Here is a 57,671-nt window from a genome sequence, read left to right on the forward strand (position 1 = left end):
CGGTTTCCACCGTGCGGCGGCAACTGAAGCCTGCCGATCTCTCAGGCCGCGCGGCCTGGAACCCTGCTGACGTCGGCCGCCCACGGCGTGAAGGCCACGGCGCCGGTGGCCCGGACAAGACCGCGCGCCCCCGCAAGGGCGCGGGGCGCCAGCTCCAGGCCAAGGAAGCGCGCCCGCTCCACCGGCCCGGGCATCGCGAGACCTTCCGTCGTCTCGGCCTGAAAGCCGAAGCGCTCGTAATAGGGCGCGTCGCCGACGAGGATGACCGCTCCATGGCCGAGCGTCGCCGCCGCATCGAGACCGGCCTCTATCAGCGCCGAGCCGACCCCGCCGCAACGCGCGTCGCGCTCGACCGCGAGCGGGCCGAGCATCAGCGCGGGACGGCCGTCCCCCGCCGCCACGTGCCAGAAGCGCAGCGTGCCGACGAAGCGGCCGCCTTGCTCGGCCGCGAAGGCGAGCCCTTCAGCCGGAAGCCGACCCGCGCGCAGCCGCTCGCACGTCTTGAGAAAGCGCGCCGGGCCGAACGCGCGGTCGAGCAGCGCCTCGCGGGCCCCGGCGTCGGCCGGGACCTCGTTCCTGACCAGAACCATGGCCGTCCCCGTCAGATGACGTGAGAGGCGAGCGGCAGGAAGCCGTTGAAGGCGACCGCGGCGTAGGTCGTGGTGTAGGCGCCGCATGCCTCGATCAGCACCTTGTCGCCGATCGAGAGACTGACCGGCAGCGGGTACGGGGTCTTCTCATACATCACGTCCGCGGAGTCGCAGGTCGGGCCGGCGAGCACGCACGGGCTCGCCTCGCCGCCGTCATGCGCGGTGCGGATGGGATAGCGGATCGCCTCGTCCATCGTCTCGGCGAGCCCGCCGAACTTGCCGATGTCGAGATAGACCCAGCGAATCTCGTCCTCGGCGTCCGACTTCTTCGAGATCAGCACAACCTCGGCCTCGATCACGCCGGCGTCGCCGACCATGCCGCGGCCGGGCTCGATGATCGTCTCGGGGATGCGGTTGCCGAAATGGGTCCGCAGCGCCTCGAAGATCGACGCGCCATAGGCCTCGACCGCCGGAATGTCCTTGAGATAGCGGGTGGGGAAGCCGCCGCCGAGATTGACCATGGCGAGCGCCAGCCCGCGCCGCTCGCATTCGTGGAAGATCGCCGCCGCGGAGGCGAGCGCCGCGTCCCAGGCGCCGACATTGTTCTGCTGCGAGCCGACATGGAACGACACGCCGTAGGCCGTGAGGCCCAGGACATGCGCGTGCTCGAGCACGTCGGCGGCCATCTCGGGGACGCAGCCGAACTTGCGCGACAGCGGCCATTCGGCGCCGGCGCCGTCGGCCAGGATGCGGCAGAACACGCGGGCGCCGGGGGCGGCGCGGGCGATCTTCTCGACCTCCTCACGGCAGTCCACCGCGAACAGCCGCACGCCGCGCGCGAAGGCCGCCGCGACGTCGCGCTCCTTCTTGATCGTGTTGCCGAACGAGATCCGGTCGGGGCCGACGCCCGTCGCCAGCGCCATGTCGATCTCGGCGACCGACGCGCAGTCGAAGCAGGAGCCGAGCTCGGCGAGCAGGCTCAGGATCTCGGGCGCCGGGTTCGCCTTGACGGCGTAGAACACGCGGGTGTCGGGCAGCGCATGCGCGAACTTCCCATAGTTCGCGCGCACGACCTCACGGTCGACGACCAGAACAGGGCCGTCGTGATTGGCGGTCGCGAGGAAGCCTCGGATGCGGTCGTTGTCGAGGGCGTCGAGATGCGAGGTCATGGGATCTTTCCCCGAAGCGTCAGGTGGCTCGATGGATCGACGCCTTTCCGCCCGGCGCGCTGTGGAGACGCGCCGGTCAAAGAGATCGTCGTTCCGTGGCCGTTCCTGTCGCCAGGAGACGGCCGCTCGGTCACGCCGTAGTCACGACAACCAGCGCCTGGACGCCACGCGTCCGTGGTCTGGTTGGTCGCCACGCTTGGATTGGGAATGTCCCGCTCCGCACGCCCGGCAAGGATGTAGTCGCCTCTTCAGTGACCCCGGCCTTTGGAGAGCCGGGAGAGACCAAAAAAGCCCTCTACGTCTATGCTTCACGTCGCGTCCGCCGCCGGAGAGGCGACTTAGAGCCGGTTGGGATTTCCGGCCATCGGGTTGCCCGGCGGGGAGTTCCCGCCAACCCGACACACGACACAGGCACGCGCGAAATTGGGCAAGCGCGGAGATAAGGACGTTCGCCCGCCCGCGCAAGAAAAACCTTCGGATTGTGACAGGGTTTTTTGTGAACGAGATCTTAATGTTCGCGGCCGCCCGACCGCCGCCCGATGGTTGAATGAAGGGCTCGGTTCCCTCTTCGGGCGGCGTTGCGGCGCCGCACGCGCGGAGGTACGATTATAGGATATTGGTCGCAGTTCCGGCGCATCCCGGCCTGGGGCCGCGGAAGACCTCCCTCCTCCTCTGGCGCCCGCTTCCGTGGTGCGTCGCCCTCGGCATGTTGCGCACCCCCTCGTCATGAGCGACCAGATCACGTCTTCCTTCACCCGCCGCGGCGCGCTCGCGCTCGGCGCAGCCGTCGCGGCGTCCGTCGTGTCGGGCGTTCGCGCGCAGGAACCCGCGCGCACGCCCTTCGGCTTCGACGACGTCCTGCGCCGCGCCCGCGATCTCGCGGCCAAGCCCTATGACGGAACGGCGCGCGAGCTCCCGCAGGAATTGCGCGACCTCACCTTCGACCGCTACCGCGACATCCGCTTCCGCCCGGACAAGGCGCTGCTCTCTGCCGGCGGCGGCCCGTTCCGCATGCAGATGTTCCATCCCGGCTTCCTCTACAGGCGGCCGGTGACGGTGAACGTCGTGCGCGACGGCATCCCGCAGCCCGTGCCCTATTCCGGAGCGCTGTTCGACTACGGCGCCAACAAATTCCAGCGGCCCCTGCCCGTCGATCTCGGCTTCGCCGGCTTCCGCCTGCACTATCCGCTGAACGACCCCCGGGTGCTCGACGAACTGATCTCCTTCGTCGGCGCGAGCTACTTCCGCGTTCTTGGCAGAGGCCAGGTCTACGGCCTGTCCGCGCGGGGGATCGCGATCGACTGCAGTGGGCCGAATCCCGAGGAGTTTCCGGATTTCCGCGAATTCTGGATCGAAATGCCCGGGGCGAACGCCGAGCGCGCCACGATCTACGCGCTGCTCGACGGCCCCTCGCTCGCCGGCGCCTACCGCTTCACGATCTATCCGGACGTGGAGACGGTCGTCGACGTCACGGCGACGCTGATCCCGCGCAAGGACATCGCCAAGCTTGGCGTGGCGCCGCTCACCTCGATGTTCTTCTACGCCGAGAACCAGCGTCGCCACTTCGCCGACTTCCGGCCGGAACTCCATGATTCCGACGGCCTCCTTGTCCAGACCGGCGGGGGCGAGATGGTGTGGCGGCCGCTGCGAAACCCGAAGACGCCGCAGATTTCGTCCTTCTGGGACAGGAATCCGAGGGGCTTCGGCCTGATGCAACGCGACCGGCTGTTCGAGCATTACCAGGACCTCGACCTCGCCTATCAGATGCGGCCGAGCTACTGGATCGAGCCGCGCGAGAACTGGGGCGAGGGCCGCGTCGAACTCGTGGAGCTTCCGACCGACGACGAGACCAACGACAATGTCGTGGCCTTCTGGGTTCCGTCCGAACCAGTCAAGGCCGGCGCCGAGCGCAGCTTCGGCTACCGGTTGCGCGCCATGACGTCGGATGCGCGTCTGCACCCCGGGGGGCGCGCCGTGAACACCTATCCCACGCGCGCCGCGGCGCTCGGGGCGGCCGAGCCGGTGCCGCCGGGGACCCAGCGCTTCATCATCGATTTCGCCGGGGGCGACCTCGCCTATTATCTCGGCGATCCCGGCCGGGTCTCCGTGGTGCCCTCGACCTCGACCGGCGTGATCGGCCGCACCTTCGTCACGCCGAACGCCAAGATCGGCGGCTTCCGCGTCGGCATCGACGTGCAGGCCGACACCGGCCGCACCATGGAGCTCCGCGCCTTCCTCAAGGCCGACGGCCGGGCGCTGACGGAGACGTGGACGTTTCCTTACGCGCCGGAGAACGCGGCGTGAGCGACGTCTCGCCGCGTCCTCTGGCCCGAGGCGATATCGCCGCCCTCTGAAGCACGAGATCCTCGACCGTCATCCCGGGCCTGTCCCGGGATCCATCGCCGCCGCCGGCGCCGAAACATTCGGTACGCAGTGGAAATAGATTCCGGGACAGGCGCGGAATGACGGCGCTGGCGATGGCCTCGGCGCGCCTCGTAAATGGCGAGCCCGGCCCTACCCCCGCGCGACCGCCACGCTCTTGATCAGGGCGTAGACGACCCGACCCGGCGCAAGGCCGAGCTCCACGGCTGCGCGGCGGGTGATCTCGGCGCGGATGACGGCGCCTCCGATGTCGACGGAGACGACGGCGTAAGGCCCCTCCCCGCGCTTCACGCTGCGCACGAGCCCCGGCAGCGCGTTGCGCACCGACGTCCGCTGCGGCGGGTCGAGCGCCAACGCCACGTCGCGGGCAAGGAACCGCACGCGCGTCGGCTCGCCGACATCGCCGATTACGCCGGGTACCCACACCCGGTGGGCGCCCAGCGCGAGCCCGGTGAGCTGATACGTTTCGTCGATCTCAACGATCTCGGCCTCGACCGTGACGCCATCGAGGAAGCGGTCGGCGGCGCTCTCGAGCCCTGCGGCCATGACCGCCGCCTCGACCGGGCCGTCGGCCGTCACACGGCCGGCGTCGAGCGCCACGAGCCTGTCCGCGAGCCGGCGGGCCTCTTCGAGCGCATGGGTGACGTAAATCACCGGAATCTCGGCGCCCGCCACGATGGTCTCGAGGAACGGCAGGATCTCCGCCTTGCGCTCGGCGTCGAGCGCCGCGAGCGGCTCGTCGAACAGCAGCGCGCGCGGGTTCGACAGCAGCGCCCGGCCGATCGCGACCCGCTGCTTCTCGCCGCCGGACAGCGACCGAGGCCTGCGGTCGAGCAGCGCGGAAATGCCGAGCGTCTCGACGACCTGATCGAAATCGGCGCCGCCCGCCTCCGAGCGGCGACGGCCGAACATCAGGTTCGTGCGGACCGAGAAATGCGGGAACAGGCGGCTTTCCTGGAACACCACGCCGATCCGCCGCTTGCGGACCGCCAGGTCCACCCGCGCCGCGCGATCGAACAGCACGGCGTCGCCGAGCGTGATCCGGCCGGCGTCCGGACGCGTCAGCCCGGCGACGGCCGCGACCAGGGTCGACTTGCCGGCGCCGGAGCGGCCGAGCACGGCGGTGACGCCGGCCGGCGCCTGGAAGGCGACGTCGAGGGTGAAGGCGCCCAAGCGCCGGGTGACGGCGACGTCGAGCGTCATCCCGCGATCCGGGCCGCGAGCCGCCGGGCGAGCAGCTCCGAGGCGATCAGCGCCGTCAGCGACAGCGCGATCGCGACCAGCACGAGCTGGCCGGCGGCCGCGTCGCCGCCCGGCGTCTGGGTCAGCGTGTAGATCGCGGCAGGCAATGTTCGGGTCTCGCCGGGGATGTTGGAGACGAAGGTGATGGTCGCGCCGAATTCGCCGAGCGCCTTGGCGAAGGCGAGCACCAGCCCGGCGAGCACCCCCGGCGCCGCGAGCGGCAGGGTGACCGCGAAGAACACGCCCAGCCGGCCGGCGCCCAGCGTCGCGGCGGCGTCCTCCAGCCTTCGGTCGACCGCCTCCAGCGAAAGGCGGATCGCGCGCACCATCAGCGGAAAGCCCATGACGCCGGCGGCAAGCGCCGCCCCGGTCCAGCGGAAGGAAAACACCAGCCCGCAGCAGCTTTCGAGCGCGGCGCCGGCGACGCCGCGCCGTCCGAAAGCGATCAGCAGCAGATAGCCCGTCACGACCGGCGGCAGCACCAGCGGCAGGTGGACGACGCCGTCGAGCAGCGTCTTGCCCCAGAACCGGCCGCGGGCCAGCACGAAGGCGACGAGCACCGCCACGGGCAGGCTCGCCGCCGTGCCGACGGTCGCGACCAGCAGGCTGAGGCGGATGGCGTCGAGCTCGTCCCGTCCGAGACCGAAGATTGCGCCGACGGCGTCCAGCGGCTCAGCTCCCGGTGGGCGGCGCGATGACGGCGAAGCCGGCGGCCTCGAAGTCCTCCTTCGCGCCGGTCGACGTCAGATATTTCAGGAAGCTCGCGGCGTCCGGATTTTTCGAGGAGGCGATCTGCGCGGCGGGGTAGACGATCGGCGGGTGGCTGTCGGCCGGGAAGGTCCCGACGATCCTGACGTTCCTGTCCGCCGCGGCGTCGGTCTTGTACACGACGCCGAGCGGCGCCTCGCCGCGCGAGACGAGCGCGAGCGCCGCCCGAACGCTCTCCGCGCCGGCGACCTTCGGCGCGACGCCCTGCCAAGCGCCGAGCGTCTCGAGCGCGGCCTTGCCGTATCTGCCTGCGGGCACAGAGGCGACTTCGCCCATGGCGAGGCGCTCGTTTCCGAGCAGGCCCGCGAGATCGACGCCCTTCCTGAAGTCGACCTCGCCCTTGGTCCAGCCCGGCCCCGCCACCAGCACCAGCCGGTTGCCGAGCAGGTCGATCCTGCTCGCGGGCGCGATCAGGTTCTTCTGCGCGACGTAGTCCATCCACGGCGCGTCGGCGGAGATGAACAGGTCGGCGGGCGCGTCCTGCTCGAGCTGCCGGGCCAGCGCGGAGGACGCGGCGTAGCTCGCCTTCACCTCGACGCCGCTCCGCTTCGTCCAGTCCTTTGCGACCGCGTCGAGCGCATTCTTGAGCGAGGCGGCGGCGAACACGACGACCGCCGGCTTCGCGCCGGCGTTTGCGGAGCCCGCCGTCAAGGGCGAGGCGGCGTCCTGCGCGCCTGCGCCGAAGGGCGCCAGAGCGCCGGCGAGCGACAGCGCGAGGCCGCCGAGCGATCTGCGGGTGATGGACATAAGAGCGTCTCCGCGCCGCGGGCGGGCCCGTGGCGATACTTGAGCGCAGGCGGCGCGAAACCTCCATCGGGGCTCGGGACGCGGATGCTGTCGGCCGCCATCAGCGGCGGCGGGCGGCCGGGACGATGCCGCACCTGCGCGTCCGCGGCAAGCGCGACGCGCCTTGTTCTGGCCGGAACCTCCGCGCATCTAAGGCGTCGGCAGGATATCTTTCATGACACGACACGAACCGGCGCAGACCTTCGCGGACGCGGCCACCCTCACGCTCGACGTGGAAGGCATGCATTGCGCCGCCTGCGCGGCGCGCGTGGAGAAGGTGCTGCGCGCGACGCCGGGGATAGCGTCCGCCGCCGTCAACCTGCCGCTGGAGCGCGCCGACGTCGTTTTCGCCGGCCCCGCCGACCCGGAGGCTGCGGTCGCGGCCGTCGAACGGGCCGGCTATGAGGCGCATGTCCGCCCGGCGAGCGCCGCCGAGCGTCGCCTCGCCGACGAGGCGCGGGCCGCAGCGCGGGCCGCCGACCAGCGGAGGGTGGTCGGCCTCCTCGTCATGACCGCCGCGCTCGCCGCGCCGTTCCTGGTCGAGATGGCAGGCATGGCGGCGGGCGCTCACGACCTGCTGCCGGGCTGGCTGCAGCTCGCTCTGGCGACGCCCGTGCAGGCGCTGGTCGGCTGGCGGTTCTACAAAGGCGCCTGGGCTTCGCTCCGCGGCGGGGCCGCCAACATGGACGTGCTGGTCGCTCTCGGGACGAGCGCGGCCTTTCTCTGGAGCGCGGCGCAGGTGCTTTCAGGGAGCGACGGCGCGCTCTATTTCGAGGCCTCGGTCGCGGTGCTCGGCTTCGTGCTGCTCGGCAATCTCCTGCAGGCGCGCGCGACGGTCGGCGCAAGCGCCGCGCTCACGGCGCTCGGCAAGCTCACGCCCGCGACCGCCCGCCGCCGGACCGCCGACGGCCGCGAGGAGCAGGCGCCGGTCGAGGCCCTCGCCGTGGGCGACGTCGTGCTGGTGCGGCCAGGCGAGCGGCTTCCCGTCGATGGCCGGATCGTGGAGGGCGAAAGCGCGCTCGACGAAGCGTTGATCACCGGCGAGAGCCGGCCGATCGCGAAGGCCGCCGGCGACGCGGTGACGGCAGGGTCGCTCAACGGCTCCGGCTTCCTCGTCATCGAGGCGACGGCCGTCGGAGAGGACGCGACGCCCGCCCGCATCGGCCGGCTGGTCGCGCGCGCGCAACTCGCCAAGGCGCCGGTGCAGCGGCTGGTCGATCGCATCACCGAGATCTTCGTGCCCGTGGTTCTCGCGATCGCGGCAGCGACCTTCGCCGGCTGGCTGATCGCGGGCGCCGGGGCGGGCGCGGCCCTCGGCCACGCGATCGCCGTGCTCGTCATCGCCTGCCCTTGCGCGCTCGGCCTCGCGACGCCAGCGGCGCTCGTCGCAGGCGTCGGGGCGGGCGCGAAGGCCGGGCTGCTCGTGCGCGACATCGACGCCCTTGAGCGGGCCGCCCGGATCGACGCCGTCATCTTCGACAAGACCGGCACGCTGACCGCCGGCCGGCCGGCGCTCGTCGCCTCCGACGCGCTCGACGGCGACGGCGCGGGGCTCATCGCGCTGGCGGCGGCGGTGGAGCGCGGTTCGGAGCATCCGCTGGCCCGCGCCGTGGTCGAGGCCGCCGAAGGCCAGGGGCTCACGATCCCGCAAGCGCACGCGATTCGCGCCCATCCGGGCGAGGGCGTGACCGGAGAGGTCGCCGGCGACCGCGTCGCGATCGGAAGCGTCCGGCTCCTGGGGGACGCCGGCGCCCACACCGCTCCGATCGAGGAGCTGCTGGCCCGACACGCCGCGCTCGGACGCACCGTCGTCGGCGTCTCGCAAGGGCGCCGGTCCAAAGGGGTCCTGGCCTTCGCCGACGCGGCCCGGCCCGGCGCCGCCGAAGCGGTCCGCAGGCTCGCCGATCAGGGCGTCGAGGTCGTCATGCTGACCGGCGACAGCGCGGAGGCCGCCGCCGAGATCGCCCGCGCCGTCGGGATTGCGCGGGTCGAATCCGGCGCGCGGCCGGCCGACAAGCTCGCGACCGTCCAGCGCCTCAAGGCCGAAGGCAAGCGGGTGGCCATGGTCGGCGACGGCGTCAACGACGCGCCGGCGCTGGCGGCGGCCGACCTCGGCATCGCGATGGGCGGCGGCGCCGACGTGGCGCTCGAAAGCGCAGGCGTCGCGCTGCTGAGGCCGGATCCGGGACTCGCGCCGGCGGCGCTCGCGCTCGCCCGCCGTACGGTGTCGACCATCCGGCAGAATCTGGCCTGGGCCTTCGTCTACAATCTGGTCGGCCTGCCGCTGGCGGCCTTTGGAAATCTGTCGCCGTCGATCGCTGGCGCCGCCATGGCGCTGTCGTCCGCGAGCGTCGTGCTCAACGCGCTTCGTCTGTCGCGCTGGCGACCGACCGACTAGGGTCGCGGCCGGCCGGGACCCTGGGTGTCGGCGCCTGCGACCTTGGACCCGCGGGACCTGTGTGGCCGATGGGCAACGAGCCGGGGCCATCAGCGCCGTTCTTGGTCGACGGAAGGTTACGCGCGAGATGCGGATTGCGCTGATTCTCTTAGGACTTGGGCGGCTACAAAGCCGCCGGCGCAGGATATGCGCGGCCGATGAAACCGTTTGGGCAGTTCCGCGTTCATATTCGGATTGTTAGGGATCGCGGCCCGAAACTAGGGCTCTGCGTAAGAATCGAGTCTCTGTCATGCGCGTCGTGATCTTCGTTTCATCGATCCTCTTCGTCGTCGCCGGGGCCGCCGCCCTCCCGATGAGCGAACCCGCCTCCGCCAGCGCCGCCGGCCCTGCGTCGATGATCGCTCACGACGCCTACGGGCGCTAAGCCGCACGCCTTCATATTGACGGAAGAAGCCGTTGGCGCTGGACCGCGCGACGGCTCGACCATACTTTCACCGCGCTTCGCCGGCATTCGCCCCGAAGCGCGGCGTGTCCGCGCGCCCGGCCGTTCCTTCCCGCGGACTTCGCGAGCACGATCCCATGACCCGCCGGCCTTCGCCCGACGCCCGATCCGTCTCGCTGCTCGACCGCCGCGCGCTCATGAAGCTCGGGCTTGCGGCGCAGGCGGCGCTCGCGCTCGGCGGAACGGCACGGGCCCAAGGGACCGACCGACTGCGCTTCGGCCCGCCGGAGGCGTTTTCGTACGACACGCTCAAGGCCTTCGCGAAGGATCTCGCCTCCAAGCCTTACAAGGAGCCGGCGCGTCCGAACCCCGAGATCGTCAAGCGCATCGACTACGACGCGCACGGCAAGCTCAAGTTCAAGCCGGACCATGCGCTCTACGGCGAGAGCGCCGGCGCCTATCCCATCACCTTCATGCATGTCGGCCAGTTCTTCCAGAAGACGGTGCGCATGCACGCGGTCGCCGACGGCCAGTCGCGCGAGATCCTCTATGATCCCGGGCTGTTCGACATGCCGGCCGACAGCGTGGCGCGCGGCCTCGGCCCCGAGCCCTCCGCCTTCGCCGGCTTCTGGGTGCGCGAGGCGAAGGATCAGGTGACGGAGAAGGGCGACTGGAAGACCCGCGAGCCGTTCGCGACCTTCCTGGGGGCCTCCTATTTCCGCGCGATCGGCGAGAAGGGCCAGGTCGGCATGTCGGCGCGCGGCGTCGCGCTGTTCCCCGAGCCCGGCGCCGCGGAGGAGTTTCCGGATTTCGTGTCGTTCTGGTTCGAACCCGCGAAGGCTGACGGCGAGCCGGTCACGGTCTACGCCCTGCTCGACGGACCATCGCTCTCCGGCGCCTTCCGCTTCCTCATCCGGCGAACCGGCGGCACACTGATGGAGATCGAAGCGGCCGTCACGATGCGCAAGGACATCGTCCGGCTCGGCCTTGCGCCGCTGACCTCGATGTACTGGTACTCGGAAACCGCGAAGCCCTTCCTGATCGACTGGCGGCCGGAGGTCCATGATTCCGACGGGCTCGCGATGTGGACCGGCGCGGGCGAGCGCATCTGGCGTCCGCTCAACAACCCGCCCAGCATCATGACGTCGACCTTCGCCGACGAGCGCCCGCGCGGCTTCGGCCTGCTGCAGCGGGACCGTAATTACGCCAATTACGAGGACGGCGTGCGCTACCAGGACCGCCCGTCGACCTGGGTCGAGCCGGTCGGCGACTGGGGCAAGGGCGCGGTCCAGCTCGTCGAGCTTCCGACAGACGACGAGATCCACGACAACATCGTCGCCTATTGGCTGCCGGCGGCGCCATCAAAGGCCGGCTCGACCGTCTCTCTCGCCTACAAGCTCTACTGGCAGGACGCGGAGCCATTCCCCGGCGCGCTCGGCCGCTGCGTGGCGACCCGGCTCGGCCGCGGCGGCCAGCCCGGCCTGCCGCGGCCAAAGGGCGTGCGCAAATTCATGGTCGAGTTCCTCGGCGGCCCGCTCGAGAACATCCCCTACGGCCAGACGGTCGAGCCCGTGCTGTGGTCCTCGCGCGGGACCTTCTCCTACGTCTTCGCCGAAGCGGTTCCGAGCGACGTCAAGGGCCACTGGCGCGCCCAGTTCGACCTGACCGCCGAAGGCCTCGATCCGATCGAGATGCGCTGCTACCTCAAGGTCGGCGACGAGGTCCTGACCGAGACCTGGCTCTACCAGCTGCACCCGACGCCGTAGGCGCGGCGACGCGCTTCAGGCCGCGGTCCAGCCGCCGTCCATGGAGAGGTTCGCGCCGGTGATGTTGGAGGCGGCGTCCGAGCACAGGAAGACGGCGAGCGCCGCGACCTGATCCACGGTGACGAACTCCTTGGTCGGCTGGGCCGCGAGCAGGACGTCGTTCATGACCTGCTCCTTGGTCATGCCGCGCGCCTTCATCGTGTCGGGGATCTGCGCCTCGACCAGGGGAGTCCAGACGTAGCCCGGCGAGATGCAGTTGACGGTGATCTTGTCCTTGGCGAGTTCCAGAGCCGCCGTCTTCGACAGGCCGACGATCCCGTGCTTGGCCGCGACATAGGCCGACTTGAACGGCGAGGCGACGATCGAGTGCGCCGACGCCGTCGAGATGATGCGGCCCCAGCCTGCCTTCTTCATGTGCGGGATCGCAGCCTTCATCGCGAAGAAGGCCGCCGACAGATTGAGCGCGATGATGAGATCCCATTTCTCGCGCGGGAACTCCTCGACCGGCGAAACGAACTGCATTCCGGCGTTGTTCACCAGCACGTCGACTGAGCCGAAGCGCTCGACGGCGAGTGCGACCATCGCCTCGGTCTCGTCCGGCTTGGTGAGGTCCGCCGGTGAATGGGCCGCCTTCACGCCGAACTCGGACTCGATCGCGGTCCGCGTGGTCTCGATGTCCTCCGGCTTGCCGAACCCGTTGAGGACGACGTTCGCGCCCTCCTTCGCGAAGGCGCGCGCCATCGCGAGGCCGATGCCGCTGGTGGAGCCGGTGACGAGGGCGGTCTTGGAAGCGAGGCTCATGCGGAACTCCGGTCAGGTGGATCGAGACGCCGTGGAATGGGGCGCGACGCAATATGAACCTTTGCGTGACCGTCTCCAGCCGAATCCCGCGTCGCGTTCGACGGCTCAGCCCGCGAGCGCCGCGTCGAGCACGCGCACGACATGGAGCGCCTCGCGCCCGGCGCCGTCGTGGATCTGGTGACGACAGCTCGTGCCGTCGGCGACCACGAGATCGTCAGGGCCGGCCTTCCGGACGGCCGGCAGCAGCGACAGCTCCCCCATCGCCAGCGACACGTCGATCGTCTTCGCGCCGTAGCCGAACGCGCCGGACATGCCGCAGCAACTCGACTCGATGGGCCGGACGTCGAGTCCCGGCACGGCCTTGAGCGCCGTCTGCACGGCGCCCATCGCGTCGAACGCCTTCTGGTGGCAGTGACCGTGAAGATGCGCCACCCGACCGCCCTGATCCTTCAGCGGCAACGTCGTCGCCCCCGAGACCATGTCGGTCGCCAACAGCTCCTCGATCAGCAGCGCGGCGTCGGCGAGGGGCTGGACCTCCGCCTTCGGCAGCAGCGCGAAGAACTCGTCGCGGAAGGTCAGCAGGCAGGACGGCTCCAGGCCCGCGACGCGGGCGCCTTTCGCCACGTAAGGCGCGAGCGCGTCCAGCGTCCGCCGCGCCTCGGCGCGGGCGTGGTCGACCATGCCGGCGGAGAGATAGGTGCGGCCGCAGCACAGCGGCCGGCCGCCGTCGGCAGGCTCGACTTTGTGAAGGCGGTAGCCGCCGGCGGCGAGCACGCGCTCGGCGGCCTCCAGGTTCTCGCGCTCGTAATAGCGGTTGAAGGTGTCGCCGAAGAGCACGACGTCGCGGCCATCGCCTTGGACGGCGTCCGGGGTCGCGGGCGCGCCGGTCTGCCGCCAGGGCCTGCGCCATTTCGGCAGCGTCCTGCGGGCGGAGAAGCCGAGGAGGCGCTCGGTCAGTTTGGCGGCGCCCGGAAGCTGGTCTCGCAGGTTCATCAGCAGCGCCAGCCGCGCCGCCCAGGGCGCATAGGCCGGCAGATGCGCGATCAGACGTTCCTTCAACGGCAGCCCGCGCTCGGCGTGATAGGCGCTGAGGAATTCGATCTTCATGCGCGCCATGTCGACGCCGGTCGGGCAGTCGCGCTTGCAGCCCTTGCAGGAGACGCAGAGGTCGAGCGTCTCCTTCATCTCGTCGGAGGTGAAGGCGCCCTCCCCGAGCTGGCCGGAGATCGCGAGCCGCAGCGTGTTGGCGCGGCCGCGGGTGACGTGCTGCTCCTGCCGCGTGACGCGATAGGACGGGCACATGGTCCCTGCCGTCATCTTCCGGCAGGTCCCGTTGTTGTTGCACATCTCGACCGCGCCGCCGAAGCCGCCCCATTCCGACCAGTCGAGGGCGGGGACGGCTGGGACCGGCGTCGCGTAGTCCGGCCCGAACCGCATGAGGTCGCGGTCGTCGAAGCGGAGCGGCCGGACGATCTTGTCGGGGTTCAGACGGTTGTCGGGATCGAAGGCGTCCTTCACCTGCTCGAAGGCGCGTGTCAGCCGCGCGCCGAACATCGGCTCCACGAATTCCGACCGCGAAATGCCGTCGCCGTGCTCGCCGGAGAACGAGCCCTTGTAGCGGCGCACGAGATCGCAGGCCTCCTCGGCGATCGCCCGCATGGTCTTCGCGCCGTCCTCGGTCTTCATGTTGAGGATCGGGCGGACATGTAGGCAGCCGACGGACGCGTGCGCGTACCAGGTGCCGCGCGTGCCGTGCTTCTCGAACACCGCGGTCACGGCGTCGGTGTAGTCGGCGAGATGCTCGAGCGGCACCGCGCAGTCTTCGATGAAGGAGATCGGCTTCCCGTCGCCCTTCATCGACATCATGATGTTGAGGCAAGCCTCGCGGACGCCCCAGACACTGGCCTGGCGCGCCGGCTCCAGCACCTCGACGACCGCGTCGGGGAAGCCGTGGTCGGCCATGCACTGGTCGAGTCGCCGGAGGTCGCGTTTCAGATCGTCGAGATCGCCGCCGGCGAACTCGACAAGCAGCAGGCTGTTCGGCGTTCCCTTGGTGATGTCGGCGAGCGTGCGGCGGAACAGCGGGATGTCGGCCCCGAGCGCGAGCACATTGTTGTCGACGAGTTCGACCGCGACCGGGCCGAGCGCGACGAGATGCTGCGTCGTCTCCATCGCGGAGCGGAAGGTCGGGAAATGGCAGACGCCCATCGCCCGGTGCTTCGGCAGCGGCGAGAGCTTGAGCGTGATCTCGGTCGCGAGCGCGAGCGTGCCTTCGGATCCGACCAGAAGATGCGACAGGTTCGGCCGCGCCGGCAGCAGTTCGTCGAGATTGTAGCCGCCGACCCGGCGCTGCACCTTCGGGAAGATCGTCTCGATGTCCGTCCGATGCTCTTCGGCCAGCGCCACCAGCTTCGTCATCAGGTCGCGAGCGCGCACGGAATCGTTGGCCGCGACGGGCCCGTCGCCGAGCGCGAAGGCTTCGCCGTCATGGAACAGCGCCCGCATCGCGAGCACGTTGTCGACGGTCTTGCCGTAGCGCAGGGAGCGGGCGCCGGACGAATTGTTGCCCGTCATGCCGCCGAAGGTGCAGCGGCTCGCGGTGGACGGCTCGACGGGAAAGAACAGGCCGTCCTTCTTCGCCCGGGCGTTGAGATGCTCAAGCACCATTCCAGGCCGGACGGTCGCGGTCCGCGCCTCCGTGTCGAACGCGACGAGGCCGTTGAAATGCCGGCTGAAGTCGAGCACCAGCCCGGCGCCGATCGGCTGGCCGTTCTGAGACGTTCCCGCGCCGCGCGCGATGACGGGAACGCCGTGGCTCGCCGCGATCGTGAGCGCGGCCTGGACGTCGGCTTCGGACTTCGGGAAGGCCACGCCCGCCGGCATGATCTGGTAGATCGAAGCGTCGGTGGCGTAGCGGCCGCGGGTGAAGGCGTCGAAGCGCACCTCTCCTTCAAGCGCGTTCTCAAGCGCGCGTTCGAGCCCGGTGTCTCGGGCGTTCATCTTCAAGGCGCCGTGCATCGCAACCCTTGCGCATCCCTGTCATGCCCGCCGTCTTAGCCGCGTCGGTCGGAGCCGCTTTTAGAACGAAACGACGGATCGCGCCGCGTCTTTTGCGGCTTCACGCGCGCGGGAGCGTCCTCGCTATCGGCGGAGGTCCCCGTCTCCCGCATGCGTAACGGCTTGACCGCCCGGCCCGCGCGGCTCCAATCGCGGCGTTGGAGGCGCGCCGTCGCGCCCGTAGCAAGGTCTCACGTCGGCATGCCCAAATTCGCCGCCAATCTCTCGATGCTCTTCACGGAGCTGCCGTTTCTCGACCGGTTCGCCGCGGCGGCGCGGGCGGGATTCTCGGCCGTCGAGTGCCAGTTCCCTTATGAGGCGCCCGCCGCCGAGATCGCGGCGCGGCTCCGTGGCGAGGGCCTGACCCTCGTGCTGCACAATCTGCCGCCCGGCGATTGGACGGCGGGCGATCGCGGCGTGGCGATTTTTCCCGACCGCCGACAGGAGTTCCGCGACGGGGTGGCGCGCGCGCTTGACTACGCCGTGGCGCTCGGCTGCGATCAGCTCAATTGCCTCGCCGGCGTCGCGCCCGAGGGCGCCGACCGGCACGCGCTGGACGAGACCTTCGCCGAAAACCTGGCTTTCGCAGCGGGGGTCCTCAATGAGGCCGGAATCAAGCTGCTGATCGAGCCGATCAACACGCTGGACATGCCCAGATTTCATCTCAATCGCACGCGCCACGCGCTCGACCTGATCACCGCGAGCGGGTCCGACAACGTCTTCGTGCAGTACGACGCCTATCACATGCAGATCATGGAGGGCGATCTGGCGCGGACGCTCGAGCGGCACATCGACCGGATCGCCCATGTGCAGGTCGCCGACAACCCCGGCCGCCACGAACCCGGAACGGGGGAGATCAACTTCCCCTTCCTGTTCGCCCATCTCGACCGCATCGGCTATCGCGGCTGGGTCGGTTGCGAATATCGGCCGGCGGCCGCGACGGAGGACGGGCTCGGCTGGCTACGCGCGGCAAGCTAAGGCGGAGAGACGTCAGCGCGGTTCGCGGATCAGGTCGAGGAAGGCGGCCGCCGCCTTGGTGGCGTAGCGTTCCTTATGGCGAAGCGTGAAGAACCGCCGTCGCGGAAGCGCGAACGTCGCCTCGACCAGAGCGCCCGAGGCGAGCGACGACGCCGCGACCAGCCGCGACATCACGGCGGCTCCCGCGCCCGCTTCCGCCGCCGAACGCACCGCCTCGTTCGATGCGAGCTCCATCGCGACGTCGAGGCGCTTCCCGCCCACGGCCGCCTCGAGAATGGCGCGCGTGCCCGACCCGCGCTCGCGCATGACCCATCGGCCGGCCGCGAGGTCGGAAGGGGTGAGCTTTCGTCCGTCGGCCCAAGGGTGCCCGGGCGCGACGGTCAGCACCATCTCGTCCTCCGCGACGGCCGCGACGGCGAGCGCGGGATCGTCGACCTCGCCCTCGACCACCCCGATGTCGGCGGAGCCGTCATGGATCGCGGCGGCCACGATCTCGGTGTTGGCGATGTCGAGCGTCACCGAGACGCCCGGGTAGCGCTCCTGGTAGCGATGCATCAGCGGCGGCAGCCAGTAGCTCGCGACCGTCTGGCTGGCGGCGAGCGCGAGCCGCCCGCGCTTCAGCCCGGCGAGGTCGGCGAGCACCGTTTCGGCGGCGGCGGCGCGGGCGAGCACGGCGCGGGCTTCCACGAGGAACAGGCGTCCCGCGTCGGTCAGGGCGATGCGACGGCCGACTCGGTCGAACAGCCGGGCTGCGTAGCGTCCCTCAAGCGCCGCCACCGCCGCGCTGGTGGCGGATTGGGTCAGGTTCAGGTCCGCGGCCGCCTTTGTGACGTGTTCGCGCTCGGCCACGGCGACGAAGATGCGGAGCTGTTCGAGCGTCATGCCGACATGCTTACATCGCCGGCTTCGTCGGCGGGAAGCGGCAACAGCGTTCCGGCCGAAGCGGGTCGGCGCCGGGGCCCGGGCCGCTTCAGGATCTGCGTCGCGTCGACAGCACCCCGTCCGCGGCGGCGAGACCGGTGAGCAGAGCGCCGTGCGCCGTGGAGTAGGAGGCGCGGGAGCAGGCCTCGCCCGCGAAGAAAAGGCGATCGTCGACCGGCGCCGCCAAGCGGGCGCGGTCCTCGGCCCGCCCCGGCGAGGCGTAGGAGTAGGAGCCGCGCGCGAAGGGGTCCGCGCGCCACAGGTTCATGGGCAAGGGGCGGAGGCGGCGAGCGATGCCCGCGCCGAACAGGCCGACGAGTTCGGAGCGCGCGAAATCGAAGAATGCGGCCTCTCCGGCCTCCTCGAGCTCCGCTGCGAGCGAGCCGCCGTAATAGGCCTCGATCACGGGGTGTCCGAGGGGGCGAATGTGATAGGCGCCGGTGGCTGCGCGGTCCAGCCGGCCGAAGGCGCGGCTGTCGATCTCGAAGTCCTCCGGGCTCTCGAGATGAAGATACAGTTTGTTGGCGAGGCCGAGCGGCAATCCCCGCGCGGCGTCGATCTTGTCCGGCAGCGCGGGATGGAACCCGATCGCCTCCTCCGCGATCAGAGCCGTGGACAGAGTGACGATCGCCTGCGCCGCCTCGACCGCGCCCCGCGAGGTCTCGATCCGGAGCCGCCGGCCGCCGTGCTCGATCCGGCGGACCGCGCAGCCGAATACGACGGGCAGGCCCAGTCCGTGAGCGGCGATGACGGTTCCATAGCCCTCGCGCACCCGCCAGTTGATCCCGCTGTCCTCGTAGGCCGCGAGATCGCGCGCCGACACGCGCTCCCACTCGCCGCCGCTGACGTATGTTCCCACGGCGCAGATCAGCCCGTTCCAGACGCAACCCGCCTCGAGCGCGTCGGAGACCGGCCGATCCGTCTCGTCCCCGGCGAACCCGTCGAGTCGGACGTGAAACGCGTCGCTCGCCCGCTGGAAAGCGTCATGCCGCCGACGGGGAAACGCTGATTCGGGAGGCCGGCGGGTCCACGGCGCCGGCGTGCGATCGACCGTCCGCCCCTGACGCTCCGCGATCCCGGTCCAAGGGTTGCGGTCGCCGGAGTGCAGCCAGCCGCAGCCGAGATCGAGCGGACCGCAGACAGGGTCCGTCACAGTCCAGCCCCGGCCTCCGAGACGGTCGCGCGCTTCGAGCACGAGAACGTCGAGCCCCGCCTCCAGCAGGCGGCGTCCAGCGGCGACGCCTGCGGCGCCCCCGCCGATGACGACGACGTCGGCCTCGCTTTTCATGAACATGCCGCCTGACTCCCACGCGAACGCACCGTGCCCCGAAAGTGGCGGGCGGTCCTAGCCCGTCATCCCTCAGGACGGCGATCCTCCGAAAATGTCTAATGATGAATATTGACATTCATCATTAGCGGGACGATCGTGTGTGCGCTGCGGCGTCGCCGGGCCGCGCTTGAAGCGTCCCCAGCTTGTGGCTCGGGGTCGCCGCAGCAGCTTTCGCCTGCCTCGGAAGGAAGCGTCATGAAGCGTTCGGTTCTGAAAAGTCTGCCGCACGCTTTGGCGCTCGCCGGCCTTGCGGCTCTGCTGACGGCCTGCGGACCCGCCGACGGGTCGCAGGACGAGACCAAGGATACGCCCCGGCCCGTGCTGACGCGGACCGTCGCCTTCGAGCCGCGGATCGCAGAACGGAGCTTCGTCGGCGTGATCCGGCCGCGCATCGAGAGCGATCTCGGCTTTCGCGTCCAGGGCAAAGTCGCGAAGCGTCTGGTCAATGTCGGCGACGTCGTGAAGGCCGGCGATCCGATCGCGACCCTCGACGAGATCGATCTGGGGCTTCAGGCCGAACAGGCCGAGGCCGAGCTCGCCGCGGCCACAGCCTCCCGCGCGCAGGCCGACGCCGACTTCACGCGCGCGATGACGCTGTCCAAACAGGGCTGGACCACGGCCTCGGCGCTGGACGGCCGACGCGCCGCCGCCGAAGAAGCGCGCGGCCGTCTGGCCCGCGCCCAGCGCGCGCTCGCGCTGGCGCGGAACGCCTCCTCCTACGCCGTCCTCAAGGCCGACGCCGACGGCGTGGTGACGTCGACCTCGATCGAACCGGGCCAGGTCGTGGACGTCGGCGACGTCGCGATCCGGATCGCGCGCACCGCGGAGAAAGAAGCGGCGGTTTCGATCCCCGAAGCCATGGTCGAGCGCGCGCGAAGCGCTACGGCGAAGGTCGTGCTCTGGTCGGACGCCACGAGGAGCTACACGGCGACGCTCCGCGAACTGTCTCCGGCGGCGGACGCCGCGACGCGGACCTATCTCGCGAAATTCTCGGTTCCGTCGGGCGGGCCAGAGATGCGGCTCGGCATGACCGCCACCGTGACGCTTGCCGATCCTTCGGCCGCGCCGATCGTCCGGCTGCCGATGACGGCCCTGTTCAACCAGGGGGCCGGCCCGTCCGTCTGGTCGGTCGGTCCGGAGGGGCGGCTGACGGCGAAGCCCGTGACGGTCGCGGCTTACGAAGCGAAGGACGCGCTGATCGCGCACGGCCTCGCCGAGGGCGACCGCATCGTGACGCTGGGCGTGCAGAAGCTCGACGCTGGCCTTCCGGTCCAGGCCGTCGACAGCCTGTCCTTCTGACGGGGCCCGCCGACATGCGCCGGTTCAACCTGTCCCACTGGGCCGTCACCCACCGTCCGCTCGTGCTGTTCCTGATCGTCGCGATCGGCCTCGCAGGGACGCTGTCCTTCATGAGGCTCGGCCGCTCGGAAGATCCGAACTTCACCATCAAGGTCGCGGTGGTGACCGCCGTCTGGCCGGGGGCAACAGCCCGCGAAATGCAGGATCAGGTCGCCGACCCGATCGAGAAGAAGCTCCAGGAGCTCCCCCATTTCGACAAGGTGACGACCTACGCCAAGCCGTCCTTCACGGCCATGCAGGTCACCTTCAGGGACGACACGCCGCCCTCCGAAGTGCCGGGGCTGTTCTACCAGATACGCAAGAAGCTCGACGACGTCCGAGCCAGCCTTCCGGCGGGCGTGCTCGCTCCGGAAGTCAACGACGAATATGGCGACGTCGATTCGATCTTGACGATGCTGACGGGCGACGGCGCGGACTACGCGCAGCTCAAGAAGGTCGCTGAGGGCCTGCGCCAGCGGCTGCTCAAGGTCTCCGGCGTCGTCAAGGTCAACCTCTATGGCGTTCAGCCGGAACGTATCTTCGTCGAGTTCAGCCACGCCAAGCTCGCGACGCTCGGCCTCGCGCCTCAAGCGATCTTCGATTCCCTCTCCCGCCAGAACGACGTCACGCCGGCCGGCGTCGTGGAGACCGGAGCGCAGCGCATCCCGCTGCGGGTCACCGGCGCGCTCGACGGCGTGAAGGCGGTGGCCGAGACGCCGGTCGAGGCGGGCGGCCGCACCTTCCGGCTCGGCGACGTCGCGACCGTGACCCGCGGCTTCGTCGACCCGCCGGACTTCCTCGTGCGCCAGCGGGGCGAACCTGCGCTCGGCGTGGGGGTGGTGATGGCGCGCGGCGCGAACATCCTGAAATTCGGCGAGGACGTCGCCGCGGCGACGCGGGCGTTCGAGGCGTCCGTGCCGCAGGGCGTGCGCTTCGAGCAGATCGCTGACCAGCCGAAGATCGTCGAAGAGTCGATCTTCGAGTTCGAACGCTCCTTCGTCGAGGCGCTCGCGATCGTGCTCGGCGTCTCCTTTCTGTCGCTCGGCTGGCGGACCGGAGTGGTCGTCGCGCTGTCGGTCCCGCTGGTCCTCGCCGCGACCTTCGTCGTCATGTCGGCCCTTGGGATGGACCTGCACCGCATCACGCTCGGCGCGCTGATCATCGCGCTCGGGCTGCTGGTCGACGACGCCATCATCGCGGTCGAGATGATGGTGGTGAAGATGGAGCAAGGCTACGACCGGATGAAGGCCGCCGCCTTCGCCTGGGAGTCGACCGCTTTCCCGATGCTGACCGGCACCGCCGTGACGATCGCGGGCTTCCTGCCGGTCGGCTTCGCGAAGTCCGGCGCGGGCGAATACGCCGGCGGCATCTTCTGGGTGGTCGGGATCGCGCTCGTCGCGTCGTGGATCGTGGCGGTGATCTTCACGCCCTATCTCGGAGTCATGCTGCTGCCGGCCTCGCTCGCCAAGCAGGGCGCGCATGAGGATCCGGGAGCGATCTACCAGACGCGGCTGTACCGGGGCCTTCGCCTGGTGATCGCGACCTGCGTGCGCTGGAAGGCGACGACAGTGCTGGTGACTGTCGCGATCTTCGCGGTCGCGGTCGTCGGCTTCGGCATGGTGCAGCAGCAGTTCTTCCCGCTGTCGGAGCGCAAGGAGCTGTTCCTGCAGCTCAGGCTGCCGGAGGGCTCCTCGATCGCCGCGACCACGGCCGTCGTCGGCGACGCCGAACAGCTGATCGGCCAGGATGATCCCGACATCGAGACCTTCACGGCCTATGTCGGTCAGGGCTCGCCGCGCTTCTGGCTCGGCCTCAATCCGACATTGCCGAACGAGGCCTTCGCGGAGATCGTCATCCTCACCCGGTCGATCGAAGGCCGCGAGCGCGTCAAGGCGCGGCTGGAGGCGTCGATCGCGCGTGGAGCGCTGGCGCAGGCCCGCGCGCGCGTCGACCGCTTCACCTTCGGCCCGCCGGTCGGCTTCCCCGTGCAGTTCCGAGTGATCGGACCGGACCCGATGAAGGTGCGCGAGATCGCCTATCAGGTCCGCGACGCGATGCGCGCCAACAGGAACGTCGTCGACCCGCATCTCGACTGGAACGAGATGTCGCCGGCCGTGCGGCTCGTCGTCGACCAGGAGCGCGCCCGAGCGCTCGGGCTCAACGTCCAGGACGTCTCGCAAACGCTGCAAACCCTGCTGAGCGGGCTCGCCGTCACCACGGTCCGCGACGGCATCGAACAGGTCGGCGTCGTCGCCCGGGCGACGCCGAGCGAGCGGCTCGATCTCGGGCATGTCGGCGATCTCACGATCGTCTCGCGCGACGGCGTCGCTGTGCCGTTGTCTCAGGTCGCGCGGCTCGACTACGTCCACGAGGAGCCGATCCTGTGGCGGCGCAATCGCGACATGGCGATCACCGTCCGCGCGGACGTGGTCGACGGCGTGCAGCCGCCGGACGTCACGACGCAGATCCAGCCGGCGCTGCAGCCGATCAAGGACCGGCTCCAGCCGGGCTACCGCATCGAAGCGGGCGGCGCGATCGAGGAATCGGAGAAGGCGAACGCCGCCCTGTTCGTGCTGTTCCCCGTGATGTTCCTGGTCATGCTGACGCTGCTGATGATCCAGCTGCAGAGCTTCTCCCGCCTCGCGCTGGTCTTCCTCACCGCGCCGCTCGGGATCATCGGAGCGTCGCTCGGACTGAACCTCGCGGACAAGCCGTTCGGTTTCAACGCGCTGCTCGGGCTGATCGCGCTCGCCGGCATGATCATGCGCAACGCCGTCATCCTGGTCGACCAGATCGAAAGCGACGTCGCCGCGGGCGGCCATACGCGCCGCGAAGCCATCGTCGAAGCGACGGTGCGCCGCGCGCGGCCGGTCGTCCTGACCGCGCTCGCCGCGATCCTCGCGATGATCCCGCTGTCGCGCAGCGCGTTCTGGAGCCCGATGGCGGTGACCATCATGGGCGGCCTGTTCGTCGCGACCTTCCTGACGCTGCTGTTCCTGCCAGCGCTCTACGCATTGTGGTTCCGCGGCTCGCTCGACGCCCGGGCCGACGTCGTCGCCGAGCCGGGCCCCGAGCCGCACGACCTGCCCGGCGAGCCCGAGACGGCGGCCGCATGACCGCCGGAAGGCTCATGTTTTCCAACGCCGGCAGGGAGTAAGGATGTCGTGGCGTATCTCACCACCCGCACGGACCGCATGACCCCTCCGCCCCAGACAGCGACCCGTCGAACCGACGGAGCCGAGACGAGGCGCGAGATCCTGGGCGTCGCCCACCGGCTGTTCACGACGATCGGCTACCGCAAGACGACGGTGGCGGACATCGCCGCGGAGCTCGGCATGAGCCCGGCCAATGTCTATCGGTTCTTCGAGAGCAAGAAGGACATCAACGAGTCTGTCGCAGAACTTCTCCTCGGGGAAATCAGCGACACGCTGGAGGCGATCGCGCGTTCCGGCGAAGGATCGGCGGCCGACCGGCTCGCAGCCGTGCTGCGGACGCTCGCCCGGCTGAGCGACGAGCACTTCATGAGCAACAAGCGCATGTACGACATGGTCGAGGACGCGATGGCCGAAAGCTGGAGCGTGTGCCAGCGCTACATCGAGCGCGTGTCGACGGTCCTCGCGGCGCTCGTCGCGGAAGGCCGCGAATCCGGCGAATTCGACGTGTCCGACCCCATGATCGGCGCGCTCTGCGTCCACTCGTCGATGGTGTGTTTCTGCCACCCTGCGATGATCGCGCAGAGCGCCGATCACCCGAAGCCATCGGTTGACGACATCGTCGCCTTCGCGCTGCGCGGACTGGGCGCCGCGCCCTCGCGGTAGCAGCGTCGAAGCGCCCTGATCGTCCCGTCCGCGCTCGCCAGCCGCCCGGTCGTCAGGCTTAATCCAAGCCGGATGGGTCGAAGGAGCGCAGCGAACCGTCTCCCTCGAGGAGCGGCTTTGCGCGCGTGAGCTCCCGCGCCATGACGTCGAGAAAGGCCCGCACGCGGGGCGACTGCCTTAGGTCGGGATGGGTCAGGAGCCACAGGTCCGACGCGAACGCGGCGACCGGCCGCGACAGCCGCACGAGCGATGGCCGCACGTCGCCGACGAAACAGGGCAGATGGCCGACGCCGAGACCGGCCTCGATCGCTTCGGCCAGCCCGAGCACGGTGTTCGCGCGGTAGCGGAGCTTCTCCGGGCGGGCGGTTTCGAGCGCGAACTTCACCACCGCCATATCCCCCAGCTCCTCGCCGAGCGCCACCCAGGTCAACTCGGCAAGGTCGAGGGCGGCCGCGTCGAAGCCGGGTTCGGGAAACCCCGCAGCGCGCCCGTACAGCGCCCAGGCGATCCGGGCGACCTTGCGCCCGACCAGGTTCTCCGGCGGCGTCGCGGTCGCCCGTATCGCGACGTCCGCGTCGCGCTTGGTCAGGTTCAGCGCGCTGTTTCCGATGACGACGTCGAGCCGGATGTCCGGGCACTCCTCCTGAAAGCGCGCGAACAGCGGCGTCAGCAGATGGACCAGCAGGCTGTCGGCGGTCGCCACCCGGAGCTCGCCCGCCGGCGAGATGGCGCGCCCCTCGACGCGGCGCGCGAAGGCGGTGACCTTCTCGTCGATCTCGGCCGCGAGCGTCGTCATCTCCTCGCCGGCCGGCGTCAGCTGGTAGCCCGCGCGGCGGCGCTCGAACAGCGTCGCGCCAAGCGCCTGCTCGACCTGTCCCAGCCTGCGGAACACCGTCGACAGGTTCAGCTCGAGCGCCGCCGCGGCGCCCGGCATGCCCCTCGCCTCGGCGATCGCCTTCACCAGCCTGAGGTCGTCCCACGCCAGCGCCTTCAGAAGTTCAACCACGGCGCAGCCCTCCACTTCCGGCCTTCAGCTTTCTAGTTCGCACGACATAATCGGCATCAGCAAATTATAACTTGCATCAGATCAAGCGAAAGAGCGTGCGCATGCGCCCGGGATCACCAAATCTCTGTGCAACGGCGCGCACGGCGCGCCAGGCGTTTGGAGGCGGACATGGCCCGCAACGGCATTCACCACGTCACGGCGATCGCGGGCGACGCGCGCCGCAACCTCGATTTCTACACCCGGATCCTCGGGCTCCGGCTCGTGAAGAAGACGGTCAATTTCGACGATCCCGGCACGTATCATTTCTACTATGGCGACGAGGCCGGCCAGCCGGGCGCGATCCTCACCTTCTTTCCCTGGGCGCATGTCGCGCCGGGCAGGATCGGCGTCGGCGAGACCCAGGAGACCGCCTTCCGCATCCCGGAGAGCGCGCTCGGCTTCTGGACCGAACGCTTCGTCGCCCAAGCCGTCAGTCACGAGGCGCCTCGGACCCGCTTCGGCGAGACCGTGCTGCCGTTCCGCGACCCGGACGGCATGCGGCTCGCGCTGGTCGCGGTCCGCGGCGCCGAGAACGAAGCTGGCTGGACCGGAGGCGGCGTATCGGCCGAGAACGCGATCCGCGGTTTCCACGGCGTCACGCTCATGCTCGACAAAGCGGCGGCGACAGGCGCCGTCCTGACCGACGTGTTCGGCTTCGAGCAGGTCGCGACGGAGGGCGGCGTCACCCGCTTCAGGGCCGGCGACACGACGGTCGGCGGGATCGTCGATCTCAACGAGGTCGGCGGCTTCCTGCCGGGGCGTCCGGGCGGCGGCTCGGTGCATCACATCGCGTTCCGCGCGGAAGACGACGCCGCGCAGTCCGCGATGGTCGAAAAGCTCGCGAAGGGTCACGGGCTGCGCACCACGGAGCAGAAAGACCGCGACTATTTCCGCTCGGTCTACTTCCGTGAGCCCGGCGGCGTGCTGTTTGAGATCGCGACCGACGTTCCCGGCTTTGCCGTCGACGAACCCGCCGACGCTCTGGGCGGAGCTCTGAAGCTTCCGCGGTTCCTCGAGCCGCACCGCGCCCGGATCGAAGAGGCTTTGCCCGACCTTTCGCCGGTGACGGCGTCGGTCGACGCAGCCTGATCCCGATTGCGCCGCTGATCCGGCGGGCGCCGTCCGGCGCCCGCCTTGAGCCTTCGCCTTTTTGCGCCCTCGGGGGCGGATAGGAGTTGTCATGCTTTCTGTTCAGAGCCTTTCGCATGCGCATCGCTTCGTTCCGGCGACTGAGGCCGGGCATGCGCCGCTCCTCCTTCTGCACGGCACCGGCGGCGACGAGGACGACCTCCTCCCGCTCGGACGGACCCTCGCTCCTGGCGCGGCCCTGCTGTCGCCGCGGGGCGCCGTGCTCGAAGGCGGCATGCCGCGCTTCTTCCGCCGTCTGCGGGAAGGCGTGTTCGACGAAGACGACGTCCGGCGCCGCGCGAACGACCTCGCCGACTTCGTCAGGGACGCACGCGAGGCCTACGGGCTCGCGGCGCCCGTGGCCGTCGGCTTCTCGAACGGGGCGAACATCGCGGCGGCCATGCTGCTGCTTAGGCCAGAGGCGCTCGGCGGCGCCGTGCTGCTGCGCGCCATGTCGCCGCTGCGTGAGCCGCCCGCAGTCGATTTGACGGGAAAGCCGGTGCTGATCCTTTCCGGCGCGATGGATCCGATCGTTCCGGCGGACGACGTCAGCGGGCTCGCCGCAACGCTTCGGTCGGCGGGCGCTACCGTCGAGCACCGCACGCTGCCAAGCGGCCACGGCCTCTCCCAGAGCGACGTCGCCCTCGCCCAAGCGTGGCTGGCGGCGCTCTGAATACGGCTCAGGACATCGCGCGGACGGCGACCGCCGCCGCCGCCGCGCGATTCTCCACGCCGAGCTTCACGTAGATCTGCTCGAGGTGCTTGTTCACGGTGCGGGGGCTCATGCCGAGGATTTCGCCGATGTCCTTGTTGGACTTGCCGCGCGCGATCCAGAGCAGCACCTCGGCCTCGCGCGTGGTGACGCCGAGCTTTTCCTTGAGCGCGCCCGGCCCCTCGGCGCCGCTCTCTTCCGAGACGCGCAGCAGCAGCTCATTTCGGTCCATTCGGCCGACGAAGGACAGAGTGAGCGGCCGACCGCCGTCGGTCGCCGGGAGAAGCGCGGTGGGCTGCTCGCTGCGGCCGTCGCTGCGCGCGGCGAGCCAGCCCGTCACGGCGTCCGGCAGCAGATAGCTCTCGCGATGTCTGTCCGCGATCGCCTGGCCGAGCAAACGGCTCGCCTGGGGCGTCGACCACAAAATGCGCCCGTCCCGATCGGCCGCGAACAGGAAGCGGCCGGTCGTGTCGAGCGCCGCCCGCGCGCTTCGCGACAGGCGCGCGTTGCCGATGTGAACCCGGATACGGGCGAGCAGTTCGTCGATCACGATCGGCTTGGTGACGTAGTCGACTCCGCCGGCCTCGAGGCCCTCGACGATCCTGTCGGTCTCCTTCAAGCCGGTCATGAAGACGACCGGCACGTCCGCGAGCGCCGGCAGGCGCTTGAGCCGACGGCAGGTCTCGAAGCCGTCGATCCCGGGCATCACGGCGTCGAGCAGCACGAGGTCAGGCGCGACGCGATCCACCAGCGCCAGCGCGCTCAGGCCGTCGATCGCGACGAGGACGACCGCGCCCGTCCGCTCCAGCGCGGCGGTCAGCATCGCGAGCGTGTCGGGGCTGTCGTCGACGACGAGCACGACGGTCCGGGCGTCCTCCTCAGTCATCGGCCGCCCCGGCGGCAGCGGCGTCCGGTCTCTCGCGCAGCAGCGCCATGTAGCCGCGAAGGTCGAAGGCCTGGATGCGTTCGAGCGCGGCCGCGACGAAAGGGGAGCGGCCGGCCTCGACGGCCTCCAGCTCCGCGAGCTTGGCCTCGATGCCGCTGACATAGCCGATTTCGCCCAGCCGGATGAGCTCTTCCACGTGCTGGGCGCTCGGCAGACGCCTTGTCGACTCCGCCGTCGCGGCCCGAGCCGGCGCCTCGCCGTCGAGGATGAGGGTGAGCCCGAGCAGTCGCTGGATGCGCTCCAGCAGCGCCGACAGGTCGACGGGCTTGCTCAATTCGGCGCTGTGGTCAGGCGCGCGCGCCGGCTGCGACGCGCTGTCCCCGAGGCTCGCCGACATCATCAGGATCGGGGCGGCGTGGCCGGTCTCGCGGAGCCGGCGGGCGACGTCCCACCCGGACATTCCGGGCATCGAGATGTCGAGGATGAAGAGGTCCGGCGCGCATTCCCCGGCGATGGTCAAGGCGGCGACGCCGTCCGGCGCGGTGATCACCGAGAAGCCGATCGGCTCCAGCGTCTCGCGCATCAGGTCGCGGTGGTCGGCGTCGTCGTCGGCGACGAGGATCAGCCGCCGGTCGCCGGAATAGCCGATCGCGCGCGCCGTCGGCTTCTTCGCTATGCGCGCATGGGCGACGTGAGCGAGCATCAGTCTCACCCGGAAGACGCTGCCCTCGCCATGCGCGCTCGTGACCGACATCTCGCCGCCCATGATCTCCACGAGCAGCTTGGTGATGGTCAGTCCGAGGCCCATGCCGGGCTGGAGATGGGCGCGCGACATGCTGCCGCGCTCGAAGGGCTCGAACACCCGATCGAGGTCCTCGGCGCGGATGCCGATGCCGGTGTCCCGGACCTCGAACTCCGCGATCTGGTTCCGATAGCGCGCCTTGAAGGAGACCTTGCCCGACTCCGTGAACTTCACGGCGTTCGACAGCAGGTTGATCAGGATCTGCCGCAGGCGCTTCTCGTCCGCGCGCACGACCGGCGGCAGCGCCGAGGCGCCCTCCAGGACGAACTCGACGCCTTTGGCCTTCGCCTGAAGGCGGAACATGTCGGCCAGCTGTTCGAGAAAGTCGCGTGTGACGACCTCGTTGCGGGCGAGCTGCAGCCGCCCCGCCTCGACCTTTGAGATGTCGAGCAGCCCGTCGATCAGGCCGGAAAGATGTTCGGCGCTGCGCCGGATCACCTTCAGGCCCTTCCGCGCCCGTTCGGGCAAGGTTCCGTCGCCGTCGAGCAGTTGAGCGTAGCCCATCACCGCGTTGAGGGGCGTGCGAAGCTCGTGGTTGATGCCGACGACATAGCGGCTCTTCGCGAGATTGGCGGCCTCGGCGATCTCCTTGGCGCGCTGCAAAGCGGCGTCGGTGCGCTTGTGGGCCTCGATCTCGCGCATCAGCAACGCCGTCTGGCGGACGGATTCGTCCTGCGCGATCTCGCGACTTTCGTGCGCCAGCACGAACAGCCACGCGGCGACGCCCGCAACGATCATCAGGATGAGGAACACGGCCCAGAGCGTGCCTGCGACGGCCGCGGCTTCGTCCGGCGCAGCGGCGACGGCGAGAAAGTTCACCATCAGCAGCACGAGCGCGATCACCCCGCCGCACAGCGCGAACACGCCGAAGAAGTGGCCGGTCCGCGTGTTCAGCCGGTCGATCGTCCAGGACGGCATGACGGCCGACAAGGCGCTCAGGAGCTGCGCCTGGTAGCGCGCATGAGGCTTGCAGCCGTCGTGGCAGCGCGCGTCGATCGAGCAGCAGAGCGAGCAGATCGGCCCGGAATAGACCGGGCAATGCGCCATGTCCTCCGGCTCGAACGCGTGCTCGCAGACCGCGCATTTCAGCTCCGGCCGCAGCCGCCATTCCGCGCGCGGCTTGCGGGCGAGATAGAACTTGCCGCGCGTCGCGATCGCGATCGCAGGCGCCGTGACGAAGGCGACCGTCAGCGCCACGAGCGGCGCCAGCGCCTGGGCGTACGCCCCGAACGTTCCGACATAAGACAGGATCGCCGCCGCGGTCGCGACCAGCATGGCGCCGACCCCGACGGGATTGACGTCGTAGAGGTGAGCCCGCTTGAACTCGATCCGCGCGGGACTGAGGCCCAACGGCTTGTTCACCGCGAGGTCCGCGACCAAGGCCCCCACCCAGGCGACCGCGACGACCGAATAGAGCCCGAGCGTGTGCTCGAGCGTCTTGTAGATGCCGGCCTCCATCAGCAGGACGGCGATCGCCACGTTGAAGAACAGCCAGACGATGCGGCCGGGATGGGCGTGGGTCAGGCGCGAGAAGAAGTTCGACCAGGCGATCGAGCCGGCATAGGCGTTCGTCACGTTGATCTTGATCTGCGACAGCACCACGAAGGCGCCGGTCAGCGCCAAGGCGATCTGGGGCGAGGACGTCACGTAGCCGAAGGCGACGAGATACATCTGGGTCGGCTCGCTCGCCCGGCTCGCCTCCACGCCGTGCCTCAACGCGAGCACCGCCAGAAACGAGCCGATCATCATCTTGACCGCGCCGGGCACGATCCAGCCGGGCCCGGCCGCGATCAGCGCGCCCCACCACGCCCAACGCCCCTTCGCCGTCCGCTCCGGCATGAAGCGGAGGATGTCAACCTGCTCGCCGATCTGCGCCACCAGAGCGAACACCACGGCGCCCGCAGCCCCCGCGCCGAGCAGATTGAGGTGGCCGCCATGGGCGCTGGCGCCGGCGTAACCCGTCCAGTCGCCGAAGGTGGCGTCGTCCTGGAGCGCGATGAAGATCAGCGGCGTGACGTGAAGCGCGATCCAGATCGGCTGGGTCCACACCTGGAACCGGCTGATCCACGTGATGCCGTGGGTGACGATCGGGATCACCACGACCGCGCTCACGACATAGCCGATCGCGAGCGGCAGCCCGAAACAGAGCTGTAGCGCGAGCGCCATGATGACGGCTTCAATCGCGAAGAAGATGAACGTGAACGACGCGTAGATCAGCGACGTGATCGTCGAGCCGATATAGCCGAAGCCGGCCCCGCGCGTGAGAAGGTCGATGTCGACGCCGTCCCTCGCCGCGTAATAGGCGATCGGCAGGCCGGTGAGGAAGATCAGCGCCGAGACGACAAGCACGGCGGCGACGGCGTTTTCGAAGCCGTAGCTCAATGTGATGGCGCCGCCGATCGCCTCGAGCGCAAGGAACGAGACCGCGCCGAGAGCGGTGTTGCCCACCCGGACGGCCGACCATCGCCGCGCGCGCTTGGCGGTGAAGCGCAACGCGTAATCCTCGAGCGTCTGGTTCGCGACCCACTGGTTGTAGCGCCGCCGGACGGGCACGATGCGGAGTCGGTCTGTCATGCCGCCCCTGGCCCCGTTCGACGCAGCGCCGGCCCGTCATGCCGCGCTGCGAAAACCATCACAACGTCGATACGCCTCCTCCAAGCAATTTCCCTGCCGGTCGAAAACGGCTGCGGCCCGGTGCCGCTTCGCACGCGGAAGTCGCGCGCGAAAGTCAACGTTAAGCCTGTTTGTGCGGCGCCACACATACGTCAACCGACGTATATGCTGCGATGCAAAACGACCCTCAGCCTGTGCCTCGCCAGATCACGGGCGATTTCTCACGGAGGGTTTGATGGCGACGCACGACGACCGGCTCCAATCGCGGCTGCGGCGCCAGCTGCTCATGGGAATGGCCGCCGCCCCTCTGGCGGGCCTGTTGCCGAAGAGCGCGATGGCCCAGGCGCCGGCGACCTCGGCCGTCAACACGACCGGCCTCGCGGTCACGGACACCGAGGTGACGGTCGGCATCCTGCATTCCGTCACCGGCACGATGGCGATCTCAGAGACCGGATCGGTCCAGGCGGAGAAACTCGCGATCTCGCAGATCAACGAGACGGGCGGCGTCCTCGGCCGCAAGATCAAGTTCATCCAGGAGGACGGCGCCTCCGATTGGCCGACCTTCGCCGAGAAGGCGAAGAAGCTGCTCGTCAACGACAAATGCGCAGCCGTCATGGGCTGCTGGACGTCGGCGTCGCGCAAGGCAGTTCTGCCGGTGTTCGAGCAGTACAACGGCATGCTGTACTACCCGACCTTCTACGAAGGGCTCGAGCAGTCCAAGAACGTCATCTACACCGGCCAGGAGGCCACCCAGCAGATCATCGCCGGCCTGGACTGGGTCGTGAAGGAGAAGGGCGCCAAGACCTTCTATCTGCTTGGCTCCGACTACATCTGGCCGCGCACCTCGAACAAGATCGCCCGGAAGCACATCGAAAACTTCATGAAGGGCACGAAGGTCGTCGGCGAGGAGTACTTCCCGCTCGGCCACACCCAGTTCAACTCGGTCATCAACAAGATCAAGCTGACCAAGCCGGACGTGATCTACGCGATCATCGTCGGCGGCTCGAACGTCGCGTTCTACAAGCAGCTGAAGGCGGCCGGCATCGACATGTCGAAGCAGACGCTGGTCACGATCTCGGTCACCGAGGACGAGATCGACGGCATCGGCGGCGACAACATCGCCGGCGCCTACGCCTGCATGAAGTACTTCCAGTCGCTCGACAACGCCAACAACAAGGAGTTCGTCGCGGCGTTCAAGAAGATGTGGGGCGAGAAGACGGTGATCGGCGACGTGACCCAGGCGGCCTATCTCGGTCCCTGGCTCTGGAAACTCACCGTCGAGAAGGCCGGCTCGTTCGACGTCGACAAGGTCGCGGCGGCGTCGCCCGGCATCGAGTTCCTCAAGGCGCCGGAAGGCTACGTCAAGATCCACGAGAACCATCACCTCTGGTCCAAGACGCGCGTCGGCCTCGCCCAGAAGGACGGTCAGTTCAAGGTCGTCTATGAGAGCCCCGAGCTCATCGAGCCGAATCCCTTCCCCAAGGGATACCAGTGAGTTGACGAGACGGGGCTGCGCCGCCGCCCCGTCCTAAGCGCCGCGTCGTCCTCCGGCTTGACCGGAGGACCCATGCCGGGCGTCGAGCTCCGCGCCCGGCATGGGTGGTTCGGTCAAGCCGGACCATGACGAGCTTTCTCCTGAAGACACGCCGCGAGAGCGGAAGCGGAGAGATCCATGTTCGGCGATTATTCCCTTGGCGACCTCGGCTCCATCTTCGCGATGCAGGGCTTCGCCGGCTTGATTCTGTTCTCGGTCTACCTGCTCATGGCGCTCGGCCTCGCCATCATCTTCGGACAGATGGGCGTCATCAACATGGCGCATGGCGAGTTCATGATTCTCGGGGCCTATGTCACCTGGCTCTGCTCGGAGTTCTTTACGAACTACCTGCCGTCGCTGTTCTCGATCTACTTCTTCATAGCCATCATCCTCGCCTTCTGCGCCTCCGGCGCGCTCGGCATGTTGGTCGAGTGGACGCTGATACGCAGGCTCTACAAGCGCCCGCTCGACACGCTGCTCGCGACCTGGGGCCTCAGCCTCATTCTTCAGCAGCTCTACCGCTCGATCTTCGGCCCGCGCGAGGTCGGCGTGAATCTGCCGGACTGGATGCTGGGCTCGCTGCAGGTCACCGAAATCATCCAGGTGCAGATCAACGGCCTGCTGGTGATGGGCCTCACCACGCTGATCACCGCCGGCGTCTTCGTCATGATCTTCCGCTCGCGCTTCGGCCAGCAGATCCGCGCCGTCATGCAGAACCGGACGATGGCGGGGGCGGTCGGCATCGACACCGAGCGCGTCGACCGCCTGACCTTCGGCCTGGGTTGCGGGATCGCCGGGATCGCCGGCTCGGCCTTCACGATGATCGGCTCCACGGGCCCGACCGCGGGCCAGCTCTACATCGTCGACACCTTCCTGATCGTGGTGTTCGGCGGCGCGGCCAGCCTGTTCGGCACCATCGCCTCCGCCTTCTCGATCTCGCAGACCCAGTCGACGCTGGAGTTCTTCCTGTCGGGCTCCATGGCCAAGGTGATCACCCTGCTCACCGTGGTCGGCATCCTGATGCTGCGCCCCCAGGGCCTCTTCACCCTCAAAGTCCGGCGCTGAGGATCCCACGATGACACGCGCGCCCTCCTTCATGGACCGCAAGGACCTGCTGGCCCTCGCCGTCCTCGCCTTCATCCTGATCGTCGTGTTCCCCGTGGCGCTGGACGGCTTCCGCCTGAACCTCGTCGCCAAATACCTGACCTACGCCTTCGTCGCGGTGGGTCTTGTGCTGTGCTGGGGCTATGGCGGCATCCTCTCGCTCGGCCAGGGCGTGTTCTTCGCGCTCGGCGGCTACGGGATGGCGATGTATCTCAAGCTCGAGGCGTCGTCGGTCGAGAACACCAAGATCCAGTCGACGCCCGGCATCCCGGACTTCATGGACTGGAATCAGATCACCGAGCTGCCGTTGTTCTGGCAGCCCTTCCACTCCTTGCCCCTGACCATCCTGCTGATCATTCTGGTCCCCGCGTTCTTCGCCTTCCTGGTCGGCTCGGCGATGTTCAAGCGCCGCGTCTCCGGCGTCTATTTCGCGATCATCACCCAGGCGCTCGCCGCCGTCGCGACCATCCTGATCATCGGCCAGCAGGGCTACACCGGCGGCGTCAACGGCATCACCGACCTCCGGACGCTGCACGGCTGGGACATCCGCACCGACAGCGCGAAGTTCATCCTCTACTTCGTCAACGCCGTCCTGCTGCTCGGCGTGGTGGTCGTCGCGATGTTCGTGCGCGACTCCAAGCTCGGCCGCATCCTGGTCGCGATGCGCGACCGCGAGGACCGGGTGCGGTTCTCGGGGTACTCGGTCGCGAACTTCCAGATCTTCGTGTTCTGCCTCGCCGGCATGTTCGCCGCGATCGGCGGGGCGATGTTCACGCTGAACGTCGGCTTCATGTCGCCCTCCCTCGTCGGCATCGTGCCCTCGATCGAGATGGTGATCTTCACCGCCGTGGGCGGCCGGCTTTCGATACTCGGCGCGATCTACGGCACGCTCGCCGTCAACTTCGCCAAGACCAGCCTGTCGGAAAGCTTTCCCGAACTCTGGCTGCTCGGCCTCGGCGGCCTGTTCATCGCAGTGGTGCTGGTCTTCCCCAACGGCCTCGCCGGCATCTGGCGCGACTATGTCCAGCCGCCAATCGACAAGGCGCTGAAGCTGCGCCGCGACGACCCCGCCGATCCGGCCGCAGCCGTCGCGAAGCGCGCCGCCGCAGCCTCCCCGGCCGAGTGAGGACCCTCCCATGACCACCATCGGCGCGCCCGCCAAAGAATATCTGCTGTCGGTCGAAGGCCTCACCGTCTCCTTCGACGGCTTCAAGGCGGTCAACGACCTGTCCTTCTACGTCGACGAGAACGAGATCCGCGTGATCATTGGGCCGAACGGCGCCGGCAAGACCACCGTCCTCGACCTGATCTGCGGAAAGACCAAGGCGAGCTCGGGCTCAATCCGTTTCCGCGAGAAGGAGCTCACCAAGATGAGCGAGAGCCAGATCGTGCTCTCGGGCGTCGGCCGCAAGTTTCAGACGCCATCGATCTACGACGATCTCACGGTTTTCGAGAATCTCGAAATCTCCTATCCGAAAGGCCGCTCGGTCTGGGGCGCGCTCACCTTCAAGCGCGATCAGGCGGTGCGGGAGCGGGTGACGGAGGTCGCGGAGGTGATCTTCCTCAAAGACAAGCTCAGCGAGCGCGCGGCCTTCCTTAGCCACGGACAGAAGCAGTGGCTCGAGATCGGCATGCTGTTGATCCAGGACCCGGAGCTGCTGATGCTCGACGAGCCGGTGGCCGGCATGAGCGTGAGCGAGCGCGCGAAGACCGCCGAGCTGCTCAACACGATCATCAAGAACCGGTCGGTGCTGGTCATCGAGCACGACATGAAGTTCGTCGAGGACATCGCCCACAAGGTCACCGTCCTTCACCAGGGCAAGATCCTCTCCGAGGGCTCGATGGAGAAGGTCAAGAACGACCCCAAGGTCGTCGAAGTCTATCTCGGCCATTGAGGAGGGCGACCATGCTCGACGTCGACCAATTGCGCGTCGCCTACGGCCAGAGCGAAGTGCTTCACGGCATGAGCTTCAAGGTCGAGCCCGGCGAGATCATCGCCATCATGGGCCGGAACGGCATGGGCAAGACCACGCTCATGAAGTCGATGATGGGCATCCTGCCCTCGACCTCCGGCGCGATCCGGCTCGGCGGCGAGGACATAGCCGCCATGAAGAGCCATCAGCGGGTCAGGAAAGGCGTCGCCTACGTGCCGCAGGGCCGGATGATCTTCTCGACCATGACGGTCAAGGAGAACATCGAGACCGGCCTGATCGCCGGCGGCGACCGAAGCGTGCCTGCCGACATCTATGAGCTCTTCCCCGTGCTGCTTGAGATGAAGAGCCGCCGCGGCGGCAACCTGTCCGGCGGCCAGCAGCAGCAGCTCGCGATCGCCCGCGCGCTCGCGACCAAGCCCAAGGTGCTGCTGCTCGACGAGCCGACCGAAGGCATTCAGCCTTCGATCATCCGCGAGATGGCCCGCACGCTGCGCCGCATCCGCGACGAGCGCGGCCTGTCGATCGTGGTGTCGGAGCAGGTGCTGAGCTTCGCGCTCGACGTCGCCGACCGGGTGCTGGTCGTCGAGAACGGCGAGATCGTCCACGACGAGCCGCGCGCGGCGGTCGATGAGGCCAAGGTCTCGAAATACCTGTCCGTCTGACGGAGGAACAATGGCCGATTACGAGATCTTCGAGCTCGGCGACTTCGTGCTTCAATGCGGCAAGACGCTGCGCTCGGCGAAGCTCGCCTTCAAGACCTTTGGGTCCTTGAACGAAGCCAAAGACAACGCGATCGTCTATCCGACCTGGTATTCCGGCCAGCACACCGAAAACGAGTGGCTGATCGGGCCGGGCATGGCGCTCGATCCAGAGAAATACTTCATCATCATCCCCAATATGTTCGGAAACGGGCTGTCCTCGTCGCCGAGCAACACGCCGGCCCCGTGGAACGGGCCGCGTTTTCCGAACGTCACGGCCTATGACAATGTCAAGGCGCAGCACAGGCTCGTCACCGAGCATTTCGGGATCGACAAGCTCGTGCTGGTGACCGGCTGGTCGATGGGCGCGCTCCAGACCTACCACTGGGCGGCGATGTATCCCGACATGGTCCCGCGGATCCTGCCCTTCCAAGGGTCCGCGAAATGCTCGCGGCACAATTTCGTCTTCCTTGAAGGCGCCAAGGCGGCCCTGCAGGCGGACGCCGCCTTCAAGGACGGCTGGTACGACACCCCGCCCTACAAGGGTCTACGCGCCTTCGGGCGGGTCTATGCCGGCTGGGGTCTGTCGCAGACCTTCTACCGGCTTGAGGCCGACGTCACGCACATGGGCTACGCCTCGCTCGAGGACTTCCTCATCGGCTTCTGGGAGGGCCTGTTCTACGAGCGCGACGCCAACAACCTGCTCGCCATGCTCTGGACCTGGCAGAACGGCGACATCAGCGCGAACGAGATCTTCAAAGGCGACGTCAAAGCCGCGCTCGGCGCGATCAAGGCCAAGGCGATCCTGATGCCGGCCTCGACCGACCTCTACTTCCCGCCGGCCGACAACGAGATCGAGGCGGCGGCGATGCCGAACGCCGAGCTCAGGACCATCGAGACCTGGTGGGGCCATTTCGCCGGCGGACCGGGCACCAGCCCGGACGACATCAAGATTCTCGACGACGCGCTCAAGGAACTGCTCGCGAGCTGAGCCCGCTTCGAAACCATAGAGGGAGTGAAAGATGACCGAAACGCTGATCAAGGTCGACCTGTCGCAGTCGGCCTACGACAACGACATGGTGCACAACCGCTGGCACCCCGACATCCCCATGGTCGCGATGGTGAAGCCGGGCGACGACTTCATCATCGAGACCTATGACTGGACCGGCGGCTTCATCAAGAACAACGAGGACGCCTCCGACGTCCGCGACATCGACCTCACCATCGTGCATTTCCTCTCCGGCCCGATCGGCGTCGAGGGCGCGGAGCCGGGAGACCTGCTGGTGGTCGACCTGCTCGACATCGGCGCCAAGGCCGAAAGCCAGTGGGGCTTCAACGGCTTCTTCTCGAAGAACAATGGCGGCGGATTCCTGACCGAGCATTTCCCGTCGGCCCAGAAGTCGATCTGGGACTTTGAGGGCATGTTCACGAAGTCGCGCCACGTGCCCGGCGTGCGCTTCCCCGGCCTGATCCATCCCGGCCTGATCGGCTGCCTGCCCGACCCGAAGCTGCTGAAGACCTGGAACGACCGCGAGATCCCCTTCGTCGAGGCCCACAAGGACCGCGTGCCGCCGGTCGGCACCGTGCCGTTCGCGCCGACGGCCCATATGGGCCGCCTGACCGGGGACGCGAAGGACACTGCGGCCGCCGAGGCCGTCCGCACCGTTCCGCCGCGCGAGCATGGCGGCAACTGCGACATCAAGGATCTGTCGCGCGGCTCCAAGATCTACTTCCCCGTCTATGTTCCGGGCGGCGGCCTTTCGATGGGCGACCTGCATTTCAGCCAGGGCGACGGCGAGATCACCTTCTGCGGCGCGATCGAGATGGCGGGCTGGGTGCACATCAAGGTCGACGTCATCAAAGACGGCATGTCGAAATACGGGATCAAGAACCCGATCTTCAAGCCGTCGGTGATCACGCCGAAATATGACGACTACCTCATCTTCGAGGGCATCTCGGTCGACGAGCAGGGCGGCCAGCACTATCTCGACGTCGGCGTCGCCTACCGTCAGGCCTGCCTCAACGCGATCGAGTATCTCAAGAAGTTCGGCTATTCCGGCGCCCAGGCCTATTCCATCCTCGGCACCGCTCCGGTCCAGGGCCACATTTCCGGCGTGGTCGACATTCCGAACGCCTGCGCCACGCTCTGGCTGCCGACGAAGATCTTCGAATTCGACATCAATCCGAGCGCCGCGGGACCGACCAAGTTCCTTGACGGCTCGGTGACGATGCCGCTCGCGGCGGACCTCTGAGAGAAACGCGCGACCGCCGCGGCCGTCCGATCCAGCCGCGGCGCGTCTCCCGAAGGGACTGGAGGTCTAGAATGCCCGTCTATGAATATGCCTGCGCGGAGTGCGGGCCGTTCGCGGCGTTGCGGCCGATGTCGGCCTTTGACGCGCCGCATGACTGTCCCGACTGCGGAGCCGAGGCGCCGCGCGTGCTGCTGACCGCGCCTGCGCTCGCCGGCATGGATTCTGCGCGCCGCCGCGCCGCGGCCACCAATGAGCGGTCCTCGAACGAGCCGACCCGATCGAAGTCGCATGCGCCGGGTTGCGGCTGCTGCTCCGGTCGGGGACTGAAGACGCCGGCGGCGACAGTCGGCGCGGCGAAGAGCTTCCCGAAGGCCAGACCCTGGATGATCAGCCACTAGCTGGGCCGTGCGGCCGCCGGCGCCGAGGCCGAAGCGCCTCGCGGCCCCGGGGAGGCGAATTCGGGCTCATCCGCGTTGCGGGGGATGCAGGCGACCGGACGGTCCGCAGGCCACGCGCGGCGGGCTTTACCCGCGCGGGCGGGAGCCCACATTGCGCTCCTCTCCCGATGGAGCGGATTCGTGGCTCGAGCGCCCCTTTCGATGTCTCTCTCGCACGCGCGCGGCGTCTGGCTGCGGGCGCAGCGGCTGGACGCCGAGGCGCCGTTCGGCGCGGGGCCGGACACCACGCGGCGCGCGGTCGAGCATCTCGGCTATGTCCAGATCGACACGATCCACGTGATCGAGCGCAGCCATCACCACATCCTCTACACCCGCATCCCGGACTACCGACGCAGCGACCTCGAACATGCGCAGTCGGTCGACAAGTCCGTGTTCGAGTACTGGACCCACGCGCTGGCCTATGTGCCGACCTCCGACTACCGCTTCTTCCTGCCCGCCATGGAGGGCCGGCGGGCGCAGCCCCACCGCTCCTTCGCCGCCGCGGCGGAGCCGGACGCCTACGCTGCTCTGCTGAGACGCATCCGGAAGGAAGGCGCGCTGTCCATCCGCGACTTCGAGGGCGAGGAGCTTGTGGAGAAGACCCATCCCTGGGCGAGCCGCAAGCCGTCCAGAGCCGCGCTCAGATTCGGTTTCTTCGTCGGCGATCTGACCATCAGCGGTCGCCGCGGCATGCTGAAGAGCTACGACCTGACTAACCGTCATTTCGGATGGCGCCGCCGTCCCCCAGCAGCTTCGCCCGTGCAATACGCCGGCTACCTGCTGCGGCGCGCCCTCCGGTCGCAGGGCGTCGTGAGCCTGGATTCGATCTGCTATGGCGACCTCGGATGGAAACTGCAGGTCGCCGCGTTGATCGAGCACGAGGTGAAGCGGCGGCGGCTCGTCCCTGTTCGCTTGGAAGGCCACAACAGGAGTTCGCTGTGGGCGGCGCCGGACGCTCTCGACGCGGGCGGACGCGCGCCTTCGGCGCACAGGACCCATATCCTGTCGCCCTTCGATCCTTTGGTCATCCAGCGCAAGCGCCTGAACGCGCTCTTCGGCTACGACCACAGGTTCGAAGCCTACGTCCCGCCGGAGAAGCGCCGGCTCGGCTACTTCGCGCTGCCGGTCCTGATGGGCGACCAGATCGTCGCCGCGGTCGACCTCAAGACGGATCGGCAAGCCGGCCGCCTGCTCATGCAGAAATGGACATGGATCGCCGAAGAGACCGCAGAGCGCAGGGCGGCCATCGAAGAGGAGCTCGGGCGCTTCGAGCGGTTCCAACTGTCGTGAAGCGCTCCAGAGCGTCCGCAACCGGCGTGGCGAGCGAAAGCGGACGATCGCGTGCTACGGAAGCGGACGTTTGAACCAAAGCGCCGGGACTGCCTCATGACGAACGCAGCGACCATCGCCGCCATCCAGTCGAAGATCGCCCGCGGCGCGGCTCCGCAGGATCTCGTGACGACCCTCTGGGAGCGCGCCCGGTCGCTCGAGCCCTCGCTCCAGGCGTTCGCCCACCTTCCCGACAGCCCGCCCGAAGCGGGCGAGGCGGGGCCGCTCGCCGGAGTCGCGGTGGGGGTGAAGGATCTGATCGACACCGCCGACATGCCGACCGGCTACGGCTCCCCGATCCATGACGGACACCGGCCGGCCGCCGACGCAGCGATCGTGGCGCGGCTGCGGGCGCTCGGCGCGACCGTGCTGGGCAAGACGGTCACGACCGAATTCGCGTGGCGCCATCCCGGGCCCACCCGCAACCCCTGGAACCTCGCCCACACGCCGGGCGGCTCCTCCAGCGGCTCCGCCGCGGCGGTGGCGGCGGGGCTCGTCACCCTTGCGCTCGGCACCCAGACGTTTGGTTCGGTGATCCGTCCCGCGGCGTTCTGCGGGGTCGTCGGGTTCAAGCCGAGCTTCGGGGCGCTTCCGCGCGAGGGCGTTCATCCGCTGAGCCCGTCGCTCGATCATGTCGGGCTGTTCGCCCGCACGGTCGACGACGTGTCCGCCGCGCTTTCGCTGCTCGCCCCCGACATCGCCCCCGCGTCGTCCGTCCCCGTCGCGGAGCTGCGTCTTGCGGCGCTGACGCCGTCGACGGACGTCGCCAGCGAAGAGCAGCGCGCGCTGGTCGACTCGGCGCGCCAGGACCTGGCGTCGGCCGGCGCGCGAGTCGAAACCGTCGATCTCTCCGACATGACGGTCCGGCTGCGGTCGATCGCGGAAATCATCGTGGCCTTCGAGGCGGCGCAGGTCTTCGGAGAGCTGCAGAGCCGCCGGCCGGCCGACATCAGCGGCGAGCTCACCGACCTGATCAACGGCGGACGCGCGATCTCGGACGCAGCCCACCGCGACGCCCTGGCCGCCCAGCGCGACCTGCGGGAGGCGTTCGCCGATCGCATGCGCGGCTACGACGCGGTTCTCACCATCCCGGCCCCCGGGGAGGCGCCGGAGGGGCTAGGGCACACCGGCGACGCGCGCTTCTGCACGCCGTGGACCACGCTCGGCGCGCCGGCCGTCTCCCTGCCTGTCGGCGTGTCGCTGTCCGGCCTGCCGCTTGGGCTGCAGCTGGTCGGACGCCACGGCGGCGACATGGCGCTGCTGGCGGCCGCCCAGACGATCCTTCAAGTCGTCCCCCTGTTTGCCGGAGCGCCTCACCTGGAGGCCCGGAGCTAAACCTCTCCCGGCGAGCCGTCAGGTTGGCCGGAGACGCCTCTCCATGAGCTGACGCCCCGCTGCGCGTCTGCTCGCCAGGACCTGCGTATTCTTTTCTCTTTACGCACAAATGTTTCTTGTAAAGAATTCTTCGACCGTGGCTCGGGGCGGTCCGTTGTGAACAGGGAGCGACAGCTATGGGCGACGCCGTTTCGGGGACGCAGGTCCTGGTGAAAATCGACCCGACGGGCAGCAAGAGCGGCAAGGAGGTTCGCGGCCCCGCCACGCTGGGCGAGATCGTCGAGGGAACCTGCGAGCAGGTGCTCGACGTCTTCATGACCAGCGAAAAGGGCAACTTCCTCGCAGGCGTCTGGACCTGCACGCCGGGCACGATGAAGCTGACCGATTATCCCTTCAACGAAATGGCCGTGATCATCGAGGGCCGGATCATCGTCACCGAAGAGGACAGCGGGACGGTGCAGGAATTCGGCCCCGGCGAGAGCCTCGCCATCCGGAAGGGATTTCGCGGCTCCTGGGCGATGCCCGAACCGGTGCTCAAGCGCTTCGCGGCTGAAATTCCCTCCTGACGCGACCGCCGGGCTGCGCCAGGGACGGTTGCGGCGTCCTGCGGCGGGACGATCCGGTCGCATCTCCGGGCCGCGTCCAGCCGCGTGAGCGCTCGCTCACCGGCCAAGGGCGCCAGGCGCGAGATCGCCTTCGAAGGCCGGCCGCGGCCGCTCGGAGGCGCCCAGCCGCAAGGCCGCGACGAGCGCAAGGACCAGCAGCGCGGTGTCGAACGCGACGACCGCCGTCCAGCCGCCGACGCCGTAGAACCAGCCGCCGGCCCAGCCGGCCACGCTCGAGCCGAGATAATAAGCGAGCAGATAAAGCGAGGCGGCGTGGCCCTTCGACCCCTCGGCCGCCCGTCCGACCCAGCCGCTCGCCGTGGAATGGGCGACGAAGAAGCCGACGGTGACGCAGATCACGCCGCCGATGATCACGGCGAGCGGCGCGGCGAGCGTCAGCGCAAGGCCTACGAACGATATGGCGAAGCCTGCGACCAGAATGGGCGCGCGGCCGAACCGGTCCGACATCGCCCCCGCCGTCGAGGAGGCGACGACGCCCAGCACATAGACGCCGAAGATCAGGCTGATCTCCATGTGGTTGAGGCCGTAAGGCGCCTCGCTCAGACGGAAGCCGATGAAGTTGAAGGCGGACACGAACACGCCAAGCGACAGGAAGCCGATCAGGAACAGCAGCGGCAGCCGGCCTCCGCGGAGATGGCCGAGCCAGGCGTCTCTGTGATGCGAGAGGCTAAAGCCCGGCGTCCTGACGAAATGGCGGGACGGCGGCAGCAACAGAACGAAGCCGATCGCGGCGAGCAATCCAAGTCCGCCCATGCTCGCCATGGCGATGCGCCAAGTCGTCAGTTCCGACATGGCGCCGACGCCGAGCCGGCCGAGCATCGCCCCGAGCGCCGTGCCGCCGACATAAAGGCCCATGGCGGAGCCGAGCCCCTTCGGGTCGACCTCTTCGGCGAGATAGGCCATCGCGACCGCCGGGACGCCGCCCAGCGCGGCGCCCTCGATCGCGCGGGCGACCAGCAGGCCGTGCCAGCTCGGCGTGAAGGCCACCACGGTGTTGGCGAGGGCCGCCGCGCACATCGAGGCAAACATCAGCCCCCGGCGGCCGGCCGACTCCGAAAGCGCGCCGGCGCACAGAATGGCGACGGCGAGGGAGGCCGTCGTGACCGACATCGCGAGCGCGCTGTCCGCCGGGGAGACCTGAAACTCCTTGGCGAATCCCGGCAGCAGCGGCTGGACGCAATAGACCAGCGAGAAGGTCGCGAACCCGGCGAGGAACAGCGCGAGGCTGCCGCGGCGATAGGCGGAGGAGCCGCGAACAAGATAGCCGGCCTCGCCGCCGCCATCCGGATCACCGGCGGTCGGCAAGGCTTCGACGGATGCGGCCGGGACGCGGGCGTTCATGGAAGGACCCTTCTTTGAAGGGGAATGTGGCGGTCGCGGCGTCATCCGTCCAATATATGATGACGGCGATCCTGATCTGTTCCATGTATGAGACATGGAGCTTCGACACGTCCGATATTTCCTTGCCGTAGCCGCGGAAAAGAACTTTTCGCGCGCCGCCGCGCGCGTCGGCATCGCCCAGCCGCCGCTCAGCGGACAGATCAAGAATCTCGAGACCGAGATCGGCGCCCGCCTGTTCCACCGCATTCCCCAGGGCGCGGAGCTGACCGCGGCGGGAGAAGCCTTCTTCGAGGCGGTGAAGGGCTTTCCGGCCCTCGCGGAGCGGGCCGTGCACGAAGCGCGCCGCGCGGCCCGGGGCGAGCGCGGCTCGATCCGCGTGGGCTTTACCGGCACCGCGGCGTTCGAGACCGTGGTGTCCTCGTCGATCCGCGGATTTCGGCGCGCTTTTCCCGCGGTCGAATTGACGCTCGAGGAGACCAACTCGTCGCGGCTGGCGGAGGCCCTTGGCGCGGGCGACCTCGACGTCGGCTTTCTCAGGAGCGCCTCGTCCGACGACGAGCGGCTTCAGTTCCGGCCGCTGACCCGCAAGAAGATGCTCGCGGTGCTCCCGGCGTCGCATCCCGCCGCAGACTCGAACCCGGTGCGCCTCGAGGACCTGCGGGACGACGCCTTCGTTCTCACGCCGCGCGAGATCGGCACGGCGATGTATGACGCAATCGTGTCGAGCTGCCGCGACGCGGGCTTCGAGCCGACCATCGGACAGTCCGCGCCGCAGATCATCTCCGTGATCAGCCTGGTCGCGGCTGAGCTCGGCGTGTCGATCGTGCCGTCGGCCGCCCGCCATCTCGGACTGCCCGGCGTGGTCTATCGCGACATCGCGGGCGACGGGCCGACCGTCGACCTGTCGCTGGCCTTCCGCCGCGCGGACACCTCGCCTGTCGTCCGCAACTTTCTCGCTCTGGCCTCGACTTAAGCGTCCGCCGCGCGGCCTCAGCGCACCGCGGCCGTCTCCCGAGGAGGCGGCACGACGCCGGAGCGGCCGGCGGTGGCTTTCGCGTGCACGGGTGCAAACGTATTTCTTACCGAACGATATTTTATCCGTCGGCCGCGCGCATAGATCTCGGTCCAACAGAGCCGCGACCGTCGCGGCGCAGAGAAGGAGAAGGTCATGAAGACCTTAGCTTACGCCATTGTCGGGGCCGTGCTCGCCTCGTCCGCCGCCGTCGCCGACCCCGGCATCAACTGGGCGCGCGTCGGCCAGACCAGCCCTGCGGTTTCGACGCGCCCCGCGCAGCTTCCGGCCGCCGAGACGATGTCGTTGCGCCGGTCCCGCGCTCCGAGCCAGGACCAGTCCGAACGGCCGGCCAAGGCGCCGGCGTCCAGCGCTCATCCGGCCGATACGTTCTGGAAGAACTGATCAGCTCCGCGCCGGACCCCTGACGACTGGCGAGGGGAAGCGGAGCGGTCCGCTTCCCCCGGTCCTGGCCGATGGCCCGGCGCCGCGCGAAGGGCGGAACGCGATCTGAAATGTCGGCGCGTAGATCGCGGACGGGCTTCCCTCGCTCAGTGGATGAGGAGATCCAGAAACGCCGATCTAGGTAGAGATACTTATTCCTCAAGAGTTTGATCGCCTGCTACCCCTGCGTACCGCTTTCGTCATCCGCCGCGGCGGCCCGATACGAGATACGCAGCCATGCCGACCGCCGACCCTGAGATCGACGTCCGCGACCCGTCGAACCCGTTCCTCGCCGCGCTGATCAGAGGCCAGATCTGGCACGGCGTGCAGGACGCTCCGCTCACCTACAACTTCTCCACCATCACCTACACGAACACGGGCGTCACGACCTATACGTGGAAGGCCGCCGAGAAGGCGGCGTTCCGCAAGGCGGTCGCGGCCTTCGAGTCGGTGATCGACATCGATTTTCAGGAGACCGCTTCGGCGGAGAACTCCGACTTCAACTGGTTTCTCGATCCAAGCCCGGCGCCAGAAGGCGACCTCGCCGCGCACGCCTTGCCCTCGGGTCCGCAGGCCGGCAACGGCCTGTTCTACGTCGACGAATATGACGACTGGAGCGGCCAGCTGAAGCCGGGCGGCTTCGCCTTCTCCACCATCATCCACGAGATCGGACACGGCCTGGGGCTCGATCACCCGCACAGCGGTTCGCCGCGCTTTCCAGGCGTGGACGGTCCTCTCGACACGGGGACGAACGACCAGAACAGCTGGCTCTACACCGTGATGAGCTACAAGTTCTTCGGCGCCTCGCAGAATGGCCAGCCGCATACGGCGGCCGAACAGGGCGCAATCAGCTTTCCCGACGGGCTGATGGCGTTCGACATCGCCGCGCTGCAGTATCTTTACGGTGCCAACACCAGCTTTGCTTCGGGCGACGACGTCTACACGCTGACGAACGCGACGGCGTCGCTGCACTGCATCTGGGACACGGGCGGCCGCGACATGATCCGCTACGGCGGGACGCGCGCCGTGGCGATCGACCTGACCGAGGCCAGTCTCAAGGCCGGCGACATCTACGCCGGCGGCCGCATCAGCTTCGTGGACCAGGTGCTGGGAGGCTTCACGATCGCGAACGGGGTCGACATCGAGGACGCGACCGGCGGCTCCGGAAGCGATCAACTCTGGGGCAACGCTCTCGCCAACCGACTGGCGGGTTCAGGCGGCGACGACACCCTGTTCGGCGGCGTCGGTCGCGACGATCTCGTCGGCGGCGCCGGGGTCGACACGGCGCATCTCGGAGACAAGACGAGCCGCATCCAAATCGTTCTGGACGCCGCCGGCGACGCGACCGCTTTCGTCGGCGGAAAGGCCGAAGACAGCCTCTCCGGCATCGAGAACGTCCTCAGCGGCTCCGGCGCGGACGTGCTGGAAGGCAACGCGCGCGCCAACGAGCTCCAAGGCGGGAGCGGCGACGACACGCTGGTGGCGAGCGACGGCGCGCTCGACGTCCTGACCGGCGGCCGGGGCGTGGACTGGCTCGATCTCCGCGAGCTCCCCGACGCGGCCAAGGTCGAGGTCTTCCTCCAGGATTCCCTCGGATCGGGCGTCACGCGCGTCGACGGGCGCGCGGTCGCGACGATCTTCTCGATCGAAAACGTGCGCGGCCATGACGGAAGGGACGCGATCGTCGGAAACGCCCAAGACAACGTGCTGCTGGGTCAGGCTGGCGACGACTCGCTGAGAGGCGCAGAGGGCGCGGACACGCTCGACGGCGGCGGCGGAATCGATCTTGCCTCCTACCGCGGAGAACAGCGCGCCGTCTCCATCGCCCTCAACGGGCGGGGGGACGCCATGGCGTTCGTGAACGGCCGCGAGGAGGACGCGCTGCGCGGGATCGAGAACCTGCGCGGCGGCGAGCGGGGCGATATGCTCCAAGGCAACGCGCGCGCCAATCGCCTCGAAGGCGGCGAAGGCGACGATACGTTGGTCGGATCCGCCGGCGTCGACACGCTCGACGGCGGCGCAGGCGTCGACCTCGCCGACTTCAACGGCGTCGAGGCGCCGACGCGCCTGCTCATCCTGCTCGGCGGCGACGACCGGGGCTTCGTCGCGTCGACCGACGGCTCGATCGAAGCCGAGCTGATCTCGATCGAAGACGTGCGCGGCAGCCAGTCGGCCGACGAGATCGTGGGCGACGACCGCGCCAACAGGATCACCGGGGGCTTCGGCGACGACACCATCGCCGGCGGCGACGGCGTGGACACGCTCGACGGCGAGAATGGCTCCAACACGCTGAGTTACCGCGCCGAGACGGCCTCGGTCAGCGTCCGACTCGACGGGTCGACGTTCACTGCGGCGGTGGTCGACCTCGTGGTGGCGGACCGGGTCCGCAACTTCCAGAACGTGATCGGCGGCGCCGCCGGAGACTTCCTCTACGGCGGCGGCGACGCCAACAGGCTCGAAGGCGCGGACGGCGACGACGCGCTGCGCGGCGGCGGCGGCTTCGACACGCTCGACGGCGGAGCGGGTCGCGACGCCGCCGATTATTCGCTCGAGAAGGCGTCCGTCCGCGCGACCCTGAAAGGCCCCGACGCCGCGACGGCGACGGTGGGCGGAAAGCCGGCCGACCAGCTGTTCTCGATCGAGAACCTGATCGGCGGCTCGGCCGCCGATACGCTCACGGGCGACATGGGCGACAATCTGCTCTCGGGCTCGGGCGGCGACGACCAACTCGGCGGCGCGGCGGGCGACGACACGCTGGTCGGAGGGACCGGCTTCGACCGGATGGACGGCGGAGCGGGCTTCGACGTCGCCGACTACTCCGACGAATTTGCGGCGCTGAAGGCGACGCTGTCGACCGGCAACGCCTATGTCTCGCTCAAGCGCTTCGACGCGGCGAAGAACGCCTTCGTCAACGAAGACGGGCTGAAATTCATCGAGAAGCTGATCGGCGGCTTGGGAAGCGACTCGTTCGAGGGCTCGATCGGCGGCGACCATCTGTTCGGCGGGTTCGGGGCCGACACGATCGACGGCTATTTCGGCAGCGACGTCATCAATGGCGGCCAGGGCAAGGACCAGCTCGACGGCGGCGCCTCGCGGGACGGCGACTTCGACGTGCTGGACTATGGGGACGCGGCCTTTGCGATCAAAGTCACGCTCAACGGCGCGACCTTCGCGGACGTGACGATCGGCGGCGCTGTCGAGGACAGCGTCCGCAACTTCGAGGGCGTCATCGGCGGCCTGAAGGCGGACGTCATCACCGGCGACGACGGCGCCAACCGCCTCGTCGGCGGGGACGGCGCCGACACCCTCACCGGCGGCGCCGGGGCCGACACGCTCATCGGCGGCGCCGGCCGCGACCGGATCGACGGCGGCGCGAAGGTCTACAACGACATCAACGGTCAGCCATTCGTCAATTTCGACCAGGCCGACACGCTCGACTATGGCGACAAGACCTACAGCTTCCGGCTGACGCTCGCGGCGGTCGACACGTCGAAGCCCAAGCCGGCCACCGCGACGGCGATCTTTTCGGACGGCGAGCGCGACACGATCCAGCGGATCGAAAACGTCGTGGGCGGAGCGGGGAACGACCTCATCACCGGCAACAACGTCAACAACCGGCTGTTCGGCGGCGACGGGGCCGACAGCATCGACGGCGGCGCCGCCGACGACACGGTTTCGGGCGGCGCCGGACACGACGTCCTCAAGGGCGGGGCAGGCTCGGATCAGGTCATGTTCGACGACGCGACGGGCGGGCTCACAGTCCGGCTCGGCGCCGACGGCGCGGCGAGCGTGGTCCAGATCGGCGGCGTCGCGGCCGACACGATCAGCCAGTTCGAGAACGTCGTGGGCGGCGCCTTCGACGACCGGTTCACGGGCAACGAGTCCGCCAATTTCTTCCTCGGCGGCGCGGGAGCCGACATTTTCGTCGGCGGCGCCGGACCCGACCAATACCAGGGCGGCGACGGCTCCGATCTCGTGGACTATTCCGCCATGACCGAAAACCTGGCGGTCTACCTGCGATACGAGGACGGTGCGGAACGCGGCTACGCCTTCTTCGACGGCGTTCTGAAGGACACGCTCTCCACGATCGAGAACGTGAGGGGCGGCTCCGGAAACGACAATCTGCGCGGCGGGGCCGGCGCGAACGCGATCAACGGCGGAGCCGGCGCCGACACGCTTTACGGCCTGGCGGGAAGCGACACGCTGACCGGCGGAACCGGCGCGGACAAGTTCGTCTTCGGCGGCCTCTCCTCGGCGGCGGGCCCGGGCGTTCTGGCGATCGGCGACATCGGCGTCGACCGCGTGACCGACTTCGGCGTCGCCGACGACCTCATCCGCATCGACCTGCGGACGTTCGATCCGGGACATGCGCTGCCTGTCCTCACGGCAGACACTTTCGGCGTCGGGCGCACCTTCGGCGACCGCGGCTCCGACGACGTGCTGTTCTACAGCCAGGGCGACGGCGGCCTGTGGTTCGATCTCGACGCAAGCGGCGGCGGGGCCGCGGTCCGGATCGCGGCGCTCTCCCGGAACCTCGCGCTGGAGTTCTCGAATTTCGAGTTCTTCAATCCGGTCTGATCGAACGCCGCAGCGAGCGCGCTTTCGGCTCGCGGCCGAGGGTCGCAGGCCATGAGACCCAACCGCGGACAAAGTCCGGCGGCTTTCTTGCTCTCGGGCCTGACGGTCTGCGGAGGCTTCCGCTGTTGAGGGCCAGTGGGCGGTTTCGGGCGGGCCGCGGCCGTGTTAATGCCCCTGAACGGCCATAACGGGGGCGAATTGGTGGCGGGATCGGGCGGCGTGCGGCGGAAGGTGTGGGGCGTTCTCGCCGCCTACCTGCTCGTCCTGCAGGCGACGCTGACGGGTCTTGCGCTCGGCGCCCTGCCGGTCGCTGCGGACCCGTTTTCGACCCTGTGCGCCTCCGGCTCCGCCACGGACCGTCCGGACCCTGTAAAACCTCATGGCGGGCTGCCGGACTGCTGCGTCGCCGGCTGTCCGATGCTGGGCGGCGGCATGGCGCCGCCGACCGACGCCGTAGCGGCCCACGGCCGTCTGATCTCGGCGGCGGCGGCGCCGATCCTCGACGGGCGCGACGTCGCCCCCTCCCTTACCCATCGCTCCCCACGCAGCACGCGCGGTCCCCCGGCGACGGCCTGAGCGCGCCTTCCAGCGCCTTCTCAACCGTCCCGAATGCGCCGCCCGATGGACCGCCCGCGTCCTCGGCGTTCGATCCTGCGTGGAGTCTCCCCCGTGTCCCGTCTTCGTCCTCCGTCGGCGCGCTGCGCCGCCCGACATTCGTCACCCATGTCCTTATGCGCGGCCCGCGCGGTTCTGCTCGGAGGCCTCGCCGCGACGCCCTGGAGCTTGAGCGCGACGGCGCAGGAGGCGTCGGAAGACGCGACCGCGCTCGAGGAGATCACGGTCCAAGGTGAAGGCGGCGGCGCCGCCGACGCGCCCTCCCCGGCGGCGGCGCTCCGGCGCCGGACGGAGGCGGCGAGCCGTCTCGGCCTCACCGTCAGGGAGACGCCCGCGACGGTCGACGTGATCACCCAGGAGCGGCTCCAGGAGGAAGGTCGACGCTCGCTGATCGAGGCCTACTCGTCGGCGCCGGGCGTGGTCGCCGGCAATCTGCCGGGCGAGCCGGGCGTCACCGCCATGCGCGGCTTCTCGCGCGGCGCCGTGGGGTACTCGGTCGACGGCTTCGCCGCGATCGACCCGCTGATCGCCTCGCGCAACTACGACACCTACAGCTTCGACCGCATCGAGATCCTCAAAGGGCCGGCGTCGGTGGTGAACGGCAGCGGCGCTCTGGCGGGCACCATCAACGTGGTCACGCGCAAACCCGAGCTCGGCGTCAACAAGGTCGACGGCCTCCTGAGCTACGGATCGTTCGACAGCGTCCGCGCCGGAGCGTCATTCAACGCCGCTCCGTCGCCGAACGTCGCGGCGTCCGCAAGCGTGCTCTACGGCCGCTCGGACGGCTACGTGAACGACACCGACAGCCGCAACGTGCAGGTCACGACCGGACTGACGCTGCAGCCGACCGACCGCCTCAGGGTCACGGCGGCCTTCGACTATTTCAAAGACCATTACGGCACGCCCTATCAGGGAACGCCCCTTCTCCCGCGAGACGTGGCGCGCAACCCGAGCGGCGTCGTGTCGGCAGGCGACCTCGTGCTCGACAAGTCGATCTGGAGGAAAAACTACAACGTCTCCGACGGCGTGATGAAGTCGGACGCGATCTGGGCGCGCGCTGGCGCCGAGTACGATCTGACCGAGAGCTGGACGCTGCGGAACGATTTCGGCTTCTACAGCGCCGACCGCGCCTGGGCGAACTCCGAAGACTTCAGCTACAACGCCGCGACTGGTCTGCTGGACCGCTCAGCGACCCTCATAACCCATGATCACCAGGCTTGGTCGAACCGGACCTCCGCCAATTACGACGGCGAGATCGACGGCCGGCGGAACCGCTTCACGGCGGGCTTCGAATATGTGGAGACCGACTTCGGCTCGAACCGGCGCTTCGGGACCGTCACGTCGGTCGACCCCTTCAACCCTGACCGCGGCAGCTTCCCGGACACGTCCGGCTTCGACACGCGACAGGATTTCGACAGCAAGGTCGGCAACGCCTCCGTCTTCCTGGAGAACGCCTTCAACGTCACGCCGGGGTGGATCGTCGTCGCCGGCCTTCGGCAGGACTGGATCGATCTCGACCGGACGATCGACGACCTGAAGGCCGGCGCCTCGACCACGTTCGGTAAGGACTTCAAGGCGACCTCCTGGAGGGTCGGCTCGGTCTACGACGTCGCTCCGGGAGTCAGCCTGTTCGCGCAGTACACCACCGCGATCGCCCCGGTCACGACTCTGCTGCTCGCCAACATGGAGCGCGCGACGTTCGACCTCACCAAGGGAAGGTCGGTCGAAACGGGCGTTAAAACGGCGCTCTGGGATGACCGCGTGGTCGCGACGGCCTCGGTCTACCAGATCGAGCAGGACGACATACTGACCCGCGATCCGAGCAATTCGAACTTTACGATCCAGGGCGGCAGCCAGAGGTCGCGCGGCGTGGAGCTCGACGTCACGGTCGCCCTCACCGAGCAGTGGAAGCTCAACGCCAACGCCGCCGTTCTCAAGGCGGAGTTCACAAAGCTCAAGGAGTTCGTCAGCGGTCAACCCGAGCCCGTCAGCCGCAAGGGCAACCGCCCGCTCAACGTGCCGGAGCAGACCTTCAACCTCTGGACCACCTGCCGGCTCGCGAGCGTCCCGGTGACCTTCGGCGCCGGCGTGCGCTATGTCGGCGATTTCTACACCGACAACGCCAACACCATTCGCGTCGACGGCCGCGCTCTGCTCGACGCGTCGGTCTCCTACGACGTGCCCGTCGGGGGCACGGTCACGCTGCGCGGCCGCAACCTGACCAACAAATTCTACGCCGAATGGTCCGGCTACAGCTCCAAGCAGGTCTATGTCGGCACGCCGCGCAGCTTCGACCTGACCTACAGCGTCAAGTTCTGAGGGAGGGAGCCATGGACTGGATCTCGAACCCGGCGATCTACCGCGCCGTCTGGCGCTGGCATTTCTACGCCGGGCTGATCGTCGCGCCTTTCGTCCTGATCCTCAGCGTCACGGGCGCGATCTACCTCTTCAACGACGAGATCAACGACGCGCTGCACGCCGAGAAGCGCATCACCGCGCCGCATGAGACGACGCTGCCGCTGAGGCGCCTGATCGCTGCCGCCGAAGCGAGCGTCCCGGGCGGGAAAGCCACACGCATAGACACCTGGAGCGCGCCCGATCGGAGCGCCCAGGTGTTCGTCGCCGCGGGCGACGGCGCCGATCTCAGGGTGTTCGTCGATCCCGGAACCGGCGCCGCGCTCGGCTCCTATGTCTACGACCGGACGCTCGTCGGCTTCGCCGACCGTTTCCACGGCTCGCTGATGCTGGGCAAGGTCGGCGACGGGATCGTGGAGCTTGCGGCCTGCTGGGCGGTCGTTCTGCTCGTCACGGGGCTTTATCTCTGGTGGCCCCGCGGCGTGCGGAGCTTCGCCGACGCGCTGACGCCCCGGCTCCGGGCGACGGGACGGCCGTTCTGGAAGAGCCTGCACGCTGTGACGGGCGCCTGGACCGCCCTGCTGATCCTGTTCCTGATCCTGACGGGGCTGCCCTGGGCCAATGTCTGGGGCACGCTGCTGAGGGCGGGCGCCGACGTCGCGGGCGTCGGCTACCCCACGAGCCATCGGGACCATGGCGCGGTCCCGGCCTCGACGATCAAGCAGGCGACCGGAGAGGCGCCGTGGGCGCTCGAGGAGGCGCCAATGCCGAAATCGGACGACCATTCGGCGCATCACGGCGCGCATATGAGCGCGCCCGAAGGCCCGGCGGCGCAGCCGATCGGCGTCGACCGCGCGGCCGACATCCTCGCCGCGACGGGGGTGGCGCACCCCTACCGCCTGTCGCTGCCGAACGGCCGGACAGGGGTCTATTCGGCCTACACCTATCCCGATCGCCCGCAGGGGCAGCGGACGGTGCAGATCGATCAATATTCGGGCGACATCGTGAACGACGTCGGCTTTGCGGACTACGGCCGGGTGGCCAAGGCCGTGGAGCTCGGCGTCCAGCTCCATATGGGCAACTATTTCGGCGTCGCGAACCAGGCCGTCATGCTGTTCGCCTGTCTCGGCGCAGCCGGCCTCTCGATCACCGGGCCGATCATGTGGTGGCGCCGGCGCCCGAAGGGCGCGCTCGGCGCGCCGCGGCCCCTGGAGCCGGCGCGCCTGCGAACCGTCGCGCTGATCACCGCCGCTCTCGGGATCGCCTTCCCGCTGGCCGGCGCCTCGCTGCTCGCCGCCCTGGCGCTCGACCGCCTGATCGCCCGGCGCGGCGCTTGAGCAGGGTGAGGGCCCGAAGGATCGTATCCGAGGCGCTCACAAGCCTGCGCGAAGCGTCCGCGCATATCGCATCGGCAGGCAAGCGCAAAGAGCGTCAGCCTTCTCGAATGCCAGCTAATTTCCTGAATTAGCCCCCGGCGAGCCCGCCGCCGCTTCGCCCCAAACTCCTGAGCCGCGTTCGCTCTGGAAATATGGCGCTCCGAAGCGAAGCGCAGGAACCGTGATGGAACAAGGGGTTAGATCGGTCCCACAGCCGCCTTCATAACCTATGCCTTCTAGGGCATATTGGCTGTCGTGTCCCACCATTTTCGGCCGCTACCGCACCCCTACCCGCGCGGCTCGGCAATTCCATTTTCCCGACATGACCCCCGGTCGATTCGACATGGGCGCCTTCATCCCCGCGACGACTTTTGTACGTACACGCGATTGACCGCGGGTCGTTTTGTATGTACAAAGCTCGGACGCGCCGAGCGGTCCTGATGTACGATCCGAACCCCACGAAATCGATCGCCAACCTCGCCAGCCACGGCGTGTCGTTCGAGTCGGCCGAACGGTTCGAGTGGGACACGGCCCTAGAGGCGCCGGACACCCGGCACCCCTACCCAGAGGTCCGGACGATCGCCATCGGCTATCTCGGCGACCGACTGCACGTCGCCGTCGACACCATGCGCGCCGGCCGCGTCCGCTTCATCAGCGTTCGCAAGGCGCACCCCAAAGAGGCTGAAAGATATGTCGAATTCTTCGCGGAAGGCTGACGAGGCCAAGCGCCGCGCGCGGGCTTCGATCGAGATCAGCGCCGAGGAGGCTGCGGAGCTCCGCGCCGCCGCCGAAGCGGACCCCGACAACCCGCCCCTGACAACCGAGGACTTCGCCCGCATGAAACCGGCGATCGGACGGCCACGCGGCGCGGTCGCCAAGGTACCCGTCACCATGCGGATCGACGAGGATGTGGTCTTCGCGCTGAAAGCCGGCGGCCGCGGCTGGCAGACGCGCGTCAACGCTGTGTTGCGGGAGGCGATGCCCGCCGGCTTTATGATCCGCGAGGGCGCTGGCCGGTTGGCCCAGAGCGTCCTGTCGTCGGGTGGCGCGACGCGCCCGAAGGGCAAGGGCGCAACGAAGGCACCCGGGCAAGGTGCCGTGCACCGCACTGCCGCCAGCGCGTTACGCGAGCCGGGCTGTGGCCCGAAGCGCCCGGCCGGCAAAGACGCGACGACCCGCCCCAAGAAGGCATAGGCGCCCGCGGTCCATCTTGGACGGCAGATGGCGCATAAGCTGACACCATCGTGCGGCCAGTGCTGCGGTCCTCCCGGCGCTAAAAGCCGAACGAAAGTGACGTCCCCGGCCGGGCCGCCGCCCTCGCGGGACGCGCGCTTGCGCACGTCCCTCGCGGGACGCGCGCTTGCGCACGTCGCGGTTCCCGCTACCGTGCGTAAGCAATCGGAGGACGATTGGTGAAGGTTCGGGTTTTCAGCGAGGATCACCGCGACAGTCTTGAGGTCGATTGGCCCGCTATTCCTCGACACGGCGAAATCGTCGCGTTCCGTCACCGTGGGGGGACCTCCATCCTCTCGGTGCGAGACGTCCGATGGCACGTTGAGACGGACGGCACGTTCACCGAGGTCGAGGTCAACCTGACCTATGACCACGAGTAGCGAGCCGACCGACCACCGATTGGATCTCGAGCTAGAAGTCCGGAAGCCCCAGGCTGGCTTTCCGGCAAAGCTCGCCGGGATGCCGCGGGCCTCACGGGTTCTTAAGCGTCGGCGGCCATCCTCGGCTGCATCCCCGCGTCGACCCCGGGAGGTCAGGAGGTCGACCGAGCCGCAGGACGCGACGGTCGCAAGCCCGTTGCTTGTTCGCAGGCGCGACCCGCGCCAGCCCGGGCAGCGGGCTGGACGGCTGGAGCTCGATTCCTAGCCCGTCCAGGCCGCCAATCTCCAAGAAGTCCTTCTACGATTACGTCGCGGAGATGTTGGCGCCGAGCGTGGCCAGCACCTTCCACGCGCCGCCGCTCCAACCCGCTAGACAGGGCTGGCCGCTCGCGCCGTTGCTCACGTGGATGACGGTGAACCCGCTGCCTGACGGCGTCAGCGCATTAGCTTGCGCCACGGTATAGCTGCGGAACACGTGTTGACCTGCGAACAGCCGGCGAAGCATCCCATTGGCCGAACCGAGGTCACGGGAGTTGTCCTCGGTCGGCAGCAGCGCGCCGGGGTTCCCTGCGCTCGACGCGAGCATATACCAGAGGTTTACAGGCGGCGTCTGGAATCGATCTTGAAAGAACAGGCCGAATTCTGAGCAATATATTTCAAAGAATGAATCATCATTCATAAGATCGAGCGCTGCTCTGTTTGAGCCGGTCGCCTCAGCGATTAACTTCGCCTCGGCAGCAGATTTGGCGCGGATGCTTTGGTTGAACAGGTTCTCGCCCACGCCGTCCTGATCGTCGTTCAGCAAGACGTTAATGTCGGCGCTTGCTCCGCCGAACCCCGAATTGATTTGATACAATTCGGCCCCGGCAATCTCCTTGAGCGTATTCGACGAGAATTCCAGACCTGTGCAATTGATGACTCCAATTACACGCCGAGAGGCGGAGTTGAAATTGTAGACGACGAGGGATTCCCCGCCGGTTGGTTTGCTGCAAACATTCATGAATGCATTTCTGGCGACACGTGCCGACTGAACGCCGCACAGGAAAACCCCCATCTGTGGCGTGTCGACGATGATGTTGCGCTCAATGACGACGTTCCGCACGATCCGTGACGTAGTCGGTTCGGCCGGCAATGTCGAACCGGTCTTCGTGGCCACAATACTGATCGCCGCAGGGTAGTAACTCGAACGGTTCGCGCCGCGAATGATATTGTCGACGCATACTATGCCGTCTCCGCCCGTGAAATAGTCCCTGGGATTAGTCTTCGACAGACCGAACAATATCGCTTCATCCGAGGTGTTCTCGATGACGTTTCCACTGTAGCGGCCCGCGACGCCGATCCACATCGCACGCGACCGGACGCTCCTGATCCTGTTTCCGACCACGGAAGCGACGGGGATGTCGCTCACGACCTGCGCGACGTGATTCGTCAGGTCGGTCGGCAACGAACCGTCGAGTATGCTGATCGTGAGGAGGCGACGGTAATCGGGTAGAAACGGCCCGACGCCCGTAACCCGAATCCGGCACTTCTCAACATTGTTCGCGTCATAGATGATGGCGGCGACGCCGATCTTGGGGGCGTCGTAATAATTGATCACCGAAAATCCGAGAATCTGGTTCGCGGCCTCATAATGGAGGCGGCCGATGGACTGGGGGTAGAGCCCGATCGGGTCGTCGCCTGCGCCATAAAGGTCGTTGTTGACGATCTGGATCGACCCCGACTGATCCCCGATGTCGAACACGCCGCGCATGCATGTCGCGAGGTAGCCGGGCTTCGGCACGATTCGATTGCCGACGATCTCGGTGGCGCCGCACTGCTTCGCAAGCAGAAAAGATTCCGCCGTGACGTAGCATGTTGCGCCTGAGACCTTAAGCGACGGGCACGAGATCGCATTGATCCACGCCGGCCCGTCGGTAGCGCCTTTGCACAGGACGTAGCGTCCCACCGGAGCTCTGGTGCTCAGCTGCGTCATCTCCGCGCCGGCCGCAATTCCGGATATGCGCCACAGATCGCTCCCGAGTGAGAGGAGCGTCAGGGGGCCACGGAAGTAGGGGTTCGGGTTGGTCGGATCGTTACTGTATTCGTCGCGATCCAGAGCAATATTAATCGGATAGCG

The 57,671-nt window shown here is 68.5% G+C and carries 43 protein-coding genes (1 of these 43 cut by a window edge); 29 read left to right on the plus strand and 14 right to left on the minus strand.

The features are described 5' to 3' along the window. Positions 1 to 41: 41 nt before the first annotated feature. Together ACO2RJ_RS16525 and ACO2RJ_RS16530 are read right to left on the minus strand one after the other, a co-directional pair. Positions 42 to 590, minus strand: a complete 549-nt coding sequence (locus tag ACO2RJ_RS16525; RefSeq protein ID WP_423269221.1) for a GNAT family N-acetyltransferase — start codon at positions 588 to 590, stop codon at positions 42 to 44. A gap of 11 nt (positions 591 to 601) precedes the next feature. Beyond that, complete coding sequence (locus ACO2RJ_RS16530; protein WP_423269222.1) at positions 602 to 1,759, minus strand: type III PLP-dependent enzyme; 1,158 nt, start codon at positions 1,757 to 1,759, stop codon at positions 602 to 604. 726 nt (positions 1,760 to 2,485) lie between these two features. Between ACO2RJ_RS16530 and ACO2RJ_RS16535 the strand changes: the two genes are divergently transcribed. Continuing rightward, positions 2,486 to 4,063, plus strand: a complete 1,578-nt coding sequence (locus ACO2RJ_RS16535) for a glucan biosynthesis protein (protein ID WP_423269223.1) — start codon at positions 2,486 to 2,488, stop codon at positions 4,061 to 4,063. 210 nt (positions 4,064 to 4,273) lie between these two features. Here the strand turns inward: ACO2RJ_RS16535 and modC are convergent, their stop codons facing one another. The 3 genes from modC to modA are packed head-to-tail and all read right to left on the minus strand — an operon-like array spanning position 4,274 to position 6,898. Further along, the gene (gene modC, locus ACO2RJ_RS16540; RefSeq protein WP_423269224.1) at positions 4,274 to 5,344 is read right to left on the minus strand and encodes a molybdenum ABC transporter ATP-binding protein; all 1,071 of its coding nucleotides are present in this window, start codon (positions 5,342 to 5,344) and stop codon (positions 4,274 to 4,276) included. Next, positions 5,341 to 6,033 carry a molybdate ABC transporter permease subunit gene (gene modB / locus ACO2RJ_RS16545; RefSeq protein WP_423269412.1) on the minus strand — a complete coding sequence of 231 codons (693 nt, stop codon included), beginning with the start codon at positions 6,031 to 6,033 and terminating at the stop codon, positions 5,341 to 5,343. Before modB ends, modC begins: the two co-directional genes overlap by 4 nt. Before the next feature lie 22 nt (positions 6,034 to 6,055). Next, positions 6,056 to 6,898: a molybdate ABC transporter substrate-binding protein gene (gene modA / locus ACO2RJ_RS16550; protein ID WP_423269225.1), complete on the minus strand. Its 843-nt coding sequence runs from the start codon at positions 6,896 to 6,898 to the stop codon at positions 6,056 to 6,058. A gap of 214 nt (positions 6,899 to 7,112) precedes the next feature. Here modA and ACO2RJ_RS16555 point away from each other — a divergent pair, with 214 nt between their 5' ends. The 3 genes from ACO2RJ_RS16555 to ACO2RJ_RS16565 all read left to right on the plus strand — a co-directional run bounded on the left by ACO2RJ_RS16555 (position 7,113) and on the right by ACO2RJ_RS16565 (position 11,543). After that, on the plus strand, positions 7,113 to 9,335 hold the full coding sequence (locus ACO2RJ_RS16555; RefSeq protein WP_423269226.1) for a heavy metal translocating P-type ATPase: 2,223 nt from the start codon (positions 7,113 to 7,115) through the stop codon (positions 9,333 to 9,335). Between the two features lie 289 nt (positions 9,336 to 9,624). Continuing rightward, complete coding sequence (locus tag ACO2RJ_RS16560; protein ID WP_423269227.1) at positions 9,625 to 9,759, plus strand: hypothetical protein; 135 nt, start codon at positions 9,625 to 9,627, stop codon at positions 9,757 to 9,759. A 155-nt stretch (positions 9,760 to 9,914) separates the two neighbouring features. Beyond that, positions 9,915 to 11,543: a glucan biosynthesis protein gene (locus ACO2RJ_RS16565; RefSeq protein ID WP_423269228.1), complete on the plus strand. Its 1,629-nt coding sequence runs from the start codon at positions 9,915 to 9,917 to the stop codon at positions 11,541 to 11,543. A 15-nt stretch (positions 11,544 to 11,558) separates the two neighbouring features. Here the strand turns inward: ACO2RJ_RS16565 and ACO2RJ_RS16570 are convergent, their stop codons facing one another. Both ACO2RJ_RS16570 and ACO2RJ_RS16575 read right to left on the minus strand, forming a co-directional pair. Then, complete coding sequence (locus ACO2RJ_RS16570; protein WP_423269229.1) at positions 11,559 to 12,344, minus strand: 3-hydroxybutyrate dehydrogenase; 786 nt, start codon at positions 12,342 to 12,344, stop codon at positions 11,559 to 11,561. A gap of 105 nt (positions 12,345 to 12,449) precedes the next feature. Further along, the gene (locus tag ACO2RJ_RS16575) at positions 12,450 to 15,362 is read right to left on the minus strand and encodes an FAD-binding and (Fe-S)-binding domain-containing protein (protein ID WP_423269230.1); all 2,913 of its coding nucleotides are present in this window, start codon (positions 15,360 to 15,362) and stop codon (positions 12,450 to 12,452) included. Between the two features lie 240 nt (positions 15,363 to 15,602). On the opposite strand from ACO2RJ_RS16575, the gene hyi reads away from it, so the two are divergent. Next, positions 15,603 to 16,379, plus strand: coding sequence for a hydroxypyruvate isomerase (hyi, locus tag ACO2RJ_RS16580; RefSeq protein WP_423269231.1), 777 nt, complete (start codon positions 15,603 to 15,605; stop codon positions 16,377 to 16,379). A gap of 12 nt (positions 16,380 to 16,391) precedes the next feature. Here hyi and ACO2RJ_RS16585 read toward each other — a convergent pair whose 3' ends face one another. Then, positions 16,392 to 17,261, minus strand: a complete 870-nt coding sequence (locus ACO2RJ_RS16585) for a LysR family transcriptional regulator (RefSeq protein WP_423269232.1) — start codon at positions 17,259 to 17,261, stop codon at positions 16,392 to 16,394. 88 nt (positions 17,262 to 17,349) lie between these two features. Beyond that, positions 17,350 to 18,594 (minus strand): flavin monoamine oxidase family protein, encoded by a 1,245-nt coding sequence (locus ACO2RJ_RS16590; RefSeq protein WP_423269233.1) that lies wholly within the window; start codon positions 18,592 to 18,594, stop codon positions 17,350 to 17,352. Positions 18,595 to 18,825: 231 nt separating this feature from the next. On the opposite strand from ACO2RJ_RS16590, the gene ACO2RJ_RS16595 reads away from it, so the two are divergent. Genes ACO2RJ_RS16595 through ACO2RJ_RS16605 form a run of 3 tightly spaced genes read left to right on the plus strand, consistent with a single transcriptional unit; the run spans position 18,826 to position 23,786 of the window. Next, entirely contained in the window at positions 18,826 to 19,929 is a 1,104-nt protein-coding gene (locus ACO2RJ_RS16595; protein WP_423269234.1) for an efflux RND transporter periplasmic adaptor subunit, read from the plus strand. Positions 19,930 to 19,943: 14 nt separating this feature from the next. Beyond that, positions 19,944 to 23,084, plus strand: coding sequence for an efflux RND transporter permease subunit (locus ACO2RJ_RS16600; RefSeq protein ID WP_423269235.1), 3,141 nt, complete (start codon positions 19,944 to 19,946; stop codon positions 23,082 to 23,084). A 48-nt stretch (positions 23,085 to 23,132) separates the two neighbouring features. Further along, on the plus strand, positions 23,133 to 23,786 hold the full coding sequence (locus ACO2RJ_RS16605; RefSeq protein WP_423269236.1) for a TetR/AcrR family transcriptional regulator: 654 nt from the start codon (positions 23,133 to 23,135) through the stop codon (positions 23,784 to 23,786). 58 nt (positions 23,787 to 23,844) lie between these two features. Here ACO2RJ_RS16605 and ACO2RJ_RS16610 read toward each other — a convergent pair whose 3' ends face one another. Beyond that, entirely contained in the window at positions 23,845 to 24,792 is a 948-nt protein-coding gene (locus ACO2RJ_RS16610) for a LysR family transcriptional regulator (RefSeq protein WP_423269237.1), read from the minus strand. A gap of 168 nt (positions 24,793 to 24,960) precedes the next feature. Between ACO2RJ_RS16610 and ACO2RJ_RS16615 the strand changes: the two genes are divergently transcribed. Further along, the gene (locus tag ACO2RJ_RS16615; RefSeq protein WP_423269238.1) at positions 24,961 to 25,920 is read left to right on the plus strand and encodes a ring-cleaving dioxygenase; all 960 of its coding nucleotides are present in this window, start codon (positions 24,961 to 24,963) and stop codon (positions 25,918 to 25,920) included. 91 nt (positions 25,921 to 26,011) lie between these two features. Then, complete coding sequence (locus tag ACO2RJ_RS16620) at positions 26,012 to 26,632, plus strand: alpha/beta hydrolase (protein WP_423269239.1); 621 nt, start codon at positions 26,012 to 26,014, stop codon at positions 26,630 to 26,632. Between the two features lie 7 nt (positions 26,633 to 26,639). Here the strand turns inward: ACO2RJ_RS16620 and ACO2RJ_RS16625 are convergent, their stop codons facing one another. Both ACO2RJ_RS16625 and ACO2RJ_RS16630 read right to left on the minus strand, forming a co-directional pair. Continuing rightward, entirely contained in the window at positions 26,640 to 27,557 is a 918-nt protein-coding gene (locus tag ACO2RJ_RS16625; protein WP_423269240.1) for a response regulator, read from the minus strand. After that, entirely contained in the window at positions 27,550 to 30,933 is a 3,384-nt protein-coding gene (locus ACO2RJ_RS16630) for an ATP-binding protein (RefSeq protein WP_423269241.1), read from the minus strand. Before ACO2RJ_RS16630 ends, ACO2RJ_RS16625 begins: the two co-directional genes overlap by 8 nt. Positions 30,934 to 31,207: 274 nt before the next feature. On the opposite strand from ACO2RJ_RS16630, the gene urtA reads away from it, so the two are divergent. The 11 genes from urtA to ACO2RJ_RS16685 all read left to right on the plus strand — a co-directional run bounded on the left by urtA (position 31,208) and on the right by ACO2RJ_RS16685 (position 42,161). Beyond that, positions 31,208 to 32,467 (plus strand): urea ABC transporter substrate-binding protein, encoded by a 1,260-nt coding sequence (urtA, locus tag ACO2RJ_RS16635; protein ID WP_423269242.1) that lies wholly within the window; start codon positions 31,208 to 31,210, stop codon positions 32,465 to 32,467. A gap of 177 nt (positions 32,468 to 32,644) precedes the next feature. Beyond that, complete coding sequence (urtB, locus tag ACO2RJ_RS16640) at positions 32,645 to 33,571, plus strand: urea ABC transporter permease subunit UrtB (RefSeq protein ID WP_423269243.1); 927 nt, start codon at positions 32,645 to 32,647, stop codon at positions 33,569 to 33,571. Positions 33,572 to 33,581: 10 nt separating this feature from the next. Beyond that, a complete protein-coding gene (gene urtC / locus ACO2RJ_RS16645) occupies positions 33,582 to 34,736 on the plus strand; it encodes an urea ABC transporter permease subunit UrtC (RefSeq protein ID WP_423269244.1) in 1,155 nt (384 codons plus the stop codon). A 10-nt stretch (positions 34,737 to 34,746) separates the two neighbouring features. Next, complete coding sequence (gene urtD, locus ACO2RJ_RS16650) at positions 34,747 to 35,505, plus strand: urea ABC transporter ATP-binding protein UrtD (protein ID WP_423269245.1); 759 nt, start codon at positions 34,747 to 34,749, stop codon at positions 35,503 to 35,505. 11 nt (positions 35,506 to 35,516) lie between these two features. Further along, on the plus strand, positions 35,517 to 36,206 hold the full coding sequence (gene urtE, locus ACO2RJ_RS16655; protein ID WP_423269246.1) for an urea ABC transporter ATP-binding subunit UrtE: 690 nt from the start codon (positions 35,517 to 35,519) through the stop codon (positions 36,204 to 36,206). A gap of 10 nt (positions 36,207 to 36,216) precedes the next feature. Continuing rightward, positions 36,217 to 37,233 carry an alpha/beta fold hydrolase gene (locus ACO2RJ_RS16660; RefSeq protein ID WP_423269247.1) on the plus strand — a complete coding sequence of 339 codons (1,017 nt, stop codon included), beginning with the start codon at positions 36,217 to 36,219 and terminating at the stop codon, positions 37,231 to 37,233. 31 nt (positions 37,234 to 37,264) lie between these two features. Then, positions 37,265 to 38,494, plus strand: coding sequence for a formamidase (gene fmdA, locus ACO2RJ_RS16665; protein WP_423269248.1), 1,230 nt, complete (start codon positions 37,265 to 37,267; stop codon positions 38,492 to 38,494). 71 nt (positions 38,495 to 38,565) lie between these two features. Continuing rightward, complete coding sequence (locus ACO2RJ_RS16670) at positions 38,566 to 38,892, plus strand: FmdB family zinc ribbon protein (RefSeq protein WP_423269249.1); 327 nt, start codon at positions 38,566 to 38,568, stop codon at positions 38,890 to 38,892. A gap of 180 nt (positions 38,893 to 39,072) precedes the next feature. Further along, positions 39,073 to 40,221, plus strand: coding sequence for a winged helix-turn-helix domain-containing protein (locus ACO2RJ_RS16675; protein WP_423269250.1), 1,149 nt, complete (start codon positions 39,073 to 39,075; stop codon positions 40,219 to 40,221). Between the two features lie 96 nt (positions 40,222 to 40,317). Beyond that, positions 40,318 to 41,595 carry an amidase gene (locus ACO2RJ_RS16680; RefSeq protein ID WP_423269251.1) on the plus strand — a complete coding sequence of 426 codons (1,278 nt, stop codon included), beginning with the start codon at positions 40,318 to 40,320 and terminating at the stop codon, positions 41,593 to 41,595. A gap of 176 nt (positions 41,596 to 41,771) precedes the next feature. Beyond that, positions 41,772 to 42,161 carry a cupin domain-containing protein gene (locus ACO2RJ_RS16685; protein WP_423269252.1) on the plus strand — a complete coding sequence of 130 codons (390 nt, stop codon included), beginning with the start codon at positions 41,772 to 41,774 and terminating at the stop codon, positions 42,159 to 42,161. Positions 42,162 to 42,257: 96 nt separating this feature from the next. Here the strand turns inward: ACO2RJ_RS16685 and ACO2RJ_RS16690 are convergent, their stop codons facing one another. Then, positions 42,258 to 43,562: an MFS transporter gene (locus ACO2RJ_RS16690; protein WP_423269253.1), complete on the minus strand. Its 1,305-nt coding sequence runs from the start codon at positions 43,560 to 43,562 to the stop codon at positions 42,258 to 42,260. 94 nt (positions 43,563 to 43,656) lie between these two features. Between ACO2RJ_RS16690 and ACO2RJ_RS16695 the strand changes: the two genes are divergently transcribed. The 8 genes from ACO2RJ_RS16695 (at position 43,657) to ACO2RJ_RS16730 (ending at position 55,136) form a co-directional block, all read left to right on the plus strand. Continuing rightward, positions 43,657 to 44,535, plus strand: coding sequence for a LysR family transcriptional regulator (locus tag ACO2RJ_RS16695; RefSeq protein ID WP_423269254.1), 879 nt, complete (start codon positions 43,657 to 43,659; stop codon positions 44,533 to 44,535). 195 nt (positions 44,536 to 44,730) lie between these two features. Continuing rightward, complete coding sequence (locus tag ACO2RJ_RS16700) at positions 44,731 to 44,979, plus strand: hypothetical protein (RefSeq protein ID WP_423269255.1); 249 nt, start codon at positions 44,731 to 44,733, stop codon at positions 44,977 to 44,979. Between the two features lie 276 nt (positions 44,980 to 45,255). Continuing rightward, positions 45,256 to 49,596: a matrixin family metalloprotease gene (locus tag ACO2RJ_RS16705; RefSeq protein WP_423269256.1), complete on the plus strand. Its 4,341-nt coding sequence runs from the start codon at positions 45,256 to 45,258 to the stop codon at positions 49,594 to 49,596. A 168-nt stretch (positions 49,597 to 49,764) separates the two neighbouring features. Then, a complete protein-coding gene (locus ACO2RJ_RS16710) occupies positions 49,765 to 50,172 on the plus strand; it encodes a hypothetical protein (RefSeq protein WP_423269257.1) in 408 nt (135 codons plus the stop codon). A 147-nt stretch (positions 50,173 to 50,319) separates the two neighbouring features. Then, on the plus strand, positions 50,320 to 52,530 hold the full coding sequence (locus ACO2RJ_RS16715) for a TonB-dependent receptor (RefSeq protein WP_423269258.1): 2,211 nt from the start codon (positions 50,320 to 50,322) through the stop codon (positions 52,528 to 52,530). Positions 52,531 to 52,541: 11 nt separating this feature from the next. Then, on the plus strand, positions 52,542 to 53,903 hold the full coding sequence (locus ACO2RJ_RS16720) for a PepSY-associated TM helix domain-containing protein (RefSeq protein WP_423269259.1): 1,362 nt from the start codon (positions 52,542 to 52,544) through the stop codon (positions 53,901 to 53,903). Between the two features lie 479 nt (positions 53,904 to 54,382). Beyond that, the gene (locus ACO2RJ_RS16725) at positions 54,383 to 54,658 is read left to right on the plus strand and encodes a BrnT family toxin (protein ID WP_423269260.1); all 276 of its coding nucleotides are present in this window, start codon (positions 54,383 to 54,385) and stop codon (positions 54,656 to 54,658) included. Then, positions 54,633 to 55,136 carry a BrnA antitoxin family protein gene (locus ACO2RJ_RS16730; protein WP_423269261.1) on the plus strand — a complete coding sequence of 168 codons (504 nt, stop codon included), beginning with the start codon at positions 54,633 to 54,635 and terminating at the stop codon, positions 55,134 to 55,136. The genes ACO2RJ_RS16725 and ACO2RJ_RS16730 overlap by 26 nt, the downstream gene beginning before the upstream one ends. 723 nt (positions 55,137 to 55,859) lie before the next feature. Here ACO2RJ_RS16730 and ACO2RJ_RS16735 read toward each other — a convergent pair. Further along, positions 55,860 to 57,671, minus strand: partial view of a hypothetical protein gene (locus tag ACO2RJ_RS16735; protein WP_423269262.1) — the 3' portion only. It continues 621 nt past the right edge of the window; only the last 1,812 of its 2,433 coding nucleotides appear in the window; its start codon lies off the right edge, out of view; it ends in the stop codon at positions 55,860 to 55,862.

The organism is Hansschlegelia sp. KR7-227, assembly GCF_049446035.1.
In the GTDB taxonomy this organism is placed as follows: Bacteria; Pseudomonadota; Alphaproteobacteria; order Rhizobiales; family Methylopilaceae; genus Methylopila.

Coding starts and splice junctions, on each gene's coding strand:
- ACO2RJ_RS16525 (WP_423269221.1), bottom strand. CDS start 590: ATGGTTCTGGTCAGGAACGAGGTCCCGGCCGACGCCGGGGCCCGCGAG.
- ACO2RJ_RS16530 (WP_423269222.1), bottom strand. CDS start 1,759: ATGACCTCGCATCTCGACGCCCTCGACAACGACCGCATCCGAGGCTTC.
- ACO2RJ_RS16535 (WP_423269223.1), top strand. CDS start 2,486: ATGAGCGACCAGATCACGTCTTCCTTCACCCGCCGCGGCGCGCTCGCG.
- modC (WP_423269224.1), bottom strand. CDS start 5,344: ATGACGCTCGACGTCGCCGTCACCCGGCGCTTGGGCGCCTTCACCCTC.
- modA (WP_423269225.1), bottom strand. CDS start 6,898: ATGTCCATCACCCGCAGATCGCTCGGCGGCCTCGCGCTGTCGCTCGCC.
- ACO2RJ_RS16555 (WP_423269226.1), top strand. CDS start 7,113: ATGACACGACACGAACCGGCGCAGACCTTCGCGGACGCGGCCACCCTC.
- ACO2RJ_RS16560 (WP_423269227.1), top strand. CDS start 9,625: ATGCGCGTCGTGATCTTCGTTTCATCGATCCTCTTCGTCGTCGCCGGG.
- ACO2RJ_RS16565 (WP_423269228.1), top strand. CDS start 9,915: ATGACCCGCCGGCCTTCGCCCGACGCCCGATCCGTCTCGCTGCTCGAC.
- ACO2RJ_RS16570 (WP_423269229.1), bottom strand. CDS start 12,344: ATGAGCCTCGCTTCCAAGACCGCCCTCGTCACCGGCTCCACCAGCGGC.
- ACO2RJ_RS16575 (WP_423269230.1), bottom strand. CDS start 15,362: ATGCACGGCGCCTTGAAGATGAACGCCCGAGACACCGGGCTCGAACGC.
- hyi (WP_423269231.1), top strand. CDS start 15,603: ATGCCCAAATTCGCCGCCAATCTCTCGATGCTCTTCACGGAGCTGCCG.
- ACO2RJ_RS16585 (WP_423269232.1), bottom strand. CDS start 17,261: ATGACGCTCGAACAGCTCCGCATCTTCGTCGCCGTGGCCGAGCGCGAA.
- ACO2RJ_RS16590 (WP_423269233.1), bottom strand. CDS start 18,594: ATGTTCATGAAAAGCGAGGCCGACGTCGTCGTCATCGGCGGGGGCGCC.
- ACO2RJ_RS16595 (WP_423269234.1), top strand. CDS start 18,826: ATGAAGCGTTCGGTTCTGAAAAGTCTGCCGCACGCTTTGGCGCTCGCC.
- ACO2RJ_RS16600 (WP_423269235.1), top strand. CDS start 19,944: ATGCGCCGGTTCAACCTGTCCCACTGGGCCGTCACCCACCGTCCGCTC.
- ACO2RJ_RS16615 (WP_423269238.1), top strand. CDS start 24,961: ATGGCCCGCAACGGCATTCACCACGTCACGGCGATCGCGGGCGACGCG.
- ACO2RJ_RS16620 (WP_423269239.1), top strand. CDS start 26,012: ATGCTTTCTGTTCAGAGCCTTTCGCATGCGCATCGCTTCGTTCCGGCG.
- ACO2RJ_RS16625 (WP_423269240.1), bottom strand. CDS start 27,557: ATGACTGAGGAGGACGCCCGGACCGTCGTGCTCGTCGTCGACGACAGC.
- ACO2RJ_RS16630 (WP_423269241.1), bottom strand. CDS start 30,933: ATGACAGACCGACTCCGCATCGTGCCCGTCCGGCGGCGCTACAACCAG.
- urtA (WP_423269242.1), top strand. CDS start 31,208: ATGGCGACGCACGACGACCGGCTCCAATCGCGGCTGCGGCGCCAGCTG.
- urtB (WP_423269243.1), top strand. CDS start 32,645: ATGTTCGGCGATTATTCCCTTGGCGACCTCGGCTCCATCTTCGCGATG.
- urtC (WP_423269244.1), top strand. CDS start 33,582: ATGACACGCGCGCCCTCCTTCATGGACCGCAAGGACCTGCTGGCCCTC.
- urtD (WP_423269245.1), top strand. CDS start 34,747: ATGACCACCATCGGCGCGCCCGCCAAAGAATATCTGCTGTCGGTCGAA.
- urtE (WP_423269246.1), top strand. CDS start 35,517: ATGCTCGACGTCGACCAATTGCGCGTCGCCTACGGCCAGAGCGAAGTG.
- ACO2RJ_RS16660 (WP_423269247.1), top strand. CDS start 36,217: ATGGCCGATTACGAGATCTTCGAGCTCGGCGACTTCGTGCTTCAATGC.
- fmdA (WP_423269248.1), top strand. CDS start 37,265: ATGACCGAAACGCTGATCAAGGTCGACCTGTCGCAGTCGGCCTACGAC.
- ACO2RJ_RS16670 (WP_423269249.1), top strand. CDS start 38,566: ATGCCCGTCTATGAATATGCCTGCGCGGAGTGCGGGCCGTTCGCGGCG.
- ACO2RJ_RS16680 (WP_423269251.1), top strand. CDS start 40,318: ATGACGAACGCAGCGACCATCGCCGCCATCCAGTCGAAGATCGCCCGC.
- ACO2RJ_RS16685 (WP_423269252.1), top strand. CDS start 41,772: ATGGGCGACGCCGTTTCGGGGACGCAGGTCCTGGTGAAAATCGACCCG.
- ACO2RJ_RS16690 (WP_423269253.1), bottom strand. CDS start 43,562: ATGAACGCCCGCGTCCCGGCCGCATCCGTCGAAGCCTTGCCGACCGCC.
- ACO2RJ_RS16695 (WP_423269254.1), top strand. CDS start 43,657: ATGGAGCTTCGACACGTCCGATATTTCCTTGCCGTAGCCGCGGAAAAG.
- ACO2RJ_RS16700 (WP_423269255.1), top strand. CDS start 44,731: ATGAAGACCTTAGCTTACGCCATTGTCGGGGCCGTGCTCGCCTCGTCC.
- ACO2RJ_RS16705 (WP_423269256.1), top strand. CDS start 45,256: ATGCCGACCGCCGACCCTGAGATCGACGTCCGCGACCCGTCGAACCCG.
- ACO2RJ_RS16710 (WP_423269257.1), top strand. CDS start 49,765: ATGCCCCTGAACGGCCATAACGGGGGCGAATTGGTGGCGGGATCGGGC.
- ACO2RJ_RS16715 (WP_423269258.1), top strand. CDS start 50,320: ATGTCCTTATGCGCGGCCCGCGCGGTTCTGCTCGGAGGCCTCGCCGCG.
- ACO2RJ_RS16720 (WP_423269259.1), top strand. CDS start 52,542: ATGGACTGGATCTCGAACCCGGCGATCTACCGCGCCGTCTGGCGCTGG.
- ACO2RJ_RS16725 (WP_423269260.1), top strand. CDS start 54,383: ATGTACGATCCGAACCCCACGAAATCGATCGCCAACCTCGCCAGCCAC.
- ACO2RJ_RS16730 (WP_423269261.1), top strand. CDS start 54,633: ATGTCGAATTCTTCGCGGAAGGCTGACGAGGCCAAGCGCCGCGCGCGG.